Origin of the sequence: Kitasatospora sp. NPDC059646 (genome assembly GCF_042734615.1) — a bacterium.
Classification (GTDB): Bacteria; Actinomycetota; Actinomycetes; order Streptomycetales; family Streptomycetaceae; genus Kitasatospora.
Map to the genome: position 1 here is coordinate 35,854 of NZ_JBHWDS010000030.1, position 52,302 is coordinate 88,155.

The 52,302-nt window shown below is 74.9% G+C and carries 50 protein-coding genes and 1 pseudogene; 35 read left to right on the forward strand and 16 right to left on the reverse strand.

Annotated features, from left to right (window positions below):
- Window positions 1-914 (reverse strand): carbohydrate binding domain-containing protein (locus ACFV1L_RS21535; RefSeq protein WP_380368031.1); only part of this gene is annotated, 914 nt, incomplete at its 3' end.
- Window positions 915-1,307: 393 nt separating this feature from the next.
- On the opposite strand from ACFV1L_RS21535, the gene tdh reads away from it, so the two are divergent.
- From tdh to ACFV1L_RS21560, 5 genes are all read left to right on the forward strand, one after another.
- Window positions 1,308-2,339, forward strand: a complete 1,032-nt coding sequence (gene tdh, locus ACFV1L_RS21540; RefSeq protein WP_380368033.1) for an L-threonine 3-dehydrogenase — start codon at window positions 1,308-1,310, stop codon at window positions 2,337-2,339.
- Between the two features lie 49 nt (window positions 2,340-2,388).
- Window positions 2,389-3,579 (forward strand): glycine C-acetyltransferase, encoded by a 1,191-nt coding sequence (locus ACFV1L_RS21545; protein ID WP_380368034.1) that lies wholly within the window; start codon window positions 2,389-2,391, stop codon window positions 3,577-3,579.
- Window positions 3,580-3,761: 182 nt separating this feature from the next.
- A complete protein-coding gene (locus ACFV1L_RS21550; protein WP_380368036.1) occupies window positions 3,762-4,694 on the forward strand; it encodes a LysR family transcriptional regulator in 933 nt (310 codons plus the stop codon).
- 123 nt (window positions 4,695-4,817) lie between these two features.
- The gene (locus ACFV1L_RS21555; protein ID WP_380368038.1) at window positions 4,818-4,967 is read left to right on the forward strand and encodes a hypothetical protein; all 150 of its coding nucleotides are present in this window, start codon (window positions 4,818-4,820) and stop codon (window positions 4,965-4,967) included.
- Entirely contained in the window at window positions 4,964-5,350 is a 387-nt protein-coding gene (locus ACFV1L_RS21560; protein ID WP_380368040.1) for a type II toxin-antitoxin system death-on-curing family toxin, read from the forward strand. Before ACFV1L_RS21555 ends, ACFV1L_RS21560 begins: the two co-directional genes overlap by 4 nt.
- Window positions 5,351-5,464: 114 nt before the next feature.
- Here the strand turns inward: ACFV1L_RS21560 and ACFV1L_RS21565 are convergent, their stop codons facing one another.
- A complete protein-coding gene (locus ACFV1L_RS21565; protein ID WP_380368041.1) occupies window positions 5,465-6,028 on the reverse strand; it encodes a TetR/AcrR family transcriptional regulator in 564 nt (187 codons plus the stop codon).
- Window positions 6,029-6,177: 149 nt separating this feature from the next.
- Here ACFV1L_RS21565 and ACFV1L_RS21570 point away from each other — a divergent pair, with 149 nt between their 5' ends.
- From ACFV1L_RS21570 to ACFV1L_RS21600, 7 genes are all read left to right on the forward strand, one after another.
- Window positions 6,178-7,104: a TIGR03620 family F420-dependent LLM class oxidoreductase gene (locus ACFV1L_RS21570; protein WP_380368043.1), complete on the forward strand. Its 927-nt coding sequence runs from the start codon at window positions 6,178-6,180 to the stop codon at window positions 7,102-7,104.
- A 74-nt stretch (window positions 7,105-7,178) separates the two neighbouring features.
- Window positions 7,179-8,105, forward strand: a complete 927-nt coding sequence (locus tag ACFV1L_RS21575) for a Gfo/Idh/MocA family protein (protein WP_380368044.1) — start codon at window positions 7,179-7,181, stop codon at window positions 8,103-8,105.
- A gap of 312 nt (window positions 8,106-8,417) precedes the next feature.
- The gene (locus tag ACFV1L_RS21580; protein ID WP_380368046.1) at window positions 8,418-9,317 is read left to right on the forward strand and encodes a hypothetical protein; all 900 of its coding nucleotides are present in this window, start codon (window positions 8,418-8,420) and stop codon (window positions 9,315-9,317) included.
- 120 nt (window positions 9,318-9,437) lie between these two features.
- Window positions 9,438-11,012: an AMP-binding protein gene (locus ACFV1L_RS21585; RefSeq protein ID WP_380368047.1), complete on the forward strand. Its 1,575-nt coding sequence runs from the start codon at window positions 9,438-9,440 to the stop codon at window positions 11,010-11,012.
- Between the two features lie 118 nt (window positions 11,013-11,130).
- On the forward strand, window positions 11,131-11,754 hold the full coding sequence (locus ACFV1L_RS21590; protein ID WP_380368048.1) for an MBL fold metallo-hydrolase: 624 nt from the start codon (window positions 11,131-11,133) through the stop codon (window positions 11,752-11,754).
- Window positions 11,755-11,890: 136 nt separating this feature from the next.
- Window positions 11,891-12,892, forward strand: coding sequence for a phosphatase PAP2 family protein (locus ACFV1L_RS21595; protein WP_380368050.1), 1,002 nt, complete (start codon window positions 11,891-11,893; stop codon window positions 12,890-12,892).
- A gap of 396 nt (window positions 12,893-13,288) precedes the next feature.
- Complete coding sequence (locus tag ACFV1L_RS21600; protein WP_380368051.1) at window positions 13,289-13,483, forward strand: hypothetical protein; 195 nt, start codon at window positions 13,289-13,291, stop codon at window positions 13,481-13,483.
- A gap of 292 nt (window positions 13,484-13,775) precedes the next feature.
- On the opposite strand, the gene ACFV1L_RS21605 is transcribed toward ACFV1L_RS21600, so the two are convergent.
- Together ACFV1L_RS21605 and ACFV1L_RS21610 are read right to left on the reverse strand one after the other, a co-directional pair.
- A complete protein-coding gene (locus tag ACFV1L_RS21605; protein ID WP_380368052.1) occupies window positions 13,776-14,840 on the reverse strand; it encodes a hypothetical protein in 1,065 nt (354 codons plus the stop codon).
- 26 nt (window positions 14,841-14,866) lie between these two features.
- A complete protein-coding gene (locus ACFV1L_RS21610; protein ID WP_380368053.1) occupies window positions 14,867-15,316 on the reverse strand; it encodes a hypothetical protein in 450 nt (149 codons plus the stop codon).
- A 374-nt stretch (window positions 15,317-15,690) separates the two neighbouring features.
- Between ACFV1L_RS21610 and ACFV1L_RS21615 the strand changes: the two genes are divergently transcribed.
- On the forward strand, window positions 15,691-16,125 hold the full coding sequence (locus tag ACFV1L_RS21615) for a VOC family protein (RefSeq protein WP_380368054.1): 435 nt from the start codon (window positions 15,691-15,693) through the stop codon (window positions 16,123-16,125).
- A 51-nt stretch (window positions 16,126-16,176) separates the two neighbouring features.
- On the opposite strand, the pseudogene bla reads toward ACFV1L_RS21615, so the two are convergent.
- Window positions 16,177-17,114 (reverse strand): annotated as a pseudogene (gene bla, locus ACFV1L_RS21620) (class A beta-lactamase).
- Between the two features lie 151 nt (window positions 17,115-17,265).
- Here bla and ACFV1L_RS21625 point away from each other — a divergent pair.
- Window positions 17,266-17,676 carry a DUF6342 family protein gene (locus tag ACFV1L_RS21625; protein WP_380368107.1) on the forward strand — a complete coding sequence of 137 codons (411 nt, stop codon included), beginning with the start codon at window positions 17,266-17,268 and terminating at the stop codon, window positions 17,674-17,676.
- 204 nt (window positions 17,677-17,880) lie between these two features.
- Here ACFV1L_RS21625 and ACFV1L_RS21630 read toward each other — a convergent pair whose 3' ends face one another.
- The 5 genes from ACFV1L_RS21630 to ACFV1L_RS21650 form a co-directional block, all read right to left on the reverse strand.
- On the reverse strand, window positions 17,881-18,477 hold the full coding sequence (locus ACFV1L_RS21630; protein ID WP_380368055.1) for a GrpB family protein: 597 nt from the start codon (window positions 18,475-18,477) through the stop codon (window positions 17,881-17,883).
- 10 nt (window positions 18,478-18,487) lie between these two features.
- Window positions 18,488-18,958, reverse strand: a complete 471-nt coding sequence (locus ACFV1L_RS21635; RefSeq protein ID WP_380368056.1) for a GNAT family N-acetyltransferase — start codon at window positions 18,956-18,958, stop codon at window positions 18,488-18,490.
- A gap of 67 nt (window positions 18,959-19,025) precedes the next feature.
- Window positions 19,026-19,409: a glycine cleavage system protein GcvH gene (gene gcvH, locus ACFV1L_RS21640; RefSeq protein ID WP_380368109.1), complete on the reverse strand. Its 384-nt coding sequence runs from the start codon at window positions 19,407-19,409 to the stop codon at window positions 19,026-19,028.
- 93 nt (window positions 19,410-19,502) lie between these two features.
- A complete protein-coding gene (locus ACFV1L_RS21645) occupies window positions 19,503-20,861 on the reverse strand; it encodes an FAD-dependent oxidoreductase (protein WP_380368058.1) in 1,359 nt (452 codons plus the stop codon).
- 32 nt (window positions 20,862-20,893) lie between these two features.
- Entirely contained in the window at window positions 20,894-21,316 is a 423-nt protein-coding gene (locus tag ACFV1L_RS21650) for a nuclear transport factor 2 family protein (protein WP_380368060.1), read from the reverse strand.
- A 188-nt stretch (window positions 21,317-21,504) separates the two neighbouring features.
- Between ACFV1L_RS21650 and ACFV1L_RS21655 the strand changes: the two genes are divergently transcribed.
- From ACFV1L_RS21655 to ACFV1L_RS21705, 11 genes are all read left to right on the forward strand, one after another.
- Window positions 21,505-22,302 carry a DUF1963 domain-containing protein gene (locus ACFV1L_RS21655; protein WP_380368062.1) on the forward strand — a complete coding sequence of 266 codons (798 nt, stop codon included), beginning with the start codon at window positions 21,505-21,507 and terminating at the stop codon, window positions 22,300-22,302.
- Between the two features lie 181 nt (window positions 22,303-22,483).
- Window positions 22,484-24,190, forward strand: coding sequence for an acyclic terpene utilization AtuA family protein (locus ACFV1L_RS21660; RefSeq protein WP_380368064.1), 1,707 nt, complete (start codon window positions 22,484-22,486; stop codon window positions 24,188-24,190).
- Window positions 24,187-25,785: an acyl-CoA carboxylase subunit beta gene (locus tag ACFV1L_RS21665; protein WP_380368066.1), complete on the forward strand. Its 1,599-nt coding sequence runs from the start codon at window positions 24,187-24,189 to the stop codon at window positions 25,783-25,785. The genes ACFV1L_RS21660 and ACFV1L_RS21665 overlap by 4 nt, the downstream gene beginning before the upstream one ends.
- Before the next feature lie 31 nt (window positions 25,786-25,816).
- Window positions 25,817-27,766: an acetyl/propionyl/methylcrotonyl-CoA carboxylase subunit alpha gene (locus ACFV1L_RS21670; RefSeq protein WP_380368068.1), complete on the forward strand. Its 1,950-nt coding sequence runs from the start codon at window positions 25,817-25,819 to the stop codon at window positions 27,764-27,766.
- A gap of 51 nt (window positions 27,767-27,817) precedes the next feature.
- Window positions 27,818-29,008 carry an acyl-CoA dehydrogenase family protein gene (locus tag ACFV1L_RS21675; protein WP_380368069.1) on the forward strand — a complete coding sequence of 397 codons (1,191 nt, stop codon included), beginning with the start codon at window positions 27,818-27,820 and terminating at the stop codon, window positions 29,006-29,008.
- An 89-nt stretch (window positions 29,009-29,097) separates the two neighbouring features.
- Window positions 29,098-29,952: an inositol monophosphatase family protein gene (locus tag ACFV1L_RS21680; protein ID WP_380368070.1), complete on the forward strand. Its 855-nt coding sequence runs from the start codon at window positions 29,098-29,100 to the stop codon at window positions 29,950-29,952.
- 182 nt (window positions 29,953-30,134) lie between these two features.
- Entirely contained in the window at window positions 30,135-31,712 is a 1,578-nt protein-coding gene (locus tag ACFV1L_RS21685; RefSeq protein WP_380368072.1) for an AMP-binding protein, read from the forward strand.
- A gap of 51 nt (window positions 31,713-31,763) precedes the next feature.
- Complete coding sequence (locus tag ACFV1L_RS21690; protein WP_380368074.1) at window positions 31,764-32,399, forward strand: TetR/AcrR family transcriptional regulator; 636 nt, start codon at window positions 31,764-31,766, stop codon at window positions 32,397-32,399.
- 120 nt (window positions 32,400-32,519) lie between these two features.
- The gene (locus ACFV1L_RS21695; RefSeq protein ID WP_380368076.1) at window positions 32,520-35,045 is read left to right on the forward strand and encodes a SpoIIE family protein phosphatase; all 2,526 of its coding nucleotides are present in this window, start codon (window positions 32,520-32,522) and stop codon (window positions 35,043-35,045) included.
- A gap of 101 nt (window positions 35,046-35,146) precedes the next feature.
- The gene (locus ACFV1L_RS21700; RefSeq protein WP_380368078.1) at window positions 35,147-35,605 is read left to right on the forward strand and encodes a hypothetical protein; all 459 of its coding nucleotides are present in this window, start codon (window positions 35,147-35,149) and stop codon (window positions 35,603-35,605) included.
- Window positions 35,606-35,710: 105 nt separating this feature from the next.
- Window positions 35,711-37,111, forward strand: a complete 1,401-nt coding sequence (locus tag ACFV1L_RS21705) for an MFS transporter (protein ID WP_380368079.1) — start codon at window positions 35,711-35,713, stop codon at window positions 37,109-37,111.
- Between the two features lie 24 nt (window positions 37,112-37,135).
- On the opposite strand, the gene ACFV1L_RS21710 is transcribed toward ACFV1L_RS21705, so the two are convergent.
- The 6 genes from ACFV1L_RS21710 to ACFV1L_RS21735 form a co-directional block, all read right to left on the reverse strand.
- Window positions 37,136-37,702 carry a hypothetical protein gene (locus ACFV1L_RS21710; protein WP_380368080.1) on the reverse strand — a complete coding sequence of 189 codons (567 nt, stop codon included), beginning with the start codon at window positions 37,700-37,702 and terminating at the stop codon, window positions 37,136-37,138.
- Window positions 37,699-39,096 carry a hypothetical protein gene (locus ACFV1L_RS21715; RefSeq protein ID WP_380368082.1) on the reverse strand — a complete coding sequence of 466 codons (1,398 nt, stop codon included), beginning with the start codon at window positions 39,094-39,096 and terminating at the stop codon, window positions 37,699-37,701. Before ACFV1L_RS21715 ends, ACFV1L_RS21710 begins: the two co-directional genes overlap by 4 nt.
- Window positions 39,093-39,899 (reverse strand): ABC transporter ATP-binding protein, encoded by an 807-nt coding sequence (locus ACFV1L_RS21720; protein WP_380368084.1) that lies wholly within the window; start codon window positions 39,897-39,899, stop codon window positions 39,093-39,095. Before ACFV1L_RS21720 ends, ACFV1L_RS21715 begins: the two co-directional genes overlap by 4 nt.
- A 22-nt stretch (window positions 39,900-39,921) precedes the next feature.
- Entirely contained in the window at window positions 39,922-40,743 is an 822-nt protein-coding gene (locus tag ACFV1L_RS21725) for a zf-HC2 domain-containing protein (RefSeq protein ID WP_380368086.1), read from the reverse strand.
- On the reverse strand, window positions 40,740-41,300 hold the full coding sequence (locus ACFV1L_RS21730; RefSeq protein WP_380368087.1) for an RNA polymerase sigma factor: 561 nt from the start codon (window positions 41,298-41,300) through the stop codon (window positions 40,740-40,742). The genes ACFV1L_RS21725 and ACFV1L_RS21730 overlap by 4 nt, the downstream gene beginning before the upstream one ends.
- 156 nt (window positions 41,301-41,456) lie before the next feature.
- The gene (locus ACFV1L_RS21735; RefSeq protein ID WP_380368089.1) at window positions 41,457-43,127 is read right to left on the reverse strand and encodes an FAD-dependent oxidoreductase; all 1,671 of its coding nucleotides are present in this window, start codon (window positions 43,125-43,127) and stop codon (window positions 41,457-41,459) included.
- A gap of 234 nt (window positions 43,128-43,361) precedes the next feature.
- Here ACFV1L_RS21735 and ACFV1L_RS21740 point away from each other — a divergent pair, with 234 nt between their 5' ends.
- From ACFV1L_RS21740 to ACFV1L_RS21785, 10 genes are read left to right on the forward strand one after another with little or no spacing between them, the layout of a single operon-like run.
- A complete protein-coding gene (locus tag ACFV1L_RS21740; protein ID WP_380368090.1) occupies window positions 43,362-44,504 on the forward strand; it encodes a SchA/CurD-like domain-containing protein in 1,143 nt (380 codons plus the stop codon).
- A 58-nt stretch (window positions 44,505-44,562) separates the two neighbouring features.
- Window positions 44,563-44,994, forward strand: a complete 432-nt coding sequence (locus ACFV1L_RS21745) for a cupin domain-containing protein (RefSeq protein ID WP_380368092.1) — start codon at window positions 44,563-44,565, stop codon at window positions 44,992-44,994.
- Window positions 44,991-46,256, forward strand: a complete 1,266-nt coding sequence (locus ACFV1L_RS21750) for a beta-ketoacyl-[acyl-carrier-protein] synthase family protein (protein ID WP_380368094.1) — start codon at window positions 44,991-44,993, stop codon at window positions 46,254-46,256. Before ACFV1L_RS21745 ends, ACFV1L_RS21750 begins: the two co-directional genes overlap by 4 nt.
- On the forward strand, window positions 46,253-47,482 hold the full coding sequence (locus tag ACFV1L_RS21755; RefSeq protein ID WP_380368096.1) for a beta-ketoacyl synthase N-terminal-like domain-containing protein: 1,230 nt from the start codon (window positions 46,253-46,255) through the stop codon (window positions 47,480-47,482). The genes ACFV1L_RS21750 and ACFV1L_RS21755 overlap by 4 nt, the downstream gene beginning before the upstream one ends.
- 11 nt (window positions 47,483-47,493) lie before the next feature.
- Window positions 47,494-47,748 (forward strand): acyl carrier protein, encoded by a 255-nt coding sequence (locus ACFV1L_RS21760; RefSeq protein ID WP_380368097.1) that lies wholly within the window; start codon window positions 47,494-47,496, stop codon window positions 47,746-47,748.
- Window position 47,749: 1 nt separating this feature from the next.
- Entirely contained in the window at window positions 47,750-48,208 is a 459-nt protein-coding gene (locus tag ACFV1L_RS21765) for an SRPBCC family protein (protein WP_380368099.1), read from the forward strand.
- A gap of 5 nt (window positions 48,209-48,213) precedes the next feature.
- The gene (locus ACFV1L_RS21770; RefSeq protein ID WP_380368111.1) at window positions 48,214-48,534 is read left to right on the forward strand and encodes a TcmI family type II polyketide cyclase; all 321 of its coding nucleotides are present in this window, start codon (window positions 48,214-48,216) and stop codon (window positions 48,532-48,534) included.
- Between the two features lie 41 nt (window positions 48,535-48,575).
- Entirely contained in the window at window positions 48,576-50,258 is a 1,683-nt protein-coding gene (gene accD / locus ACFV1L_RS21775; protein ID WP_380368101.1) for an acetyl-CoA carboxylase, carboxyltransferase subunit beta, read from the forward strand.
- Window positions 50,255-50,881, forward strand: coding sequence for an acetyl-CoA carboxylase biotin carboxyl carrier protein (locus ACFV1L_RS21780; protein WP_380368102.1), 627 nt, complete (start codon window positions 50,255-50,257; stop codon window positions 50,879-50,881). Before accD ends, ACFV1L_RS21780 begins: the two co-directional genes overlap by 4 nt.
- A gap of 9 nt (window positions 50,882-50,890) precedes the next feature.
- The gene (locus ACFV1L_RS21785; RefSeq protein WP_380368104.1) at window positions 50,891-52,261 is read left to right on the forward strand and encodes an acetyl/propionyl/methylcrotonyl-CoA carboxylase subunit alpha; all 1,371 of its coding nucleotides are present in this window, start codon (window positions 50,891-50,893) and stop codon (window positions 52,259-52,261) included.
- Window positions 52,262-52,302: the final 41 nt, after the last annotated feature.

Consider the following 52,302-nt stretch of genomic DNA (forward strand, 5'->3'; position numbering starts at 1 on the left):
CCGTTGCGGTAGACGTCGTAGCCGGTGACGCCGACGTTGTCGGTGGAGGCGCCCCAGGACAGCGAGACCTGCGTGGCAGCGGTCGCGGTGGCGACCAGGCCGCTCGGCGCGGTCGGCGCCTGGGTGTCCGGCGTGGTGCCCGAAGTGGTGGTGACGGTCAGGGAGTTGGAGGCGGCGGAGGTGTTGCCGGCGGCGTCGTGGGCCTTGACGGTGAAGGTGTAGGCGGTGGAGGCGGTCAGGCCGGTGACGGTCGCGGTGGTGCCGGTGACGGTGGTGGCGAGGGTGCCGTTGCGGTAGACGTCGTAGCCGGTGACGCCGACGTTGTCGGTGGAGGCGCCCCAGGACAGCGAGACCTGCGTGGCAGCGGTCGCGGTGGCGACGAGGTTGCTCGGCGCGGTCGGTGCCTGGGTGTCGCCGGGGGTGCCGCCCGGGCCGTCCAGGCTGACGTCGTCCGCGTAGTAGGTGCCCTGGCCGAACCAGCCGTTCAGGTACACCTCGGCGCTGGTCTGGGCGGCGCCGGTGGTGAACGTCACCGACAGCTGCTTCCAGTCGGCGGCGGAGGGCGTCCAGGTCGAGCCGGCGCCCGTCACGCCCAGGTAGACGTAGTTGCCGCGGACCCAGCTGGACAGCGTGTACGTGGTGTTGGGCTGCACCGCGACGGTCTGCGCGCACTTGGCGTTGTCCGAGGCGGAGACCGCGCCGGCCAGCGCTTTCGAGCCGCCGTGCACGGGCGTGGAGACCACCGAGCCGGTGCCGCCCGAGCAGGACCAGCCGCTCAGGGTGCCGGACTCGAAGCCGGGGTTGGTGAGGATGTTCGCGGCGCTCGCGGAACTCGGGACGGCCGCGACCGCGGCCGACGCCAGCAGCAGCGCGGCAGCGCCGACTGCGGTGGCGCGGCGGTTGGGGGCATGCACGGGGGTACCTCCAGTGGGGGATGGGGGTGGAGGTGCGGGGAGCGCGGACAACAAAATGGACTGGACCAATCCCCACTGTCAAGACCAGGTCAAGGTGCGGACGGCGCGCTGACGCCCCGTCAAGACCCCTGCCGCTGCTCCGTCCGGGTGCCTTGCGGGCATGCCGCCGACCGCCCCGCCGCCCAGCTCGGGCACGATCGTTCAGCCCTGCTGTGGCACCCGTTAAGAATTCCTCGATGGACCGCACCCGCCGTGACCAGGCAGATTTCACTCTGCCCGGCCCGGCGACCGCCGCATGCCGGGCCGCCCACCGGCCTGCCGATCCCGCGGCAGACCCGGACCCGGACCTGCCGACCGCAGGACCGTCCGCACTTCGCGTCAGGAGCCCTCGCAGTGAAGGCACTCGTCAAGCTGGACGCCGCCCCCGGCCTGTGGATGACCGACGTCCCGGAGCCGGAGATCGGCCCGGGCGACGTCCTGATCAAGGTCCTGCGGACCGGCATCTGCGGCACCGACCTGCACATCCGCAAGTGGGACGGCTGGGCGCAGCAGACCATCAAGACCCCGATGACCATCGGCCACGAGTTCGTCGGCGAGGTCGCCGCCCTCGGCTCCGCCGTCACCGACATCAACGTCGGCGACCTGGTCAGCGGCGAGGGCCACCTGGTCTGCGGCAAGTGCCGCAACTGCCTGGCCGGCCGCCGCCACCTGTGCCGCAACACCATCGGCCTGGGCGTCAACCGGGACGGCGCGTTCGCCGAGTACGTCGCCCTGCCCGCCTCCAACGTGTGGGTGCACCGCGTCCCCGTCGACCTCGACGTGGCCGCCATCTTCGACCCGTTCGGCAACGCCGTGCACACCGCGCTGTCCTTCCCGCTGGTCGGCGAGGACGTGCTGGTCACCGGCGCCGGCCCGATCGGCATCATGGCCGCCGCCGTCGCCAAGCACGCCGGCGCCCGCAACGTGATGATCACCGACGTCTCCCCGTACCGCCTGGAGCTGGCCCGCAAGCTCGGCGTCACGCTCGCCCTGGACGTCTCCACCCACACCATCGAGGACGGCCAGCACCAGCTGGGCCTGCGCGAGGGCTTCGACGTCGGCCTGGAGATGTCCGGCCGCCCCGAGGCCATGCAGTCGATGATCGCCAACATGACGCACGGCGGAAAGATCGCCATGCTCGGCCTGCCCGCCGACCAGTTCCCGATCGACTGGTCCGCGGTGGTCACCTCGATGCTCACCATCAAGGGCATCTACGGCCGCGAGATGTTCGAGACCTGGTACGCGATGTCCGTGCTGCTCGAAGGCGGACTCGACCTCACCCCGGTGATCACCGGCCGGCACCCCGCCCAGGAGTTCGAGGCCGCCTTCGACGAGGCCGCCGGCGGCAACTGCGGCAAGGTCATCCTCGACTGGACGACGCTCTAAATCGCACGCTCGGCAAGCCAGTTGACACTTCGTTAGGAGCGACACCCCCGTGTTCGACACCGTCCGCGACGACCTCGCCGCCACCCTCGCCGAGATCCGCGAAGCCGGCCTGTTCAAGCCCGAACGCGTCATCGGCACCCCGCAGTCCGCCGAGATCACCGTCACCTCCGGCAACGGCGGCCAGGTGCTCAACTTCTGCGCCAACAACTACCTCGGCCTGGCCGACCACCCCAAGGTCGTCGACGCCGCCAAGGAGGCGCTGGACCGCTGGGGCTACGGCATGGCCTCGGTCCGCTTCATCTGCGGCACCCAGGACGTGCACAAGGAACTGGAGCAGCGACTCTCCCAGTTCCTCGGCCAGGAGGACACGATCCTCTACTCCTCCTGCTTCGACGCCAACGGCGGCGTCTTCGAGACCCTCCTCGACGAGCGCGACGCGGTCATCTCCGACGCCCTCAACCACGCCTCCATCATCGACGGCATCCGGCTGTGCAAGGCCCGCCGCCACCGCTACGCCAACCGCGACCTGGCCGACCTGGAGCAGCAGCTCAAGGACGCCCAGGACGCCCGCCGCCGCCTGATCGTCACCGACGGCGTGTTCTCCATGGACGGCTACATCGCGCCGCTCGCCGAGATCTGCGACCTCGCCGACCGCTACGACGCGATGGTCATGGTCGACGACTCGCACGCCGTCGGCTTCGTCGGCCCCACCGGCCGCGGCACCCCCGAACTGCACGGCGTGATGGACCGGGTGGACATCATCACCGGCACCCTCGGCAAGGCCCTCGGCGGCGCGTCCGGCGGCTACGTCGCCGCCCGCCGCGAGATCGTCGCCCTGCTGCGCCAGCGGTCCCGCCCGTACCTGTTCTCCAACTCGCTCGCCCCGGTGATCGCGGCCGCCTCGCTGACCGTGCTCGACCTGCTGGAGACCAGCGGCGACCTGCGGGCCAAGCTCGCCGCAAACACCGAGCTGTTCCGCACGAAGATGACCGAGGCCGGCTTCGAGATCCTGCCCGGCGAGCACCCGATCGCCCCCGTCATGGTCGGCGACGCCGCCAAGGCCGGCCGCCTCGCCGAACTGCTCCTGGAGCGCGGCGTCTACGTGATCGGCTTCTCCTACCCGGTGGTGCCGCACGGCGCCGCCCGGATCCGGGTCCAGCTGTCCGCCGCGCACAGCACCGAGGACGTCGAGCGCGCCGTCGCCGCGTTCGTCGACGCCCGCGCCGCGCTCGGCGAGTAGGCCGCACAGCCTGGCGCGGGCACCCTCAACCGCGCCGTCCCCGACGGGCCGCCCCCCTCCCATCCCCCCGGGCGGCCCGCCGAGGCGCGGGGAGCCGCTCCCGGCTCCCCGCGCCGCCCCTTCCCGCAGCCGTCCTGTTTCACCTGGACGGAGCACACCGGCGACGCTGGCAGAATTGATCCGTGATCGACGCACGACGGCTGCGGACCCTGCGGGCCGTGGCCGACCACCGGACCGTGACCGCCGCGGCGGCCGCGCTCTACCTCACCCCCTCCGCGGTCTCCCAGCAGCTCGCCGCCCTCGAACAGGAGACCGGCCACACCCTGCTGGTCCGGGACGGCCGGGGCGTCCGCCTCACCGCCGCCGGCGAGATCCTGGTCGGCCACGCCGACGCCGTCCTCGCCCAACTGGAACGCGCCGAGGCCGACCTCGCCGCCTACAGCGCGGGCGCGGCCGGCGAAGTCACCGTCGCCGCGTTCGCCACCGGCATCGCCATGGTCCTCGCCCCCGCGATCGCCGCCCTGGCCGGCACCGACCCCGGCCTGCGCGTCAAGGCGCTCGACGCCGAGGGCGACGCCAGCCTGCCGATGCTGCTCGACGGCCGCGCCGACATCGCCGTCGCCGTCGAGTACCGCGGCGCGCCGCACCCCGACGACCGGCGGCTGACCCGGCTCCCGCTGTACGCCGAACCCTTCGACGCCGTCCTGCCGCTCGGCCACCCGCTGGCCGCCGGCCGGGGCCCCGTCGCCGTCGCCGACCTCGCCGCCGAACCGTGGATCGGCCCCTACCCCGGCAACCCCTGCCACGACGTGGTCCTGCTGGCCTGCGAGAACGCCGGCTTCCAGCCCCGCCTGGTGCACTCCTCCGACGACTTCAGCGCCGTCACCGCGCTCGCCTCGGCCGGCGCGGGCGTCGCCCTGGTCCCGCGCTCCGCCCTGCGCGGCACCGACCTCGGCCGGGTCGCCGTCCGCCCCGTCGACAGCGCCCTCGCCACCCGCAAGGTGTTCGCCGCGACCCGGGCCGGCGCCGAACTCCACCCGCTGCTGCGCCCCGTTCTGCGCGCCCTCGCCGAAGCCGCCGGCCACCTCGACTGCCGCCCCGCCCAGCCCACCTGACGGCCGTTCGCCCGACGGCCCGCCCGGCCGACGCTCCGTCAGCGGTCGGAAAACCGTTCGACCGGCCGCCGGCCGCCCCCTACCGTCGGTGCCCGGAACAACGGGACCGGGAGGGGGCACGCCGTGCCTGAGCAGCAGTCCGACCAGCAGGAGCAGCCGGATCCGCGGCGCGTCGCCTGGGCGCCGGCGCAGCGCGCCGAGCGGCGGGCCGCCCTGGTGGCGCGGATCCGCGCGGCCAACGCCGAGACGCTGGAGAGGCTGGCCGACCTGTGACGACCCGTCAGCCCGCCGACCACCTGGACGAGGACGACCTCGCCTTCCTGCTGGGCGACGCCGCCGCCGTCCGCGAGCCCGCTCTGCTGCAGTCCGCGCTGGGCCGGCCGCGAGCCTCGGCGTTCGGTGCCGAGGCCTACCCGGACGTGTGGACCAAGGCCCTCGCGCTCGGCGAATCCCTGTCCCGCAACCACCCCATGACGGACCGGAACAAGCGCACCGCCTTCGAGTCGATGCTGCTGTTCCTCGACTACAACGGGCAGCCCTACACCGACCCGCACCCCGACGCGGCCGTCGACTTCGTCCTGCGCCTCGCCCAGGGCGGCTACGCCGGCCGCCTGCCGGAGGCGGCCGCCGACTTCCGCCGGATGCTGGGGCAGTAGCCGCGAAGCCCGGCCGACGGCGCGCCGCGCGGTCGGGCCGGTGCGCGGACGCCCGCCCGCTGCCCGGTCCGACGCCGGGCCGGCGCACGGACGCCCGCTCGGGCCGTGCCGCTGTCAGGCCGGCGTCCGGACGCCCGCGAGGGCGAGGGCGAGCAGGCGGTGGGCGCGGTCCGGGGCCGGGTCGGCGGCGGTGGCGAGGGCGATGCCGAGAGCGAGGTCCAGCAGGTCGTCCGCCCGGACGGCCGGCCGGACGGCGTCCGCCCGGTGGGCGCGGGCGGTCAGGGCCTCGGCGGCGGCGCGGATCCGGTCCGCGCAGTCGAGGCCCGCCTCGTGGCCGGCGGCCTCCAGGAGGGCCGCGCCGCCCAGGCCCTGGTTCGCCCGGGCGTGGTCGACGAAGGCCGCCAGCCATTCGGCGAGACCGTCCCCGGCGGACGGGGCGGCGAGCAGGTCGCGGCCCCGTTCGGTGAGGCGGTCGATCCGGTCGGCGACCAGCGCGGCCAGCAGCGGGCCGCGGCCGGGGAAGTGCCGGTACAGCGTGCCCGGGCCGACCCCCGCCCGCCGGGCCACCTCGTTGAGCGAGGCCCCCGGGCCGCCGGCCGCGAACACCTCCTCGGCCGCGGCCAGTACGGCCCGGCGGTTGCGCTGCGCGTCGGAGCGCGGCGCCCGGTCGGCGGTCATGTGCGAACACCTCGTCTCGGTGCGGGCCCCGGCGGGGCTGGCCAAACGGAGAGCCGCTCCGTATCGTAGCGAAGACGAAGCGGAGAGCCTCTCCGTATTGTGTGCCGCGGCCTGCCCGGGCACGCCGACCCGCCCCGGGGGGAACGAACATGAAAGAGGATCAGCTGCGGCGAGGACTCGGCCGGATCGGCCTGTGGACCTTCGCCTTCGAACAGCAGCCCGCCGCGGCGGTCCGCGAGGCCGCCGCCGAGATCGACGAACTCGGCTACGGCGCCCTGTGGTTCGGTGAGGGCAGGGGCCGCGACAGCTTCGGCCAGGCCTGGCTGCTGCTCGACGCCACCCGCCGGATCACCGTCGCCTCCGGCATCGCCGACATGGGCCGGCGCACCGCGCAGGCCACCGCCGCCGCCACCCGCACCCTCGACGACGCCCACCCCGGCCGCTACCTGCTCGGCCTCGGCGGCCACCGGGTCGCCGGCACCGCCGGCTCCACCCCCGCCGGGCCGCTGGCCGACACCCGCCGCTACCTCGACGAACTCGACACCGCCCCCGGCGGCCCCGCCACCGAAACCGGCACCGACCCCGTCCGCCGCCGCCTGCTGGCCGCCCTCGGGCCCGCCATGCTCCGGCTCGCCGCGACCCGCACCGCCGGCGCCCACACCTACTTCGTGCCGCCCGAGCACACCGCGCTCGCCCGCACCGCCCTCGGCCCCGACGCCGTCCTCGCCGTCGAACAGGCCGTCGTCCTCGACCCCGACCCGGCCCGCGCCCGCGAGACCGCCACCGCCCACGTCGCCGTCTACACCACCTACGCCGCCCACCAGCAGGCCAACCTGCGCCGCCTCGGATTCACCGACCAGGACCTGGCGCCCACCCCGGGCCGCCGCCTGGTGGACGCCCTGGTCGCCCACGGCGACCTCGACGCCGTCGCCCGCCGGGTCGGCGAGCACCTCGACGCCGGCGCCGACCACGTCTGCCTCCAGGTCCTCACCCCCGGCCAGGCCGAACTCCCGCTGCCCGCCTGGCGCGAGCTGGCCGCCGCGCTGCTCCCGCCCGGGGCCGGACCCGCGTCCTGACGGGCCGCCGAGAGCGCTGGCATATGCTGCCGGTGGTCCGCGCCGACCGTCACCGACCTCGCAGGAGTGCCCAGATGAGCGATCACGAGTCCGACCGCACCGCCCTTCCGATCGGCGTCGTCGGACTCGGCGACATCGCGCAGAAGGCCTACCTGCCGGTGCTGGCCGCCCAACCCGGCCTGGACCTGCGGCTGATGACCCGGGACCGGGCCAAGCTCGACCGGCTGGGCGACGCCCACCGGATCCCGTTCCGCACCACCGACCTGGACGAGCTGATCGACTCCGGCATCCGGGCCGCGTTCGTGCACGCCGCCACCGACCAGCACGTCCCGATCGTGGCGAAGCTGCTGACCCGCGGCGTCGACGTGTACGTGGACAAGCCGCTGGCCTACGACCTGGACGGCGCGCGCCGCCTGGTCGACCTGGCCGAGCGGACCGGACGCTCGCTGGCCGTCGGCTTCAACCGGCGGCACGCGCCCGGCTACCTGCTCGCCGCCGAACGCCCGCGCGACCTGATCGTCCTGCAGAAGCACCGCGAAGGGCTGCCCGAGCGGGCCCGCACCCTGGTCTACGACGACTTCATCCACGTCGTCGACACCCTGCGCTTCCTCGCCCCCGGCGAGATCGAGCACGTGGACGTCCGGGCCCGCACCCGCAACGGCCTGGTCGAGCACGTCGTGCTCACGCTGGCCGGCGACGGCTTCACCGCGCTCGGCCTGATGAACCGGGTCTCCGGCTCCGCCGAGGAGATCCTCGAAGTCTCCGGCGCCGACTCCAAGCGCGAGGTCCACAACCTCGCCGAGGTGATCGACCACAAGGGCCAGCCGACCGTCCGCCGTCGCGGCGACTGGGTGCCGGTCGCCCGCCAGCGGGGCATCGAACAGGTCGTCCTGCACTTCCTGGACGCGCTGCGGGTCGGCAGGACCCTCGACGCGACCGACGCGCTGCGCACCCACGAGCTGTGCGAGCAGATCGTCGAACGCATCGAGGCCGCGAGCTGACCCCGGCCTCCTGACGGCCCGGGCATCGAGGCCGCCGGCCGACCCGCGCTCCTGACGGCCCGTCAACGGCACCGGCCGCACCGTCGCCGGGTCACTCGCTCGGACGAGTGATTCACCCGATCGGTGCGCACCCCGAAAGGATCAGTTCCGCCGGTGCCGTGACGGGGCATGCGCCCAGCAGGGAGACCACCGCCGGCGACCGGTCCGCCCGGCGGCCCGCACGGGCCGCGGGCCGGGCAACTGTACGGTGGCGAACCGGATCCGGACCGACGGCGGATCAGCCCCGGCCCCTGCCCGACCAGGAGAGACGACGTGACCGCACCCGACTCCGGGCCCCCGCCCCACGACGGGGAGCAGCCGCCGGACCCGCACCCCGACGCGGGCCATCCGGACCGGGTGACGTTCCGGGCCACCCGCGAGGGCGTCTCCTGGGAGGCCCCGGACACCCCCGCCAACCGGCGTGCCATCCTGCTCTCGCTCTCCATCGTCGGGACGGTCGCGGCCATCACCGTCCTGGCCATGAACGCGGCCGGCATCATCACCGCACTGCCCATCGGGATCAAGTCCAACGACAGCGTCTCCACCCCGCAGGTCCCGCCGCCGATGCCGTCGCCCGCGGCCACCCCGACGCCCGGGCCGTCCCCCTCGCCGTCGCCCCCGCTCTCGCCCGCGCCGTCCGCCGAGGCGAGCCCCGGCGTCCGCGCCCCGCGCACCGTCACGTTCCAGATCGACGTGGTCAGCAGCGGCTACGAACTGATCGACCTGGACGCCCCGAACGACAAGCCGCTCTCCACCCTGGTCGACGACGAGGACTGGAACGCCACTTCCGAGAGCGACCAGAAGTCCTACGAGATCGTCGTCCACAGCCACCCCGCCCCGACCGTCGTGCTCGGCAACCTGGCCGCGGTGCTCCCCGCCGGCGCCGAGATCACCGAGGCGAGCTGCCGCGAGGCCGCCCGGGCGGGCACCCTGAAGAGCTTCCGCTACTACACCGCCGCCGAGCGTCCCGCCAACGACGCCAAGGGCATCCGGGCCGGCGCGACGCTCTGCCTGACCAGCAGCAAGGGCGCGGTGATCGCCGCCCGGATCACCGACATCCCGTACGACATCGGCCTGGTCAGACTCGAGGTCACCGTCTGGCCGCCGAGCGCCGCGCCGAGCACCGCGCCGAGCAGCGCGCCGGCCGTCGCGCCGAGCGTCGCCGCCGGCTGAGCGGATCCGGACCCGCCACCTCCTGACGGACCGTCATGAATGCGCCGCCGTAGGAGTGTTCACGCCAAATACCGGTGGTCCGTCCCGGAGGCGGCGACGCGGCGGGGTTAGCCTGTGGCCATGGTTGCCAACCACAACGAAGAAGTAGCCGTGCCCGACGCGGAGTTCGTCAGCGGACCCGCGCTGATCCTCCGGTCCATGGCCTCCGATCCCGGCCGGCGGGCCATCGTCACCGCCGACGGAAAGGCCGTCACCGCCGGCGACTTCGCCGCCGCCACCTACCGCCTCGCCCACGAGCTGATCGCCCGTGGCGCGGGCCGCGGCACCACCGTGACCCTGCTGACCGGCAACACCGCCGAGGCGCTCAGCGCCCGGTACGCGGCGGGCCTCGCGGGCGCCCGGGTGGTGAACCTGTACGACGGCATGAGCGTCCCGGTGCTCGCCGAGATCACCACCAGCGTCGACACCGCCATCCTGCTGGTGGACGCCGAACGGTACGGCGACGCACCCGAGTTGGTGCGGCTGGCCGACGTGCCGACGGTCCTCACGCTCGGCCCCGGCCCGGCCGGCGGCGAGCCCGGGGCGATCGGCGAGGACGTGATCGCCGCCGCCGCGCACCGCCCCGCCGAACCGCCGGACGTCCGGGTCGGACCCGACGACGACCTGAGCATCCGTCACACCGGCGGCACCACCGGCATCCCGAAGGGCATCCTCAGCCTGCACGGGCCCTACCGCCGGGTCTTCGACGCCCCCATCGGCAGCGGCGCCGCCGAACCCCGGCTGCTCGCCGCCACCCCGCTGGCCCACCTCGCCGGGTTCCTCTCCGACATGGTCCTGCAGCGCGGCGGCACCGTGGTCCTCCAGCGCTCCTTCGACCCGGGCGCCGTCCTCGCGGCCGTCGAACGCGAACGCATCACCGACCTCTGGGTGCTGCCGGCACTGCTGCACCAGCTCCTCGACCACCCGGCGATCGGCCGCACCGACCTGTCCAGCCTGCGGCTGATCATGTACGGCGGCAGCGCCGCCTCGCCGACCCGGATCCGCGAGGCGCTCAAGGTCTTCGGGCCGGTCCTGGTCGGCGTCTACGGGATGTCCGAGGCGCAGCTGATCTCCGCGCTCAGCCCGCTGGAGCACGAGCGGATCGGCCGCAACGGCCAACTCCCGGTCGGCCGGCCCATTCCGAACGTCGAGGTGGCGATCCGCTCGGCCGAGGGCGCCGACCTGCCGGTCGGCGAGCAGGGCGAGATCCACCTGCGCTCCGACACCATCATGGCCGGCTACTGGAAGCGGCCCGACCTCACCGCCCAGGTGCTGCGCGACGGCTGGCTGAACACCGGCGACGTCGGCTACCTCGACGAGGACGGCTACCTCTACCTCTCCGACCGGGTCAAGGACCTGATCATCGTGGTCGGCGGCCACGTCTACCCCTCCGAGGTGGAGGACCTGCTGCTCACCCACCCGGCGGTCGCCCGCTGCGCGGTCTTCGGCGTCCGCGACGACCAGGAGACCGAACACGTCCACGTCGCCGTCGTCCCCGCGCCGGGCGCGCAGCCGCAGCTGGACGAACTCCGCGCCTTCGTCACCGCCCGCAAGGGGCGGATCTTCGCGCCCGAGGCGCTGCACCTCGTCGAGGAGATCCCGCTGACGCCCGTCGGCAAGCCCGACAAGAAGCGCCTGCGCGAAGCCGCCCGCTGACGGCGCGCACCGGGCCACCGGCGGACGCCGGTGGCCCGGGCTCGGTGCCGACGGACCGTCAGCGGCCATGCGGGAAATGGGGAAGCGGCGGCTCGGCGGCGCCCGCTAGGTTGGGCGGATGCTGCTGACGAAGTATGCCCACGCGTGCGTCCGGGTCGAGGACGGCGAGAAGTCCGTGCTGATCGACCCGGGCTGTTGGACGGAGCCCGAGGCGTTCGCCGGAGTGCGGGCCGTGCTGATCACCCACGGCCACAGCGACCACGTGGACGCCGACCTGCTGGCCGGCGCCCGGGCGGCGAACCCGGCGCTGGAGGTGTACGCGCCGAAGGACGTCGCGGACGAACTCGGCGGCGCGGTGCACGCGGTCGGGGTGGGGGAGAGGTTCGAGGCCGGCGGCTTCGCCGTCCGCGCCGTCGGCGGCCGGCACGCCGTGACCATCGACGACCTCCCGGACTGCCCCAACCTCGGCTACCTGCTCGACGGCGTCTACCACCCGGGCGACTCGCTGCACGTCCCCGACGAAGAGGTGCGCGCCCTGCTGCTGCCCGCCTCCGGCCCGTGGCTGGCGCTGCGTGCCGCGATCGAGATGGTGCGCGCCGTCCGCCCCGAGCGGACCTTCCCCATCCACGACGCCAACCTCAGCGAGATCGGCGCGGCCAACTTCGACGGCTGGCTCGGCCGCGAGGAGGCCACCACCCGCTACGCGCGGATCGCCCTCGGCGAGTCCGCCCGGCTCGACTGACGGACCCGTCACCGGCGCCGCCGTCCGCCCCCGCGAACGGCGGCGTCGCCCGTCCGTGTGCCGTCTGGGAATTCACTGGGAGCCCGGGCGCGCGGCTGGAGGTTTCTCAAAGGCGGTGTTGCTAGCGTCGTTACGCATGATCGACTCGTCCCACCTGGCAGCCCGGTCACGCTCGATGGCGCTCCACCTGCTGACCAGACTCCGCCCCCGGCACCTCGCCTGGCCGCTGTTCGCACTCGCCTTCTGGCGCTACCTCGCGGTCTACGGCCTGCCCTACGCCAACGACGTGGTCTTCCTGTGGCTGATCGCTGCGCTGGTCGCCGCGTCCGTCCACAGCGGAGGCCGCAAGGGCTGGCTGTACGTGCTGCGCGACTGGGTCCCGGTGATGGCCGTGGTCTGGGCGTACTCGCTGCTCAGAGGGTACGGGGCGCACACCCCCTGGCGGCCCCACTACGCGCCGCAGATCGCCTTCGACGAGGTGCTCGGCCTCGGCGAGACCTGGACGGTGCGGCTCCAGCACCTGCTGTACCACCCCGGGCAGCCGCAGTGGTACGACTACGCCGTCGTCGGCGTCTACATGTCGCACTTCTTCGCGGTGTTCGGGATCCTCGCCGTGCTGTGGAAGCGCAACCACGCCCGGTTCCGGCACTTCCTCGCCTGCTACCTGTCGATCACCTTCGCCGGGTTCCTCACCTACGTGCTGTACCCGGCGGACCCGCCGTGGCTGGCCGCCATCGAGAACCACCTGCCGGCCGTCGACCGGATCGTCAACGCCGTGCTGGAGAACAGCGGCCTGCACCGGGCCGGCACCATCTTCGAGAACGGCAGCCGCTTCGCCAACGACGTGGCCGCGATGCCGTCCCTGCACTCCGCGTACCCGATGATGATCGCCCTGGTCTTCTGGCCCCGGGCCGGGCGCACCCTGCGGGTGATACTCGCCGCCTACCCCCTGGCGATGGGCTTCACCCTGGTCTACGGCGGCGAGCACTTCATCATCGACGTACTGGTCGGCTGGGCCTACGCCTGGGTGATGGTCACCCTGGTCAACCGGTTGGTCGCCCGCCGCGCCGCGAGCCGGGCCGCGAAGCGGGAGGCCGTCGCGGTCGCCGTCGAACCGCCCTCCGTCCCGGTCGGCTGAACCGGCCCGCTCCCCCCCCCCCACGACCCCGCTCCGGCAAGGTGGTGCCGGAGCGGGGCCGTCGCACTCCCTCCGCGCCTCCGCCGCGTTCTCCGCACCACCCGCGCAACCGTCCCGGAATCCCCCTCCGAGCGACCCGGGAGTTTCCTGGACGTTCGCTGGGAACGGAACATCGGCCGTCAAGGGCCGGTTTTGGCTGACGACCCGTCAAGAACGCCTCCCCGACCGCCCGCGGGCGGGTCGCGGTGAAGGCTTTGCCAATCCGTGGCGGAGTCTTGTTGCAGGCCCGGGTAGCGTCGTGCGGACTACCGCAGGAGGACCCCCCATCATGGCCGCACCCCACACCCCGTCCGCGCCCGGCGAGCGCCCCCGACCTGCCGCCCGGCCGACGGCCCGATGATCTCCGGCCACACGGTCGCGCCCGCGCTGTGGGTGATCCTGACCCCGCTCGGCGCCCTGCTCGCCGGCCTCGGCCTGGTCTCCACCGTCCGCATCCGCCCCGGCACCGACCGCCCCCGCGACCACCTCCTGGGCCCCCTGCTGATCGCCACCGGCATCCTCGTCACCGGCCTCGGCCTCTGGCTGCTCTGACCTCAGTCGCCGGCCGGGGGCGAGGACGCGAACCAGTGGCCGATGCAGGTCCAGTCGAAGTTCCGCCGCCAGGCCGTCAGACCAGCCCACCAGCGCGCCCACCACGGCCGCGGCGGAGTCCGTGACGGTCCGACAGTGCTCGTCCGGGCCGGAACGGATCGCCGCACCGCAGGTGCGCCACCTGCCGGCCCAGTGTCCCCGGGCCCGGGTCGCGCAGCGACAGCCCGCGTTCCGTCGTCATCCGAAGCATGGGGCGGAGCATGCCACCGGCCCCCGACAGGCCGGTGGGAGGTCAGCGCTCCTTCGCGGCCGACCAGCGTTGGAGGAGGGAGGTCCGGTGGTCGAAGGTCAGCCAGGTGCCGTCGCCGAGGGGGCGGGCGTAGCCCGGGGTGCGGCCGGCGGGGTAGCCGACGGTGGTGCGGGGGGTGAGGGTGGCGGCGTCGAGGAGCCAGTGGGCGCCGTGGTCGTCGTCGCAGTCCAGGGTGGAGGCGAGGACGGTGTGCGGGTCGACGAAGCCGCAGTACCAGTCCCAGCAGGCGGGTTCGTCCGGGTCGGCGGACGGCAGCGGGGCGCCCTCGGCCAGGAGCGTCCCGTCGAGGGCGTGGAGCTGGACGTCCCAGCCGTCGTGCTGGACCGTCAGGTACGCGGCGCGGTCCGGATGGACGTCCGTCAGGATGCGCTCGCCGTCCTCCTCCAGCCGGACGTCGTGCAGGCGCGAGCCGTCCCAGCGGGCCCAGTACAGGCCGATGCCGTCCTGGCCCATCCCGACGCACAGGCCCAGGTGGCCGCCGTCCGGGTGCGACAGTTGGTGCGAGCCGGCGGCGACGCACTCCAGGTCCACCCGGGCCAACTCCCGGCCGTCGTCGGCGTCCAGCACCACCCACGCCTCGGCGTAGTCCCCGTCCTCGGGGCCGGTCACCGGGACGTGCGCCCACACCACGCGGCCGTCGTCCGAGACCCGGCAGGAGCCGTGCTCGGAGCCCTCGCACACCTCCTGCTCGTCGCCGCTGTGCGGATGGCCCACCAGCGGGCCCCAGCAGGAGTGCCGGTACTCCCACCGGGTCGTGCCGTCACGGTTCACGGCCCGGACCGCGCGCTGTCCCGAGAACGCCGCGAACCCGCCGTCCGGGCTGGTCGAATGCGCTCCGTACGTCCAACCCGGCCACGGCACCGGGAAGTCGGCGAACGGCTCCGTCCGGCCGTCGAACACCGCGTCCAGCTCGAACACCGAGAGCCGGTCCCCGTCCCGCCGCAGCACCCGGCGGGCGCCGCCGCGCCCCTCGAACCCGAACCCGATGACCACATCGCGCCCGCCCGGGAAGGCGACCGCACCGCGCAACACCGCATCGACCGTCATGGGACGCGACCCTACCCGCCGCCGCGTCACGGGCAGACCCAGCAGTACAGCCGCGCGCCCCGGGCCGTCGCCCGCGACGCGAGTGCGGCCAACTCCCGGAGGAACTCGACGAGGTGCTCCGGATCCGCCGGATCGTGGAACAGCCCTTCGGTCGCCGCCCAGCGCGCCGCGACCCCGGACAGCGTGTCCTCCGCGCTGCGCGCGGCGGCGTCCCGGAGCGCGTCCGACAGCGAGAGCACCAGCACCTCGCCGTCCTCGGCGGTCCCGACCAGGCCCCCGCAGCGCGGATCCGCCCGGAGTTCGAGGGCCGACCGCCCCGTCAGCAACTCCTCGGCGCGGCCGAGCGCCAGCAGCGGATCCAGTCCCTTCACCACCGTCTCGTCGTACTCCGCCCCGAAGAGCTCGTCGTCCCGGACGACCGCCCGCAGGGCGTCGTCATCGTCAGCAGCGGCGAAGTAGCCGAACAGTGCTCCCATGCGGCGCAGCATCACACGCCCCGCCGACAGGCGGGCTCCGGCCAGCCGCGTCGGAGCCCGCGGCAGCGGCGCGCCCGGTCCCGGCTCGCGGCCCTCGACCAGCCGGAGCAGGTGGCCGCGCAGGTGACGCCTCCGACGCAGCTGCGCCTCCGACCCGCCGTCCGGGTCGGCGGCGTGGGCGCGCAGCCGGGCCGGGCCGGTGCGGTCGCCGACCCTCTCCGCCGTGGTCCGCGGGCCCGCGACCCGGCGGCGGTTCCGGCCGCCGGAGCTCCGGCGCGCGCGGGCCGACGTCCCACGGGTGCACGCCGCCCCGTTCCGCCGGGCCGTCGAACAAATTCCCTGGCGGCCAAGATTCACTTTGCTATCGTGGCGCGATGCCATCGGTCAAGAAGTTCCAGGTCACCTTCGACTGCGCCGAGCCGGAGCGGGTCGGTCGCTTCTGGTGCGAGGCGCTCGGGTACGTTCCCCCGCAGCCGCCCGCGGAGTTCGACACCTGGGAGGCGTACACCGAGTCGCTGGCCCCCGAGGAGCGCGGCGCCTGGTTCACGGCCGCCGACCCCGAGGGCGTCGGCCCGCGCATGTACTTCCAGCGCGTCCCCGAGGGAAAGGTCGTCAAGAACCGCGTCCACCTCGACATCCGGGTCGGCACCGGCCTGGTCGGCGCGGAGCGCCTCGCGGCCCTCGAAGCCGAGTGCACCCGCCTCGTCGCCCTCGGCGCCACCCGCGGCCCACTACTCCTCGCCGACGAACACAACGAGTCCTGCCAGGTCATGCAGGACGTCGAGGGCAACGAGTTCTGCCTCGACTGACCGGCCCGGCCGTCGCGCCGGGGACACGTCCTCCGGCGGGTTGAGGGAACGTCAGGCGGACGGCCCGTCGAGCGCTTCGAGGGCGGCCCTCGTGGCCTCGGCGAGCAGGGCGTCGTCCGAGGCGGCGTCCGATCGGCCGCGGTCGGGGAGGACGGCGACGACCAGCGGCCTGCGGCCGCCGCCCGGCCAGGCGACGGCGATGTCGTTGCGGGTGCCGCAGCCGCCGTTTCCGGTCCGGTCGGCGACCTTCCACCCGGCGGGCACGCCCGCCCGGACGTACCGGCCGCCGGTGGTGTTGGCGAGCACCAGGTCGGTGAGCAACTGCCGCCGCGCGGGCGGCAGGACGTCGCCGAGGACGTACTGCCGCAGGTCGTCCGCGAGGACGCTGGGCGTGCTGGTGTCCCGCCGGTCGCGGGGACGGCCTCGTCGAGGGCCGGCTCGGTGCGGCTGACGTCGGTGGTGGCATCGCCGAGCTCGCGCAGGGCCTGTTGCACGGCCGCCGGGCCGCCGACCTCGGCCGTGACGAGGTCGGCCGCGGTGTTGTCGCTGTGGTCCAGGGAGGCGGCCAGCAGGTCGCGCAGCGTCATCACGGTGGCCACGTGCTGAGAGGTGACCGGCGCCCACGCCAGCACGTCCTGCTGACGGTACGTCACCACCCGCTCCAGGTCGGCATCGAAGACGCGGCGCAGCAGCGCACCGCCGGCCAGGGCCTTGGACGCGGAGGCGAACGCGAACCGCTCGTCCGCCCGGTGGGCGACCTCCCGGCCGGAGCCGGTGTCCCGCACGTACACGCCCAGACGGGTGCCGAACCGCTGCTCCAGCCGCCGGAAGGCCGCGGTCGCGGCCGGGCCCCCGGTGGCCGCCGCGGAGACGGTCGCGCCGGCGGGACCCGCCCCGGACGCCGGCACCGTCGCCGCGCAGGCGGTGAGCAGCACGGCCGCGAGCAGCGGGGCGGTGAGCGGCGCGGTGCGGGGCGTGCTGAGGGTCATGGCCGCCAGCCTGGCCCCGTCCCGCCCGTCCGCACCGAGACGACACGGCGGCCGGGCAGTTCCGTTCGGATCGGCGGGCGGACCGGAGGAGGATTCCGGCGAGGCGGAGTCCGGCCCGGTGGTGGCGGCGGTCTTCGCGCAGCGGACGGCGATGCCGCGCCGTCGGACGAGCAACAGCCGGTCGGGTCGGCGTTCTCCGTGCTCCCACCGGAGTCAGAACCTCCCTCTTGCGGTAGCCGCCCATCCGCAGTGCCGGACGGTGCAACCGGGCAGCACGCCTGACGTGGGACCGGGAGGCCCGGGGCCCGCAGCCTCGTCCGCCGGCGGGGCACGAAGAGCCGCCGGCACGGATCAGGCCACCCAGGACCAAAAGCAGCCACCCTCCAGGGAATCGTCGTCCTCGCACACTCTGCCCCGGAGCATCGAGCTGTCCATCAACACCAACCTGGAGGTGGACTGCCACGGCACCACGAAGACGGTCATCGCGATCCTGGACTCGGACGGGAACCTGTACCTCGCCAGCGGCGTGAGCCAGAACCGGGGCGGCGGCCCGAGGTACTGAGGGCCACTGCAGACGGTAGCGGCAGGCCAGGCAGGATCACGCTCTGCACCACGTGGCGCAGGCCGTCGTTCTTCCGCCGGCGGTCCCGGAGACCTGCGGCGCCCCGCGCGGGCGAAGGCGGGCTCGAAGCGGGTGCGGACGCGTCGGCGTTCCGGTCAGGCAGCAACTGCCCGGACGGGCACGGTGGACGGGGCTGCGGGCAGGTCAGTCGGCCCCGGCGTGCGGCGTCCACCCGGTTGACGCGGCCCACGCCTCGGCGACCGTGACGACGAGATCGACCACCGGATCCTTGACGTCCGCGTAGGTGTCGACGTCCTGGACGGCGCCGGCGAGCACCGACTTGAACCGGCCGTAGCCGGGCACCGCCTCGGGGTGCGCCCGGAACCAGTCGCGGAACAGCAGCGCCAGCCGCTCGTTCGGCGAACCGAGCAGCCGTACGTGCAGGTTGCAGTCCGCGCCCGCCGGTCCGCGCCGCGTCCACAGCCGCTTCACCCACCGCTCGCGGTCGTCCGCGACGCCCGCCGGGACGTGGTCGTGCCGGTACACCGACCGCCGGAACCCCTTCTCCGCCAGCGGCCGGTCGAACGCGCACTCCGCCTCGTGCAGGTCCGTCACGGTGATCTGCAGGTCGAACACCGGCTTCGCCGCCATCCCCGGGATCGCGGTGCTGCCGATGTGCTCGACGTACAGCGGCAGCGGCGAGAGATCCGAACGGAGCTCGTCGACGAGGGCGGCGGCGCGCGCCGGCCACGACGGGTCGTGGTCGATCACGACGGGGGCGGAGGGCAGGTCACTGGTCACCGGGCCAACGCTACGGGCTCACCGGACGCTCCAACAGCTCCTCCGGGGCCCGGAACCCGGCGCGGCGGTAGAGCGGGGCGCTGCGTTCCGACGGCCAGACGATCAGCGTGTTCAGCCCCGCGCCCTTCGCGTACCCGTCGACGGCCGCGAGCAGCGCCGCGCCGGCGCCCCGGTTCCGGAACGGCGGCGCGACGTAGAAGTTGGTCACGTACCCCAGCGGATCGTTGTCCGCGAACGGCTCCGGCACCCGCTCCACCAGGTGGAGGAACACGTGCCCGCAGACCGCGCCGTCACGCTCCGCCACCCACGCGCGCCAGGGGCCGCCCCGGAGCCGCTTCCGCAACCACTCCTCCGCCTCCGCCACCGGCCGCTCCGCCGGCACCGGCCCCTCGTGGTCCTCCCGCTTGAACGCCCACCGCAACTCGGCCAGCACCCGCGCATCCTCGACGCCCGCCCGACGCACCGTCAGATCCGTTCCCATGCGGGAGAGTCTGCCCGACTGCCCCCGGGGACGGTCGACCGGACCGGACGAAGCCGCGGTCCGGGTGCTACTCGCCGATGACGGCCCGGTAGCCGGCGGCGTCGAGGAGCTTGTCGAGTTCGGACGTGTCGGACGGCCGCAGCCTGAGGATCCAGGCGTCGTAGGGGTCCTCGTTGAGGAGTTCCGGGCTGTCGTTCAGCTCCTCGTTGACGGCGACCACCTCGCCGCCGACCGGCGCGTAGTAGTCCGACGCGGCCTTGACCGACTCGACGACGCCCGCCGGATCGCCCGCCGCGAGGACCTTGCCGACCTCGGCCAGCTCGACGAACACCACGTCGCCCAGCGCGCGTTGGGCGTGGTCGCTGATTCCGACCGTCACCGTGCCGTCGGCCTCCGGCCGGGCCCATTCGTGGGACTCGGCGAACCGCAGACCAGCAGGAATGTTCGACATGCGCTCTCCACCCGGGTCGTCGTCGCTCAGCAGGCCCAGCATGCCCGAGACCGCGGCGAAACCGGCGGACATCCACGCAGGACCGACGGAACATCACCTCTCCGAGCCGCGCGGCCAGTTGCGCAGCGTCGCGGCGACGACGCGCGGCCGGGCCAGCGCCGCGGGGGAGGCGGTGAGGCTCACGGCGTTCCAGACCGCGGCGGCGACCTCGGGGTCGGTCGCGGCGGCCCGCATCGTCGCCCGGAAGGACTTCCCCAGCAGGGCCGCGAACGCCGGCCGGGTGCCGGGGACCTGGGGCATGGACCGGTCGGCCAGGGTGGAGAACAGCCAGGGCAGTCGCAGTGCCTTCGCCGCGGACCGGTAGAAGCGCCGGGGCAGGTCCCGGGTGCCGTCGGCGAGGCACTCGCGCAGGGCGGCGGCCTGCAGCGCGGCGACCGTCATGCCCGCCCCGTAGATCGGGTTGAGGCTGCAGATCGCGTCGCCGGTGGAGATCAGCCCGTCCGGCAGGCGCCGCAGCCGGTGGTAGTGCCGGCGCAGCGAGTGGGGGTACCCGAACGCGGCGACGTCGGTGACCGGTTCGGCCCGCCGGAGCGCCTCCCAGATCGGGCCGGACGCCAACTCCGCTGCGAAGCGCAGGAATTCGCCCGGCTCGGTGGGCGGGTGGTCGGGGCGGCCGAAGCCGTACAGCGAGAGCACCCAGAGGTCGTTCTCCTGCCGGGTGAGGACCAGGCCGCGGGGGCGCGCGGGGGTGGCGCCGACGAGCAGGGCGTGGTCGGGGCCGGCGGCGCCCGGCGGGACCAGGTAGCGGCGGCTCGCGTAGGCGACGTCCACGCGCAGGCGCTGCTCGGCGGGCTTCCGGTAGCCCAGGGCTTCGAGCCAGGCCGCGCCGCGGCCGGCCCGTCCCATGGCGTCCACGACGAGGTCGGCGTCCACGTCCTCGGTGGACCCGGGCAGGCCCGGGCGGGCCAGCCGGACGCCCACCACCCGGTCGTTGCCGGTCGTGGCGAGCGGGGCGATCGCCTCCCGGCCGTCCAGCACGGTGATGCGGGGGACCGCGCGGACCGCTTCCCGCAGCCGGTCCTCCAGGAACGGGCGGCCGGCCTGGAGCACCGTGCCCACGGGCACCTTGTGCAGCAGGGAGCCGAAGAACACGATCTCGACCTCGCTCAGCGCGGTGACGACCGCGGCGCCGTCGGCGGCGAGCCGGTCGACGAAGCCGGGGAAGAACTCCTCCAGGACGGCCGCCCCACGGACCGTCAGCGAGTGCACGTGCGCGCCCTGCGGGACGCCGCGCCGGGGAGCGCCGTCGCCGGCGAGGGTGTCCCGTTCGACCAGGGTGACCCGGTCGAACACCTCGGACAGGGCCCGGGCGGCGCACAGGCCGGCGATGCCCGCGCCCAGCACCACGGCGTGGCCGGCGGCCGTTCCGGTACGGTGGCGTGCCAGGTTCACCAGGTGCTCCGATCTGTGGCGGGCGGGGGCCTTCAGGCGGCGACGGACAGGACGCCCAGCTGCGCGAGGATCCCGGCCAGGTCGTAGTGGAAGACGACGTGGCCGATCCGCCCGTCCTCGTCGATCCGCGCGACGGCGACCCCGCGGACGACGAACGTCCGCCCGACCGTCCCGGCGGGCCAGCCGCCGTGCAACGACTCCAGGACGGTCGCCGTCGCCCGGTAGGCGAGGACCTCGCGGTCGCCGGCGACGATGACCTCCTCGACCGCCATGACGCTGTCGACCGAGGCGAGGCCGGTCTCCATGGTGGCCAGGACCTCGTCCCGCCCGTGCAGGTCCCAGCCCAGCGCGGGCTCCTCGTGGTGGACCTCCTCGGCCAGGCAATCGGCCATGCCCGCACGGTCCTTGGCGTTCACCGCGCCCACGAACCGCTCAAGTACCGTTCCGCCGACCATCGTTCCTCCACCGCGACGACGCACCCGACCGATCGGCGGGCGACCGTGACCCCGGGATGCTCACGTTCGGCAACCAGCTTGGCACACCTGGTGACCGTCCCGGGGGCGAACCGGAGGACGGCTCCCGCCGGAGGCCGACGGCGGCGCCGACTTCTCCGGCCGTCGGCGGCGGCTGGGACGATGCCCGCATGGAATTCGCCGACCCCGCCGAACTGTCCCGCGTCTGCCTCGAACGCCTCGGGGATCGGGCCGGCCCGCAGTTCGCGGCCATGGCCCGCCGCGGCTTCCGGCTGGAGCCCGCCGCGCACGGCGCCCCGGCCACCGGCCGCTGCCGGCTCGGCGGCCCCGCCCTGCTCGAACCCGGCACCCCCTGGCCGGAGCTCGACGGCGTCCCGCTGTCCCCGCTCGCCGTCCTCGACACCGACGCCCTCGCCCCCTGGCTCGGCAGCGAACTGCCCACCCGCCCGGGCCTGCTGAACTTCTTCCACCTCGACCCGGACCTGCCGTACGAGGACTACCGGAGGCTCGACACGTCCAGCCCGCTGATGTACCGGGTGGTCTCCGCCGACCCGGCCCGCGCCGTCGAGGCGGCGGCTCCCGCACCGGCCAGGAGCTACCCGGCCCGCCCGGTCCACGCCGCCGAGTCGACCATGCTGCCGGACTGCTGGGACGTCGAGGACGGCGACGTCGCCTTCGACCCGGACGTCCACTGGGGCGCGACCTCGCTCATCCTGGCCGAACTGGACGACCTCGACGGCAACACCGCGGGCCGGCACTGCGCCTTCGGCTGGCCGGACACCTCGTACGCCTCCGCGGTCACCAGCCGTGACGCCGACGGCCCCGCGGTCCACCTGCTCCAACTCGCCGAGGACGTCGAGCTCGGCTGGGGCTGGGGCGACGCGGGCTCGCTGTACTTCACGATCCCGGTGAAGGCGCTGGCGGCCGGGGACTTCGCCGCGGCCACCGCGGAGGGCCGCTGCTGCTGAGGGCGCCGGCCGGCAAGAGCCGCCGGCCGAAGGTCCGCCGGCCGGTCGGGTGTCGGCGAAAAACCAGCACGCGTGCTTGATTTGTCGGCGGGCGGATGCCAGGCTCGGTCGCGGCCCGATCCGCGGCACGCCCCGGCCCGGGGCGAACGGCGCGTTGTCGGCTGGGAGTTGGGGAGGTGCCGTGCTGCGGATCGGCAATGCTTCGGGGTTCTACGGGGACAGGTTCGCGGCGTTCCGCGAGATGCTGACCGGCGGCCCGCTGGACGTCCTCACCGGCGACTACCTGGCCGAGTTGACGATGCTGATCCTGGCCCGGGACCGCCTGCGCGACCCGCGCCTCGGCTACGCGCGGACCTTCCTGCGGCAGGCCGAGGAGTGCCTCGCGGAAGCCGTCGACCGCGGCGTGCGGATCGTCGTCAACGCGGGCGGCCTCAACCCGGCCCGCCTCGCCGAGGCGCTCGGCGAGCTCGCCGACCGGCAGGGCGTCCGGGCCCGGATCGGACACGTCACCGGTGACGAACTGCTGCCCCGCGCCGCCGAGTTCGGCTGGACCGGCGAGGACCCGCGCCGCCCGCTGCTGGCCGCCAACGCGTACCTGGGGGCGTTCGGCATCGCCGAGTGCCTGCGCGCGGGGGCGGACGTCGTGGTGACGGGCCGGGTCACCGACGCCGCACTGGTCGCCGGGCCCGGCATCGCGCACCACGGGTGGACGCCCGCCGACCTGGACGCCCTCGCCGGGGCCGTGGTCGCCGGGCACGTACTGGAGTGCGGGGCACAGGCCACCGGCGGGAACTACGCCTTCTTCGCCGAGCACGGCCAGGCCCTCGACCACCCGGGCTTCCCGCTCGCCGAACTGCACGCCGACGGCAGCAGCGTGATCACCAAGCACCCGGGCACCGGCGGCGTGGTGAACGTCGAGACCGTCACCGCCCAACTCCTCTACGAGACCGGCGGACCGCGCTACCTGGGACCCGACGTCACCGCCCGGCTGGACACCGTGACGCTCACTCAGGACGGCCCCGACCGGGTGCGGATCGACGGAGTGCGCGGCGAGGCCCCGCCGGACACCCTCAAGGTCGGCCTGAACCGGCTCGGCGGCTACCGCAACGAGCTGGTGTTCGTCCTCACCGGACTCGACATCGAGGCCAAAGCGGCCTTCGTGCAACGGCAGTTGACCGGAGCCCTGACCGACCCGCCGGCCGAGCTGCGGTGGACCCTGGCCCGCACCGACCACCCCGACGCCGACACCGAGGAACGCGCAGCTGCGCTGCTCCGCGTCACCGCCCGCGACCCGCAGGAGGCCAAGGTCGGCCGGGCCCTCACCGCCGCCGCCGTCGAACTCGGCCTGGCCGGCTACCCCGGCTTCCACCTGACCGCGCCGCCCGGCCCGGCCGCACCCTACGGCGTCTTCGAAGCACGGGAGTTGGACGCCAAGCAGATCGAGCAGCTGGCCCACCTGCCGGGCGGCGGGCGCGTCACCGTCCGGCCCGAGCCGCGGCCGGCGGACCCCGTCGCGCCGGGCGAGGCGCAACTGCCTCCCGCGCCGGACCGGGGCCCGACCCGCCGGGCCCCGCTCGGCCTGGTCGCCGGCGCCCGCAGCGGCGACAAGGGCGGTGACGCCAACCTCGGCGTGTGGGCCCGCAGCGAGGCCGGATGGCGCTGGCTCGCGCACACCCTCACCACCGACCGGCTGCGCGAACTCCTGCCGGAGACAGCGCCGTTGACCATCGAACGACACCTGCTGCCGAACCTGCGCGCGGTGAACTTCACCATCCGCGGCCTGCTCGGCGAAGGAGTGGCCGCCCAGGCCCGGTTCGACCCGCAGGCCAAAGCGCTGGGGGAGTGGCTGCGCTCCCGGCACGTCGACATCCCGGAGGCACTGCTGTGACCGTACTGCCCAGCCGGCTGGACACCGGCGCGGCCGAGTACACCGCCAACCGCGCCGCCATGCTGGAGCGACTCGCCGCACTGGACGCCGAGCACGCCAGGGCGCTGGCCGGCGGCGGGCCCAAGTACGTGGAACGGCACCGCAGTCGGGGCAAGCTGCTGGCCCGCGAACGGATCGAGCTGCTGCTCGACCCGGACTCGGCCTTCCTGGAACTCTCGCCGCTGGCCGCCTGGGGGAGCGACTACCCGGTCGGCGCCTCGCTGGTCACCGGGATCGGCACCGTCGCCGGCACCGAGTGCGTGATCACCGCCAACGACCCCACGGTGCGCGGCGGTTCGTCGAACCCGTGGACGCTGCGCAAGGCGCTGCGGGCCAACGAGATCGCGCTGCGCAACCGGCTGCCGCTGATCAACCTGGTGGAGTCGGGCGGCGCGGACCTGCCCAGCCAGAAGGAGATCTTCATCCCGGGCGGCGCGCTGTTCCGCGACCTCACCAGGCTCTCGGCCGCCGGAATCCCCACCGTCGCCGTGGTGTTCGGCAACTCCACGGCGGGCGGGGCGTACGTGCCCGGCATGTCCGACCACGTGATCATGGTCAAGGAGCGGGCCAAGGTGTTCCTCGGCGGGCCGCCGCTGGTGAAGATGGCCACCGGCGAGGAGTCCGACGACGAGTCCCTCGGCGGCGCCGCGATGCACGCCCGCACCTCCGGCCTCGCCGACCAGCTCGCCCTCGACGAGCCCGACGCGCTGCGGCTGGCCCGCCGCGCCGTGCACCGCCTGCACTGGCGCAAGTCCGGCCCGCAGCCCTTCCCCTGGTGCGAGCCGCCGAAGTACGACGAGGACGAGCTGCTGGGCATCGTCCCCGGCGACCTGAAGGCGCCGTTCGACCCGCGCGAGGTGATCGCCCGGATCGCCGACGGCTCCGAATTCGACGAGTTCAAACCGCTGTACGGCAGCAGCCTGGCCACCGGCTGGGCCACCGTCCACGGCTACCCGGTCGGCGTCCTGGCGAACGCGCAGGGCGTGCTGTTCAGCCAGGAGTCGCAGAAAGCCGCCCAGTTCATCCAGCTCGCCAACCAGCGCGACCGGCCGCTGCTGTTCCTGCACAACACCACCGGCTACATGGTCGGCCGGGACTACGAGCAGGGCGGCATCATCAAGCACGGCGCGATGATGATCAACGCGGTGTCGAACAGCACCGTCCCGCACATCTCGGTCCTGATGGGCGCCTCCTACGGCGCCGGGCACTACGGCATGTGCGGGCGCGCCTACGACCCGCGCTTCCTGTTCGCCTGGCCCAGCGCCAAGTCCGCCGTCATGGGCCCGCAGCAACTGGCCGGCGTGCTCTCGATCGTGGCCCGCCAGTCCGCCGCCGCCAAGGGCCAGCCGTACGACGAGGACGCCGACGCCGCGATCCGCGCCGTGGTCGAGCAGCAGATCGAGGCCGAGTCGCTGCCCGCCTTCCTCTCCGGCCGGCTCTACGACGACGGGGTGATCGACCCGCGCGACACCCGGACCGTGCTCGGGATCTGCCTCTCCGCGATCCACAGCGGACCGGTCGAGGGCGCCCGCGGCTACGGCGTCTTCCGGATGTAGCACCAGCCCACCGAAGAAAGCGAACTGACGGATGATCACCTCCCTGCTGGTGGCCAACCGCGGCGAGATCGCCCGCCGGATCTTCCGCACCTGCCGCACCCTCGGCATCGCCACCGTCGCCGTGTACGCCGACCCGGACGCCGACGCCCGGCACACCCGGGAGGCCGACACCGCCGTCCGACTGCCCGGCACCGCACCCGCCGACACCTACCTGCGCGCCGACCTGCTGATCCGCGCCGCCCTCGACGCGGGCGCCGACGCCGTCCACCCCGGCTACGGATTCCTGTCCGAGAACGCCGAGTTCGCGCGCGCCGTGCAGGACGCGGGGCTGCTCTGGGTCGGCCCGCCGCCCGCCGCGATCGCCGCCATGGGCTCCAAGACCGCCGCCAAACGCCTGATGGCCGCCGCCGGCGTCCCCGTCCTCACCGTCGGCGCCGAGCCGACCGAGGCCGACCTGCCGCTGCTGGTCAAGGCCGCGGCCGGCGGCGGCGGACGCGGCATGCGCGTGGTGCGCACCCTCGCCGAACTGCCCGGCGCGCTGGCCGCCGCCCGGGCCGAGGCGGCCGCCGCGTTCGGCGACGACGAGGTGTTCTGCGAGCCCTACCTGCCCACCGGCCGCCACCTGGAGGTCCAGCTGCTGGCCGACGCGCACGGCACCGTGTGGGCCGTCGGCGACCGCGACTGCTCGCTGCAGCGCCGCCACCAGAAGGTGATCGAGGAGGCCCCGGCACCCGGCCTCGACCCCGACCTGCGCACCCGCCTGCACACCGCCGCCACCGCCGCCGCCCGCGCCATCGGCTACCGCGGCGCCGGCACCGCCGAGTTCCTGCTCGCCCCCGACGGGCGGCTCGCCTTCCTGGAGATGAACACCCGCCTCCAGGTCGAACACCCGGTCACCGAAGCCGTCACCGGACTCGACCTGGTCGCCCTCCAACTCGCCGTCGCCGAGGGCGAGAAACTCCCCGCCGCCGCGCCGCCCACCGACGGCTGCGCGATCGAGGCCCGGCTGTACGCGGAGGACCCCGCCCGCGACTGGCAGCCCGCCACCGGCACCGTCCACCTGCTCGAAGTCCCCGGCGTGGACGTCGAGTTCGGCACCCACCCGGCACCCGCCGGCCTGCGCCTGGACGCCGGCATCGGCGACAGCACCGGCACCGGCGGCGAGGACCGGATCACCGTCCACTACGACCCGATGATCGCCAAGCTCGTCGCCTGGGCCCCCACCCGCCGCGCCGCCGCCCGCCGGCTCGCCGACGCCCTCGCCCGCACCCGCCTGCACGGCCCCGCCACCAACCGCGAACTGCTGGTCCGCGCCCTGCGTCACCCCGCCTTCCTGGACGGCGCCGTGCACACCGCCTTCCTCACCGAACACGCCGACCAACTCCTCGGCCAGGACGCCAAGTCCGCACCCTTGGCCGCCCTCGCCGCGGCCCTCGCCGACGCCGCCGCCCGCCGCACCGGCGCCGTCCCGTCCGGCTGGCGCAACCTGCCGTCCCAGCCGCAGCACAAGCGCTACCGCACCGCCGACGGCGCCGAACTCGACGTCCGCTACCGCCTCACCCGCGACGGTCTGCTGGCCGAGGACCACCCGGACGTCCAACTCCTCGGCAGCACACCGGAGTCCGTCGACCTCGCGGTCGGACCGCTGCGCCGCCGCTACCGGATCGCCCGGTACGGCGACCGGGTCCACGTGGACGGCCCGACCGAGCACCACGCCCTGACCGTGCTCGACCGGTTCCCCGACCCCGCCGCCCAGGTGGCCCCCGGCACGCTGCTCGCCCCGATGCCCGGCACCGTCGTCCGGATCGCCGCCGAACCCGGACAGCAGGTCACCGCCGGCCAGCCGCTGCTGTGGCTGGAGGCGATGAAGATGGAGCACCAGGTCACCGCGCCCGCCGACGGCACCCTCGCCGAACTCCCGGTCACCGTCGGCCGACAGGTCGAGACCGGCGCCGTCCTCGCCGTGGTCACCGCCTCCTGACGCCACGGACCGCCCGCGCACCCCACCACCCCCGGCCCGGAAGGACCCCCGATGTCCGCACCGCGCACCACCGCCCTGCCCGCCTCCCCGCTGATCGAGTCCGAGGACCGCCGCGCCCTGCGCGACGCCGTCGCCGCGCTCGGCCGCCGCTACGGCCGCGAGTACTTCCAGCGCAAGGCCCGCGCCCACCAGCCCGTCGAAGAACTCTGGTCCGAGGCCGCCAAGTTGGGCTACCTCGGCGTCAACCTGCCCGCCGAGTACGGCGGCGGGGGCGCGGGGATCAGCGAACTCGCCGTCGTGCTGGAGGAGTTGGGCGCGGCCGGCTGCCCGCTGCTGATGCTGATCGTGTCGCCCGCGATCTGCGGCACCGTCATCGCCCGGTTCGGCACCGAGGAGCAGAAGCGGCGCTGGCTGCCCGGCCTCGCCGACGGCAGCACCGTGATGGCGTTCGGCATCACCGAACCCGACGCGGGCTCCAACTCGCACCGGATCGGCACCGTCGCCCGCCGCGACGGCCGGGACTGGCTGCTCAGCGGCCGCAAGGTGTTCGTCTCCGGCATCGACCACGCCGACGCCGTCCTGTTCGTCGGCCGCACCGAGGACGCCCGCACCGGAAAGCTCAAGCCCGCCCTGTTCGTCGTCCCGCGCGACACCCCCGGCTTCGAGTACCGCCCCATCCCGATGGAACTCACCGCCCCCGAACAGCAGTTCCAGGTGTTCCTGGACGACGTCCGGCTGCCCGCCGACGCCCTGGTCGGCGACGAGGACGCCGGCCTGCTGCAACTGTTCGCCGGCCTCAACCCCGAGCGGATCATGACCGCCGCGTTCACCCTCGGCATCGCCCGCTACGCGCTCGACACCGCCGTCGGCTACGCCCGCACCCGCACCGTCTGGGACCGCCCGATCGGCGCCCACCAGGGCATCGCCCACCCGCTCGCCCAGTGCGCCATCGAGGTCGAACTCGCCCGCCTGATGACCCAGAAGGCCGCCCACCTCTACGACGCGGGCGACGACCTGGCCGCCGGCGAGGCCGCCAACATGGCCAAGTACGCGGCGGGCGAGGCCTCCTGCCGCGCCGTCGACCAGGCCGTGCAGACCCTCGGCGGCAACGGCCTCACCCAGGAGTACGGCCTCGCCGCGCTGATCACCGCCACCCGGGTCGGCCGGGTCGCCCCGGTCAGCCGCGAGATGATCCTCAACTACGTCGCCCAGCACACCCTGGGCCTGCCGCGCTCCTACTGACACCCCGACAGGAGGTCTCCGTGCGCCGGTGCGCGACCCGATTCGCCGGATCATCGGACCGCACCGGTGCCGGAGGCTACGCTCCCGCCATGACGATCATGCACGCGTCGAACGGCCACCCCGACGACGCCCCGCACCTGGACACCGACGCCGCGCTCGCCCTCCGCGCCGCCGAGGCCGGCGCCGAAGCCGTCCGCGCCCACGCCTGGACCACCGCCGAGAAGCACCACAAGGGCGGCGGCGACTTCGCCACCGCCGCCGACCTCGCCGCCGAGGCCGCCATCCTCGACCTGCTGCGCGCCGCCCGCCCCGGCGACGCCTTCACCGCCGAAGAGAGCGGCCGCACCGGCGCCGCCGACGCCCACCGGCGATGGCTGGTCGACCCGCTGTGCGGCACCCTCAACTACGCCGTCGGCACCCACCTGGTGGCCGTCAACGTCGCCCTGCGCGAACACGGCCGGACGGTCGCCGCCGCCACCTCCGACCCGTACACCGCGGAGACCTTCTGGACCGACGGCGCGCACGCGTACGTCCGCCGCCACGGCCAGGACACCCCGCTCGCCCCGTCCGCCGAATCCGCCCTGGTCGACCTCAACCTCGACCCGCCGTACCCGAACGCCGCCGCGTTCCGCGCCGCCCACCTGCTCACCGACCCCGACTTCGAGGCCGCGTTCCGGCCCCGGGTGGTCTCCAGCACACTGGCCGTCGCCTGGGTCGCCGCCGGCCGGCGGGCCGCGTACGTCACCGACGGGCAGCTGGCCGACAGCGTGCACTTCGCCGCCGGCCTGGCGCTCTGCGAGGCGGCCGGCTGCACCGTCACCGACCTGCGCGGCCGCCCCGTGCACAGCGGCGAGGGCGGCCTGCTGGCCGCCGCCGACCCGGACTCCCACGCCCGGCTGCTCGACCTGATCGACCGCCAGTACCGCGGCCGCGCGACCCCGTAAGCCCGCCACGCGCCCTGCCCGCGCCCCTCCCGGGCCGGGCAGCCTGGGCCAGCGGCACGCACCACCGAGCCACAGCAGCGCACAACCGCACCACCGACCGGCAACAGCACAGCGCAGCCGCACCGCGAAGGAACAAGTCCAGCGCCACCACCCCGACCGCCGAGCCCGCCCCGGAGGCCCGCATGGTGTTCCACAGCGACTACCCGACCGTCGCCCCGCTCGACCGGCCCATCCACGACGCCGTCCTCGGCGACTGCGCCACCGGCGAGCACGCCGACCGCCCCGCCCTGGTCGACGCCCTCACCGGACGGACCGTCAGCTACCGCGAACTGGACGCGGGCAGCCGCCGGATCGCCGCCGGCCTGGCCGCGGCAGGCGTCGGCAAGGGCGAGGTGGTGGCCCTGTTCAGCCCCAACTCGGTCGCCTACCCGCTGGCGTTCTACGGCACCACCCGCACCGGCGCCACCGTCACCCCGGTCAGCTCGCTCGCCACCGCCGGCGAACTCGCCGGCCAGCTCCGCGACTCCGGCGCCCGCTGGATCATCACCGTCGCCGCGTTCCTGCCGGTCGCGCTGGAGGCCGCCGCCGGACACCCGGTCGTCGAGGTCTTCGTCTGCGACCGGGCCGACGGCCACCGCTCGCTGACCGACCTCGCCGCCACCGACGCCCCCGAACCCGAACCCGACCTCGACCCGGCCACCGACCTCGCCGTGCTGCCGTACTCCAGCGGCACCACCGGCCTGCCCAAGGGCGTGATGCTCACCCACCGGTCGGTCTCCACCAACCTCGCCCAGGTCGACGCCCTGCTGAAGACCACCCCCGGCGAACGCGTCCTGGCGGTCCTCCCGTTCTTCCACATCTACGGCCTCACCGCCCTGCTCAACCGCCCGCTGCGGGCCCGCTCCACCGTCGTCGTGCTGCCCCGCTTCGACCTGGAGCAGTTCCTGACGGCCATTCAGGACCACCGCATCGAGGCCGTGTACGTGGCCCCGCCGATCGCCCTCGCCCTCGCCAAGCACCCCCTGGTGGACCGCTTCGACCTGTCCTCGGTCCGCTACGTGATCAGTGCCGCCGCCCCGCTGGACGCCGGACTCGCCGCCGCCTGCGCCCGCCGCCTCGGCCTGCCGCACCTGCTCCAGGGCTACGGCATGACCGAACTCTCCCCGGTCACCCACGTCGTCCCGCCGCACGAGCCCCACCCGCCCGTCGGCACCGTCGGCCGCCTCGTCCCCGGCACCGAACTGCGGGTGCTCTCCTTCGACGAGCCGCGCCGCGACCTCGGCCCCGGCGAGGACGGCGAACTGCTGTTCCGCGGCCCCCAGGTGATGAAGGGCTACTTCGGCCGCGACTCCGAGACCGCCGCCACCATCGACCCCGACGGCTGGCTGCACACCGGCGACGTCGGCCACGTCGACCAGGACGGCTACCTGTACGTCGTCGACCGGGTCAAGGAGCTCATCAAGTACAAGGGCTACCAGGTCGCCCCCGCCGAACTCGAGGCCCTACTGCTCACCCACCCGTCCATCGCCGACGCCGCCGTGATCGGCGTCACCGACGCCGACGGCACCGAACGCCCCAAGGCGTACGTGGTGCCCGCCTTCGGCTGCGAACTCGCCGAGCAGGAGGTCATCGAGTACGTGGCCCGCCGGGTCGCCCCCTACAAGAAGGTGCGCGAGGTGGAGTTCCTGGACGCCGTCCCGAAGTCCGCCAGCGGCAAGATCCTGCGCCGCGAACTGCGGGCCCGCGCCGCGAGCCGCTGAGCGTCTGCGAGGATCGGACCGCGCAGACCGCCCAGCGAGCAGGAGCCGCCGATGACGACCAGCACCCCCGCCGCCCGCGCCCCCCAGCAGGACCGCAGCCGCGCCACCCGCCGCCGGCTGCTGGAGGCGGCGGTGGAGTGCCTGGCCGACGTCGGCTGGAACGGCTCCACCGTCGCCGTGGTCGCGGAACGGGCCGGCGTCACCCGCGGCGCCGCCCAGCACCACTTCCGCACCCGCGAGGACCTGTTCACCGCCGCCGTCGAACACGTCGCCGCCGAACGCCTCGCCGCCGTCCTGGCCCACGTCCGGGAACTGCCGCCGCCCGGGCCGGAACGCACCGAGGCGGTCGTCGAGATGATCGTCCGGCTCTACACCGGCCCGCTGTTCCGGGCCGCCCTGCACCTGTGGGTCGCCGCCGCCACCGAGGAGCCGCTGCGCGAGCGCATCGTCAGCCTGGAGAACCACGTCGGCCGGGAGGCCCACCGCGCCGCGGTCGGCTGCCTCGGCGCCGACGAGAGCGCCGCCGGCGTCCGCGAGACCGTCCAGGCGACGCTGGACCTCGCCCGCGGCCTCGGGCTGGCGAACCTGCTCACCGACGACGGGCCGCGCCGGGCCGGCATCGTCCGCCAGTGGTCCCGGCTGCTGGACGCCGCCCTCGCCGGGGGAGGCGCCCCCGCAGCGCCCTGACCGGCGACGACCACCGGCAGATCACCGTCTTCCCCTTGCCCCGAAAGGCCCGCATCGAGGACACTCTCACCTTCGGTCACATCGCCCGCACGACCACCAGTCGCAGGCGCGCGACGGGCCATGCAGTCTGGTGGAAGCCGGAACGACCGGCAGAACCGGGGAAGGTACCGGGCAGGTGGCCAACTGAGCACGCACGGATTCGAACACACGCCCGGCCGGGACGCGGCGGGCGCCGCTTCCGCGCGCCTGGCCGGGCACCGCCTGGTCCCGCTGGCCACCGCGCTGGTCCAGGACGACGGCCGCATCCTGCACTGGAGCGAGGAGGCCGAGGCCCTCACCGGCTGGACCGCCCGGGAGGCCCTCGGCGAGCACCCCGCCCGGCTGCTGCTGGCCGACGACGGCGTGGACGCCGGAGAGCGACTGCTCGACAAGCTCCTCGCCGGCCGCGGCTGGTCCGGCACCCATCCGGTCCGCCGACGCGACGGCTCCACCGCCGAACTGGAGTTCCACACCTACCCCGTCGCCGGGCCCGACGGCCGCACCCTGCTGCTGGTCACCGCCTCCGACGTGCACGCCCTGCGCCAGGTCGAATCCGACCTGGCCGTCTTCGACGGCTTCTTCAACCAGTCGCCGATCGGCCTCGCCGTCTACGACACCGACCTGCGCTTCGTCCGCCTCAACGAGGCCCTCGCCCGGATCAACGGCCTCACCGTCGAACAGCACCTCGGCCGGCGGATCACCACCGTGCTGCCCGGCATCAACGCCGCCGAGATCGAAGCCGTCATGCGGCAGGTGCTCACCACCGGCAAACCCGTCGTGGACGCCCGCTCGCACGGCCGCGTCCCCGGCGACCCGCGCCGCGACCGGGCCTGGTCCGCGTCCTACTTCCGGCTGGAGGACTCCACCGGCCAGGTGCTCGGCGTCTCCTCCTCCATCATCGACGTCACCGAACGCTTCCAGGCCGAGGCCCGCGCCGCCCGCGCCCAGGAGCGCCTCGCCCTGCTCGCCTCCGCCAGCGCCCGCATCGGCACCACCCTCGACCTGCAGCGCACCGCCGAGGAACTGGTCGAGGCCGTCATCCCCCGGTTCGCCGACTTCGCCACCGTCGACCTGCTCGAACCCGTCGTCCGCGGCGAGGAGCCCGCCCCCATCCAGCCCGGCAAGCCCGTCCAGGTCCGCGCCCTCGCCGTCGGAGAGGCCTACGGCTCCAGCCTGACCGGCGCCGCCGACCAGGTCGGCGGCACCACCGAGTACGGCGCCGAACGCACCTACACCCAGTGCCTGCGCAGCGGCCGCCCGCTGCTCAAACCGCACGTCGACGAGGAGGTGCTGCGCGGCATCGTCCCCAGCGAGGACCGGGTCGCCCCCGGCATCGCCGCCGGCATCCACTCCTACCTGCTGCTGCCGCTGATCGCCCGCGGCATGGTGCTCGGCGGCGCCGAGTTCATCCGCACCCGCAACCCCGACCCGTTCAGCGCCGCCGACGTCTCGCTCGCCGAGGAGCTCGTCGCCCGCACCGCCCTCGCCATCGACAACGCCCGGCTCTACCGGCGCGAACGCGAGACCGCCCTCACCCTCCAGCGCAGCCTGCTCCCGCAGGAGATCCACCGCACCCTGGGCCTGGAGATCGCCCACCGCTACCTGCCGTCCAGCGTGGTCAGCGAAGTCGGCGGCGACTGGTTCGACGTGGTCCCGCTGTCCTGCGGACGGGTCGCCCTGGTGGTCGGCGACGTGATGGGCCACGGCATCCGGGCCGCCGCCACCATGGGCCAGCTGCGCACCGTCGCCCGCACCCTGGCCACCCTCGACCTGCCGCCCGAACAGGTCCTCGGCCGCCTCGACGAGACCGCGTCCGCGATCGGCGACGGCCAGTTCGCCACCTGCGTGTGCGCCGTCTACGACCCCGTCGACCGCAGCGTGGTGATCGCCTCCGCCGGCCACCTCCCACCCGTCCGGGTCGACCCCGACGGCACCGCCCACGTCATGCACCTGCCGCCCGGCGTCCCGCTCGGCATCGGCGGCGGCGCCTTCGAGTCCACCGAGTTCACCCTGCCCGCCGGCTCCACCTTCGCCCTCTACACCGACGGCCTCGTCGAACGCCGCGGCCGCGACATCGACGAAGGCATCGACCTGCTCGCCCGCACCCTCGCCGCCCCCGGCCGCACCCTGGAGGAGAGCTGCGACGCCGCCCTCTCCGCCCTCGTCACCGACGGCACCGAGGACGACATCGCGATGATCATGGCCCGGGTGCTCCCGGTGCCGGCCGACCGCATCGCCACCCTGCTGCTCCCCAACGAGGGCCCGCTGCCCGCCCGCGCCCGCCGCTTCACCCGCGCCACCCTCGACAGCTGGGGCCTGTCCACCCTCACCGACTACGCCGAACTCGTGGTCAGCGAACTCGTCACCAACGCCCTGCTGCACGCCGACGCCCCCCGCCGGCTGCGACTGTTCCGCGACCGCACCCTCACCCTGGAGGTCTCCGACGCCGGCGGCCAGCCGCCCCGGCTGCGCAGCTCCGCCGAGGAGGACGAGGGCGGCCGCGGCATCCACCTGGTCAGCGAACTCGCCCACCGCTGGGGCACCCGCCCCACCAAGCACGGCAAGGTCGTCTGGGCCGAGATCGAACTGCCCTACCGGCCCGGGTGACACCCCCGCGGCAGCGACACCCGCACGGCGGCGACCGCTCGCCCGGGCAGCGGGGCTGACGGACAGTCGGAGAAACCTCCCCCGTCCGAAAGGGCCCCGCCGTGCAGCTCCACCTCCCCGCCGCCCTGACCGCGCTCGCCCTGGGCCTGGCCCTCGCGCCCGCCGCCGCGGCCGACAGCGACCCCGACCCGGCCGACGCCCCCACCGTCATCGCGATCAGCGGCATGGCCATCGACCCGAAGATCCCCAGCCGGGTCGAGGTCGACCTGACCTACACCTGCGCCCCCGGCGACGGCCCCCTCGCCCTCACCACCTCCGTCGAGCAGACCGACCCCGACGACCCCGCCACCATCGCCTTCGGCTCCACCCGCACCGACCCCGGCCAGGTGGTCTGCGACGGCACCGAACAGACCCGGACCGTGACCGTCCAGTCCAAGACCAGCAACTGGCTCACCGACGTCGACGCCGTCGCGATCACCACCCTCGCCGACCTCACCGGCACCCCGCCCGCCTTCGCCGACGCCCGGCAGCTCGTCCTCGACCTGCCCTCCGACGACTGACCGGAGACCCGGCGTCAGCCGACCGGCCGTCAACCCCGGCGCGCCGCCCGCCCGGCGCCCTCCCCGCCGCCCAGACTGGGACGCCGGACGGAAGGACGGCAACGAATGCCCGAGGTCACGACAGCCGGCGGCGCGGCCACCGAGGTGCGCCGCTGGCGGGCGCTCGCGGTCTGCCTGGTCGCCGGGTTCATGACGCTGCTCGACGTGTCGATCGTCAACGTCGCGCTGCCGTCCGTCCGCACCGGCCTGCACATGTCGGAAGCCGGCCTCCAGTGGGTGCTGTCCGGCTACTCGCTGGCGTTCGGACTCGTGCTGGTCCCCGCCGGACGGCTCGGCGACGCGGTCGGCCGCCGCCCCGTCTTCCTCACCGGACTCGCCCTGTTCACCGCCACCAGCGCACTCGCCGGCGCCGCCCAGGACGAGGCCTGGCTGGTGATCGCCCGGCTGCTCCAGGGCATGTCCGGCGGACTCCTCGTCCCGCAGGTCTCCGGCTTCATCCAGCAGCTGTTCCGCGGCGGCGAACGCGCCCGCGCGTTCGGCCTGCTCGGCACCACCATCGGCTTCTCCACCGCCGTCGGCCCGCTGCTCGGCGGCCTGCTGATCGCCGCGTTCGGCGCCGAGGAGGGCTGGCGATGGGTGTTCTACGTCAACCTGCCGATCGGCCTGGCCGCCCTCCCGTTCGCCCACCGCCTGCTGCCCGCCCCCACCCCCGACACCTGCGACCGCCGCGACTTCGACCCGGTCGGCGTCCTGCTGCTCGGCGCCGGCACCGTCCTGCTCCTCCTCCCGCTGGTCCAGGCCCAGTGGCACGACGCCCGCAAATGGCTGCTGCTGGCCGGCTCCGCGCTGGTGCTCACCGCGTTCGCCGCCTGGGAGCACCGCTACGCGCGCGACCGCGAACCCCTGGTCCACCCCGAGCTGTTCCGCACCCGCTCGTTCACCGCCGGCTCGCTGGTCTCCCTGCTGTACTTCGCCGGCTTCACCGCGGTCTTCTTCGTCTTCACGCTCTACCTGCAGTCCGGCCGCGGCTACAGCGCCCTGTACGCGGGCCTCGCCATCACGCCGTTCGCGCTCGCCTCGGCGGTCGCCTCCACCATCGGCGGACGCATCGTGGTCCGCTACGGCCGGCGGCTGATCGCCTTCGGCCTCGCCACCGTCGCCGTCGGCCTGGCCCTCGCCGCGCTCGCCGTCCACCTCTTCAACGGCCCGTTCGTCGGCTGGGCCACCGTCCTGCCGCTCCTGCTGGCCGGCCTCGGCAGCGGCCTGGTGGTCTCCCCGAACCAGGCCCTCACCCTCGCCGAAGTCCCCGTCGCCCGCGCCGGCAGCGCCGGCGGCGTCCTCCAGACCGCCCAGCGGATCGGCTCCGCCGCCGGCATCGCCACCGTCGGCGCGACCTTCTTCGGCCACCTCCGCACCCCCGCCGACTACCCGGGCGCGTTCCAGCTCAGCCTGGCCGTGGTGATCGGCTTCGTCCTCCTCGCCCTGCTGGCGGCGGTCCGGCCCTGAGCCGGCGGGCCGGGCTCCCGGCGTTCACGGCCGCGGGCCCGCCGCCGCGTACAGCGTCGTGCCGGCCAGCAGCAGCACCCCCGCCGTCAGCGCGGCCGCCCCGGTCCCGGCGGGCTGCACCAGCCAGCCGACCACCTCGCCCGGGCGGCCGGGCAGCGGCGGCGCGAACAACGTGACGGCGAGCCAGGTCGTCGGCAGCGTCCAGGCGTACGTCGCGCCCCAGCAGGCGGCGCCGAGGGCGGCGAGGCCCGCGAGGCCCGCGCTGTCGCGGGCGACCACCGGCCAGGGGGCCGGCTGCGGGCCGGCGGCCCGGGCGGCGAGCAGGGCCGCCGCCGCGGCGGCGGCGAGCAGCAGCACGTGGGCGGCGCGGCGCGGCGCCCAGCGGATCGCCGCCGCGCGGTCGAGCACGACGTCCGGGCCGCCGAGGCCGACCGTCGCGGCCGCCACGTTGCCGGTGAGGACCAGCGCGGCGAGCGGCAGGTCCGTCCGGCCGCGGCCGGCCAGCGCCCACACCGCCAGCGCGGTCAGCGCCAGCACGGCCGCCGACAGCGGCACCCGCCGCGAGCGGGCGTACAGCAGGAGCCCGGTCACCGCGTCACCGTTCCCGCCAGGACCGGAAGCAGACGGCCGGTCGAGCAGCTCAGCGCGGCGTCGTGGACGGCCGCGATCCGGGCCCGCTGCTCCGCCGCGGGAGCCGCCGCGAACGCCGTCCAGGCGGCCTCCGCGTCCGCCCAGGTCTGCCGCTCGTAGGCGGCGGCGCCCGGCGCTTCGAGAGGGGTCAGGGCGCGGTCGCCGAGCGCCCAGGAGGCGGCGATGCTCTGCTCGGCGACGTCCTCGATCGAGCCGCCCTCGCGGTCGCTGCGGGCCCGGCAGGTCGGGACGAGGCCCTGGGCGACCAGGGCACGGGTCAGGCCGTCGCCGTGGGCGTCCGCGAACTGGCGCTCGTCGAAGTCGACCAGCACCGCCTCGGCGGTGACCGGCCGGGGATCGCCCAGCGCGCGCGGCGCGGTGTCCTCGCGGACGGAGCGCGGGGCCCGCTCGCCGAGCGCCTCGCGCAGGACGCGCAGCGCGTCGCCGCCGCGGGCGGCGAGTTCGGGCAGGCGGGCGCCGTGCGCGGCGGTCACGCACACCGCGCCGTCGCAGCGCGGCCCGGCGGCCGCCCGGTCCAGGACGTACGTGTCGCGCGGCGAGGCGGGCAGGACCGCCAGGGCGAGGGCCGCGCCGGCCAGCACCGGAACCAGCGCCAGCAGCCGGGCCCGGCGGCCCGTGGCGGTCAGCAGGGCGAAGCCGGTGCCGGCCAGGCCGAGCAGCCACAGCGACTGGCCGAGGTGGACGGAGCCGGCCAGGGTGAGCAGCACCTCGCGGGGATCGGCGGTCACCGGGGACAGCAGCGCCACCCGGTTCGGCGCGACGCTGCCCGGCAGCGCACCGTCGGTGACGGACCGCAGCAGACCCGTCGTCAGCAGCGCGAGCACGACCAACGCGGGCGGGGTCAGCACCGACGGCACGGCCCGGGCCACGCCCATGCCGAACAGCCCGCCCGCCGCCAGGGCGAGCGCCGCGACCAGCGAGATCGGCAGCCAGCCGAGGCCCGGCAGCGCCGTGCCGCGGGCAGCCACCTGCACCCCGCCGACGGCCACCACCAGGCCGAAGCCGACGACCAGCGTCCCGGCCGTCGCGGCGGCGGGCAGCGCGGCCCGCCGCCAGGCGGGGCGGGGCACGCTGCCGAGCAGTTCGGCCGTCCCGGAGCGGGCGTCGCGCAGGCCGTACAGGGCGCCGGCGCCGACCACCAGCGGCCACCAGAAGCCCAGCAGCCACCGGGTCCACAGCGCCATGGACGTCCACTGCGCCGTCCAGCCGGCCGTGCCGCGCCACCAGATGCCGTCGATCGCGAACAGGACGGCCAGCGAGCCGCCGAGCACCAGCAGCCCGGGCCACGGGGCGGCCGAGCGCCGAAGTTCGGTGCGCAGGACACGCGCGTTCACCAGGTGCCTCCTTGCTGCTCACGGTGGCGGAGCAGCGCCGAGTAGCCGCGCTCCAGCGGGCTGTCGCCCGGGTGTTCGGGGCCGCCGGCGGCGGCCAGGTCGTCGGGGGAGCCCTGGAAGACGAGCCGGCCGTCGGCGAACAGCACCACGTCGGTGCAGGCGGCGGCGACGTCCTCCACCAGGTGGGTGGAGACCACGACGCAGGCGTCCCGGCCGAGGTCCTGCAGCAGTTCGCGGAAGCGCAGCCGCTGGGCCGGGTCGAGCCCGGCGGTGGGCTCGTCGAGCAGCAGCAGGTCGGGGTCGTTGACGATGGCCTGCGCGATGCCGGCCCGCCGCACCATGCCGCCGGAGAGCGTCTTCATCCGGTGGTCGGCGCGGTCCGCCAGGCCGACCCGTTCGATCGCGCGTTGGACGGCGTCGGCGGCCCCTGCCTTCGGGACCTCCTTCAACCAGGCCATGTACTCGACGAATTCACGGACCGTGAAGCGCCGGTAGTAGCCGAAGTCCTGCGGCAGGTAGCCGATCCGGCGGCGCAGCGCCCGCAGGTCGCCGCCGCCGGCGGCGGTGCCCAGCAGTTCGAGTTCGCCGCCGGCCGGGCGCAGCACGGTGGCCAGCGAGCGGATCAGGGTGGTCTTGCCCGCCCCGTTGGGGCCGAGCAGGCCGTGGGCGCCGGTGCCCAGGGTCAGGTCGAGGCCGTCGACGGCCAGTTTCCGGCGTCCGGCGCGGACGCTCAGGCCCGCGGCCCGGATCTGCCAGGCGTAGGACGTGGGCGCGACGGCGGCCGCGCTGATGGCGCGTGGCATGCGGAGCTTTCCTTTCGGACGGTCAGACGCGGGGCGCCGGGTAGGCGCGGCGCCGGACGAGGACGGTGGCGGCGGTGAGCGCGAGCAGCAGCGCCCAGCCGGGCAGTTGCGCGGGCCGCAGGACGAACGGCAGCCGGCCGGTGGCCCAGACGGGTGCGGCGACGGCGGCCGCCCAGACGGCGACCAGCACGGCGGAGGCCCGGCCGACGCCGATCACGCTGCCCAGGGCGAGCGCGCCGGAGGTGAACGCCAGCGAGGGCAGCAGCCACTGCGCGGCGGTCATCGCCCCGGTCAGCGGGCCGGCGGCCAGCAGCACCGGCAGCACCGCGGCCAGCGCGCCGGCGGCGCGCCGCAGCAGCAGCGGCAGCCCGGCCCGGGGGGTGGCGGCGGCCGCCTCGTGCAGCGGGTCGAGGCCCGGCGACCAGGCGGCGGCGGCCGCGCACAGCGGCAGCACGGGGGCCACCAGCAGCAGCGGCGACACCTCCCCGAACAGGTCCGGCGGCCCGGCGGAGTCCAGCAGCAGCGCCAGCAGCGCCACGGTGACGGCGGTCAGCAGCCACGGCGTCAGGGCCGGCGCCGCCCAGGCCGGCGTCCACCGCGGCCGGCGCCGCCGTGCGGGGGCCGGCGCCGCCGCGTCGAGCCGGGGCCGCAGCGCGGCGTGGACGGAGTCGACCAGCGCCGCGGTGCCGGGAGCGGCGGCGGGCAGGGCCGCGGCGAGCAGGTCCCGGCAGCGGGCGCAGTTCTCCAGGTGGGCCTCCAGCGCCCAGACGGTGTCCGCGGGCAGGCCGTCGCCGCCGCGCAGGTAGTCGCCGATCAGCCCGGCCGATGCGTGTTCCGCGCTCATGCCAGTTCCTCCCGCATCGCGATCCGGGCCCGCCGGGCACGGGTCTTGACCGTGCCTTCGGGCAGTCTGAGCAGCACGGCGGTCTCCCGGACGGACAGCCCGTCGAGGACGGTGGCCTGCAGCACCTCGCGCAGTTCGGGGGCCAGGCGGCGCAGTGCGTTCCCGACGTCGCCGCCGACGGTGCCGGCCAGCGCCTCGTCCTCGGCGGCCGGAACCGTCGTCGACTGCGCGGCGGCGGCAGGCGGTTCGGCGTGGTGGGCGCGGCGGCGGAAGGCGTCGACCAGGCGGCGGGCGGCGATCGTCCAGAGCCAGCCGACGGCGCTGCCGCCCACCGCGCTGCCCGCGAACGCGCCGGCGGCGCGCCACACCGCGAGGAAGGTCTCCTGCATGACCTCGGCGACGATCTGCTCGTCGGCGCAGCGGCGGCGCAGCCGCACCGCCAGCCACGGGGCGGTGCGGCGGTACAGCTCGTCGAACGCCCCGCGGTCGCCCTTGGCGACCAGGCGGAGCAGACGTTCCTCGTCCAGCTCGTCCAGTGCTCTCCTGCGTGCTCTCACACCTGCCAGACGCGAGCGCCTGCGCGCAGGTTCTCCACGGGGAGTGATCCACGTCACATCGTCCGTGGGTGCGACCGGGGGCGCGGGGAACTGCGCGCCGCGATCCTTCCGACGGGTGCCTTCCGCTTCGCGCAGTCCCCGCGCCCCTGACTGCGTTCAGGCCAGGCCGGCCACCCCGCGCACGCCCACCAGCAGCGCCGCGGCCGGATCGCCGACGGCCCCGGTGGCGCGCCAGCCGACGAAGCCGTCCGGGCGGACCAGGGCCGCGCCGCCGGGGTGCAGGCCGTACGCCTCCGGCCAGGTGGTGGGGGAGACCGGGCCGGCGGGGCGGGCGCCCCAGGGGATGTCGGCGGGCGGCTCCGGCAGCAGGTCGCCGCCGTCGCCGACCAGCAGGCAGCGCAGCGGCACGCCGGTCCGCTCGGCGACCAGCCGGACGGCGGCCGGCCAGTGGCCGCCGCCCTCGGCGGGGGCGAGCAGCAGTGGCCCGCCGTCGAACAGGTCGAGGGTGGACAGCCGCGTCCCGGCGGCGTCGCGCAGCCACAGGTGCGGGGCGCGGGTGCCGGGCTCGCCGGTGGCCGCGAACCGCTCGGGGACGACGCCCGCGGTGGCGTCCGCGCCGACCAGCGCCCCCTCCGGGTAGCGGTAGCCGAGCGCCACCGCCAGCACGTTGGTGCGCGGTCCGACGGTCGGCGCCGCGTCGAAGCCGGGGTGCTGGTGCTCGACGGAGCGGGCCGCGGCCCGGGCCGCGGTCTGCACGGCGACCGGCCGGCGCTCGCTCTCGTAGCTCTCCAGCAGCCGGGGCCCGCCCCAGCCGGCCAGCACCGCGGCGAGCTTCCAGGCCAGGTTGTGGGCGTCCTGGATGCCGGTGTTCGAGCCGAACGCGCCGGTCGGCGGCATCTCGTGCGCGGCGTCCCCGACCAGGAACACCCGGCCCGCGCCGTACCGGTCCGCGACCCGCTCGGCGGCGTGCCAGGGCGCCCGGCCGGTGATCTCCACCTCCAGGTCGGGCACCCCGGCGGCGGCCCGGATGTGCGCGGTGCAGCGCAGGTCGGTGAAGTCCTCGACGCTCTCGCCGCGCTCCGGGTGCCAGGGCAGGTGGAACACCCACTGCTCGCGGTTGTCGACCGGCAGCAGCGCCCCCGCCCCGGCCGGGTCGGTCAGGTAGCAGGCGATGAACCGCCGGTCGCCCACCACGTCCGCGAGGCGCTTGGCCCGGAAGGTGACGCTGACGTTGTGGAACAGGTCGCCGCGCCCGGACTGCCCGATGCCGAGCCGCTCCCGGACGGGGCTGCGCGGACCGTCCGCGGCGACCAGGTAGTCGGCGCGCACCTCGCGCTCCTCGCCGGTGGCCCGGTCCAGCAGACGCGCCGTCACCCCGTCGGCGTCCTGCTCGAAGAAGGTCAGCTCGGTGTTGAAGCGGAGGTCGCCGCGCCGGGCGGCGTGCCGCAGCAGCACCGGCTCCAGGTCGTTCTGGCTGCACAGGCACCACGAGGACGGGCTGAATCTGGCCAGCCCCCCGCCGGGGTCGATCTCCCGGAACAGCCACTCCTGCTCGCCGCCGGACAGCGTCTCGGCCTGCAGGATGCCGTGGTTCTCGGCGAGCACCGACGCCGCCGCCCGGATGTCCTCCTCCACGCCCGCGGTGCGGAACAGCTCCATGGTGCGGAGGTTGTTGCCGCGCCCGCGCGGATGCCGGGAGGTCTCGGCGTGCCGCTCCACCAGCAGGTGCGGCACGCCGAGCCGCCCGAGGAAGAGGGACGCCGACAGCCCCACCAGGGAACCGCCCACCACCAGGACCGGAACCCGGTCCGCCATCTGTGTGTTCATCAGCTCTGCTCCATCCGTGCGGGGCGCTGGATACGCCGGACCCTCCATCCATCCCCCGCCGCCGCCGGACACGCAGGGTGCGTCGCCCGGATGGCCGTGAACTCTCGCGCCCGCCCCGCGCCCCCGTGACGATCGAGTGCGAACCACGCCCCGCCCCGCCGACCCGAACGGCCCCTGAGGCCGCCCGACTTGTCGGCCGCGGGCCCCAGCGAACCAACGACAGGATCCGCCGCCATGACCCTGCTCTCCCCGACCGAGGAGACCACCACCGGCCGGCCCGCCGCGGGCCGGCTTCGCGTCATCCTGATGCTCGACGTCCACGACGGCGCCCAGGACCGCTTCCTGGACGCCTACGAACTGCTGCGCTACCAGGTGTCCGCCGTCCCCGGCCACGTCAGCGACCAGCTCTGCCAGTCGATCGACGACCCGTCCCGGTGGCTGATCACCAGCGAGTGGGAGAGCGCCGAACCGTTCCTCGCCTGGGTCGACAGCGACGCCCACCGCCAAATGGTCAAGCCCATGCACGGCTGCGTCCGCGACACCCACTCGCTGCGCTACACCGTGCTGCGCGAGACCCGCGGCGACCGCGCCACCGACAGCCCCGCCTCCCCGCTGGCCCCCGGCCAGCACCACCCGGGCGTGCCGATGGCCCCCCGCCCCGGCCCGGACGGCGTGGTGCGGCACGCGCTCAGCTTCACCGTCAAGCCCGGCGCCGAGGCCAAGGCCGCCGAACTGCTCGCCGGCTACCGCTCCCCGCAGGCCCGCGTCGACGACACCACCCGCCTGCTGCGCACCTCGCTGTTCATGCGCGGCAACCGGATCGTGCGCTGCGTCGAAGTGGCCGGCGACCTGGTCGCCGCCCTGCGGCACGTCGCCCGGCAGCCCGAGGTGCGGGCCGTCGAGGAGGCCATCAACCCGTACCTGGAGGAGGACCGCGACCTGGACGACCCGCTGTCCGCCCGCGACTTCTTCCAGCGCGCCGCCCTGCCCGCCGTCCACCACCACGCCGCCCTGAAGGCCGGCCAGGTGCAGCGGCACGCCTACCTGTACCCCGTCCGCCCCGGCTGCGGCGCGGCACTCGCCGAACTGCTGTCCGGCGAGGACGAGCACGCCGCCGCCGACCCCGGCTCGCCGCTGGTGCGCGCCACCGTCTACCGGCACGAGGACCTGGTGGTCCGGCTGGTCGACCTGCTCACCGACCCGGCGAGCGACCCCGCCACCGCGCTCGGCGTGGCCGGCCCGCGCGCCGCCGCCGTCCTCGGCAAGCTCGCCGCCATCCCCGCCGAGCACCCCGTGCCCAGCACCGACGGCCTGCACCACCTGCTCGCCGAGTGCGCGATGACCCCGGTCACCGACCGCAGCTCGGCCGACGCCTGAGCCACCCGAACGCATCCGACCCAACGAACCCGACCCCACGCCGGAGAGGAAGTCCACCGTGACCACCGAGATGCCACGAGTCGTCCACGTCGACGACGCGCCCCCGAACCGCAAGCGCGGCGGCGACCTGCGGGCCATGCTCACCCCGACGGCGGTGGGCGCCACCAGCGGATTCATGGGGGTGGCCATCGTCGAACCCGGAGAGCGGATCGGCGAGCACTACCACCCGTACTCCGAGGAGTTCGTGTTCGTGATCTCCGGCGAACTCGAGGTCGACCTGGACGGCAAGACCCAGCCGCTGGGCCCCGACCAGGGCCTGATGATCCCGATCGGGATGCGGCACCGGTTCCGCAACACCGGCCCCGGCCAGGCCCGGATGGTCTTCCACCTCGGCCCGCTCGCGCCCCGCCCCGAACTCGGCCACGTCGACACCGAGGAGCAGAGCACCGCCGAGCCGGGGCCGCCGGAACCGGCCGGGGCGGCATCGTGAACCGCCGGGTCGCGGTGACCGGCATCGGCGTGGTCGCCCCCGGCGGCATCGGCGTCCCGCAGTTCTGGCGACTGCTCACCGACGGCCGCACCGCCACCCGCGGCATCACCCTGTTCGACCCCGAGGGCTTCCGCTCCCGGATCGCCGCCGAATGCGACTTCGACCCCGCCGCGCACGGCCTCACCGCCGACGAGACCGCCCGCAACGACCGCTACGTGCAGTTCGCGCTGGTCGCCGCCGACGAAGCGGTCGCCGACGCCGGCCTCGACCCCGCGAGCGAGGACCCCTGGCGGGTCGGCGTCTCGCTCGGCACCGCGGTCGGCGGCACCACCCGCCTCGAACACGACTACGTGCTGGTCAGCAGCCGCGGCGACCACTGGGCCGTCGACCACCGGCCCGCCGAACCGCACCTGGAGCGGGCGTTCTCCCCGTCCACGCTGGCCTCCGCGGTCGCCGAACGGATCGGCGCCCACGGGCCGGTGCAGACCGTCTCCACCGGCTGCACCTCCGGCCTGGACGCCGTCGGCTACGCCGCCCTCGCCATCGAGGAGGGCCGCGCCGACGTGATCGTCGCCGGAGCCTGCGACTCGCCGATCTCCCCGATCACCGTCGCCTGCTTCGACGCCATCAAGGCCACCTCCGCCCGCAACGACGACCCCGCACACGCCTCCCGCCCCTTCGACGCGAGCCGCGACGGCTTCGTGCTCGGCGAGGGCGGCGCCGTCGTCGTCCTGGAGGAGTGGGAGCACGCCCGGCGCCGCGGCGCCCGCGTCTACGCCGAACTCGGCGGCTTCGCCACCTTCGGCAACGCCTACCACATGACCGGACTCACCCAGGAGGGCGTGGAGATGTCCGAAGCCATCGACCGCGCCCTCGCCCACGCGAAACTCCCCGGCGACGCCGTCGACTACGTCAACGCGCACGGCTCCGGCACCAAGCAGAACGACCGCCACGAGACCGCCGCCGTCAAACGCTCCCTCGGCGCGCACGCCCGGCGCACCCCGATGAGCTCCATCAAATCCATGGTCGGGCACTCCCTCGGCGCGATCGGCGCCATCGAACTGGTCGCCTGCACCCTCGCCCTGCACCACGGCGTGGTCCCGCCGACCGCCAACTACACCGAACGCGACCCCGAGTGCGACCTCGACTACGTCCCCCGCACCGCCCGCGACATGCCGCTGCGCCACGTGCTGTCGGTCGGCAGCGGCTTCGGCGGCTTCCAGTCCGCAGTGGTGCTGAGCAGAGCGGAGACGGCCGCATGAACACCACCCGCAGCGCGGTGATCACCGGCGTCGGCGTGGTCTCCCCGCACGGCATCGGCGCCGACGACTACTGGAAGGCGCTCTGCCAGGGCCGCTCCGCGCTCGCCCCGATCGACCGCGAGGGCTGCGAACACCTCCCGCTGCGCATCGCCGGCCTGGTGCGCGGCTTCGACGCCGAGGCGTACGTCGAGGCGCGCTACCTGGTGCAGACCGACCGGTTCACCCACTTCGCGATGGCCGCCGCCGAACTCGCCATGGCCGACGCCGACCTGACGCCCCACCCCGACGACCCGTTCCAGGTCGCCGTGGTCACCGCGGCGGGCTCCGGCGGCGGCGAGTTCGGCCAGCGCGAACTCCAGCACCTGTGGGCGGAAGGACCCCACCACGTCGGCCCCTACCAGTCCATCGCCTGGTTCTACGCGGCCTCCACCGGCCAGATCTCCATCCGCGGCGGCTTCAAGGGCCCCTGCGGCGTCGTCGCCTCCGACGAGGCCGGCGGCCTGGACGCCCTCGCGCACGCCGCCCGCGCCGTCGGCCGCGGCACCGACGCCGTGCTGGCCGGCGCCGCCGAAGCCCCCATCGCCCCGTACTCGATGGTCTGCCAGCTGGGCTACCCCGGACTGTCCACCACCGACGACCCCGACCGCGCCTACCGGCCGTTCGGCACCGACGCGGCCGGCTTCGTGCCCGCCGAGGGCGGGGCCATGTTCGTCGTCGAGGACGCCGAGACCGCCCGCCGGCGCGGTGCCCGCGCCCGGGCCCTGATCGCCGGACACACCGCCACCTTCACCGGCGCCGCCCGCTGGGCCGACAGCCGCGAAGGACTCGCCCACGCCGTCCGCGGCGCCCTCGCCGAGGCGCACTGCGCCCCCGACGAGGTCGACGTGGTCTTCGCCGACGGCCTCGGCGTCCCCGAGGCCGACCGGGCCGAAGCCCTCGCCCTGGCCGACGCGCTCGGCGACCACGCCGAACGCGTCCCCGTCACCGCCCCCAAGGCCGGCCTCGGCCGCGCCCACTGCGGCGCCCCCGCGCTCGACGTGGCCGCCGCCGTGCTCGCCCTCGAACAGGGCCTGGTCCCGCCCACCCCGCACACCGAGGACTGCCCGTACGGGCTCGACCTGGTCATCGGCCACCCCCGGCCCGTCGAACTGCGCACCGCCCTGGTGCTCAGCCGCGGCCTGATGGGCTCCAACACCGCCCTGCTGCTTCGCCGGGCCCGAACCTGAAGGAGTAGACCGTGAACCCCGAGATCAGCTACGAGGAACTCGCCACCCTGATCAAGACCCGGGCCGGCGTCCAGGTCAGCGTCGACCAGCTGGCCGACCCCGGCTGCATGTTCCTCGACCTCGGCGTCGACTCGCTCGGCGTCCTCGGCGTCCTCGCCGACCTGGAGAACCGCTACGGCGTCTCCATCGACTCCTCCGACCTGCTCGGCCGGCCCGTCGCCGAGTTCCTGCAGACCGTCAACTCCACCGTGAAGGCTGGTGCCTGAGATGCCCGGACACACCGACAACACGATCGTCATCAACGCCCCCCTCGATCTGGTCTGGGACATCACCAACGACCTGGAGCAGTGGCCGCAGCTGTTCAGCGAGTACGCCTCCGTCGAGATCCTCGACCGGCAGGGCCAACTCGTCCGGTTCCGGCTCACCATGCACCCCGACGAGAACGGCCAGGTGTGGAGCTGGGTCTCCGAGCGCGAGGCCGACCGCGACAAGCTGGCCGTCCGGGCCCGCCGGGTCGAACCCGGCCCGTTCGAGTTCATGGAGATCCGCTGGGAGTACGAGGAGGTGCCGCAGGGCACCAGCATGCGCTGGATCCAGGACTTCGCGATGAAGCCCACCGCGCCCGTCGACGACCTCCAGATGACCGACCGGATCAACCAGAACTCCAAGGTCCAGATGGAACTGATCCGCGCCAAGGTCGAACACCGCGCCGGAGGGGCCCGGTGAACGACCTGCACCGCACCCTGATCGTCGCCCGCATGAAGCCCGGCACCGCCGACCACATCGCCGGCGTCTTCGCCGACTCCGACCGCGGCGCCCTGCCCGGCCTGATCGGCGTCCGCGGCCGCAGCCTGTTCCAGTTCGGCGACGTCTACCTGCACCTGATCGAATCCGAGCGCCCCGCCGGCCCCGAAGTCGCCAAGTACGCCGAGCACCCCGAGTTCCGCGACGTCAGCGAACGGCTCGCCGTCTACGTCGACGCCTACGACCCGGCGACCTGGCGCAGCCCCAAGGACGCCATGGCGCACGAGTTCTACCGCTGGGACCGCTGAACCCGCCACCACCTGTCCAGCACAGGGAAGGGAGAGCCGCCGTGGCCGAACAGAGCGAGACGGCCGACTGGGTGCGCTGCGCGGGATGCGCCGCCCTGGTCTACGGCAAACGCTTCGCACGCGCCCTGCAGGTGTGCCCCGAATGCGGGCACCACGGGCGGCTCACCGCCCAGCAGCGGCTCGCCCAACTCCTCGACCCGGGCACCGCCGAACCCATCGGAGCGGTGCCCGCCGTGCACGACCCGCTGCGCTTCGTCGACAGCCGCACCTACCAGGACCGCCTCGACGAGGCGCGCGCCGACACCGGCCTCACCGAAGCCGTGTTGTGCGCCGCGGGACAGATCGAGGGCCAGCCCTGCGTCGCCGCCGTCATGGACTTCCGCTTCCTCGGCGGCAGCCTCGGCGTCGCCGTCGGCGCGCTCATCACGAACGCCGCCCGCGTCGCCCTGGAACGCCGCGCCCCGCTCGTCCTGGTCACCGCCAGCGGCGGCGCCCGGATGCAGGAAGGCGTGCTGTCGCTCATGCAGATGGCCAAGACCGCGCAGGCCATGGCCGAACTCGACGAAGCCGGCATCCTCACCGTCTCGGTGATCACCGACCCCACCTACGGCGGCGTCGCCGCCTCCTTCGCCACCCTCGCCGACGTCATCCTCGCCGAACCCGGCGCCCGGATGGGCTTCGCCGGACCCCGCGTCATCGAACAGACCACCGGGGAGAAACTCCCCGAAGGCTTCCAGACCGCCGAGTTCCTGCTCGCCCACGGCCTGGTCGACGACGTGGTGCCCCGGGTCGGCCTGCGCCCCGTCCTCGGCCGGCTGCTCGGGCTGCGGCCCCCCAGCCGGCCCCGCCCCCCGGGCGACCCCGCCGCCATCCTGCGCGCCGCCGACGAACTCGTCGACCGCGACCCCTGGCAGAACGTCCGCCTCGCCCGCCACCCCGAACGGCCCACCACCCTCGACTACATCCGCCGCCTGGTCGACGACTTCCAGGAACTCCACGGCGACCGGCTCACCGAGGACTGCCCCGCCATCATCGCCGGCACCGGCCACCTGGCCGGCACCCCCGTCGTCCTGATCGGCCACCACAAGGGCGGACCCGACCTCGGCGAACGCCGGCGCCGCCGGTTCGGCATGGCCCGGCCCTCCGGCTACCGCAAAGCCGCCCGGCTGATGCGCCTCGCCGCGAAACTCCGGCTGCCCGTGGTCACCCTGATCGACACCCCCGGGGCCAACCCGGGACCGGAGGCCGAGATCGGCGGACAGGCCGCCGCCATCGCCGAGAACCTGCGGCTGATGGCCCGCCTGCCCGTCCCCGTCGTCGCCGTGCTGATCGGCGAGGGCGGCAGCGGCGGCGCCCTCGCGCTCGCCGTCGCCGACCGCGTCCTGGTCAGCGCCAACGGCATCTACTCGGTGATCAGCCCCGAAGGCTGCGCCGCCATCCTGTGGAAGGACCCCCAGGCCGCACCCGCCGCCGCCGCCTCGCTGCGCCTGCACCCCGGCGACCTGCTCAGCCTCGGCGTGGTGGACGGCATCGTCCCCGAACCGCCCGAAGGAGCCCACCAGGACCACGCCGCCGCGGCCGACCTGCTGGAGGCCGCCGTCACCGAGGCCCTGCACGAACTGATCCCCTGGGACCCGGACCGGCTGCGCGCCGCACGCCGGGCCCGCTTCCACCGCTACGGAACCGACCTCGGGCCCGCCGCGGCAGATTGGAGCCAGCCATGACCGTCGAGGTGAAACACCAGCCGCAACGCGGACGGATCGCCCGCACCGGCGACGGACCCACCGGCCCCGACCACGCCGCCGGCGCCGACCACGCGACGGGGCCGGAGCACGCCGCGGCGCCCGAGCAGGCCGCAGCACCGGAGCACGGCGGCGGGCCCGAGCAGGGCGGCGGTCCGGGGCAGGGCGCCGACCTCGGCGAGCTGTGCCGCAGCGTCGCCGAACTCGTCCGGGCCGGCACCCGGCCGCCCCGCCGGATCCGGCTCGAACACCTCGGCACCGCCGTCGAGGTCGAATGGGACACCGCCCCCGCGACGCCCGCCGGACCCGCCACGCCCGGCCGGACCGCGGCCGCCGAGCCGTCGCCGGAGGAACCCGAAGACCCCCACCGCTACGTCTGCGCCCCGATGGTCGGCACCTTCTACCACGCGCCCGAACCGGGCGCGCCGCCGTTCATCTCGGTCGGCGACACCGTCACCCCGGGCCAGCCGATCGGCATCCTCGAAGTGATGAAGATGATGAGCCCCGTCGAGGCCGACGTCGCCGGCCGGGTGGTGGAGATCCTGGCCCCCGACGGCACCGCCGTGGAGTTCCAGCAGCGGCTGATCGCCATCGAACCCGCGTAAGGGGACCGCATGTTCACCACCGTGCTGATCGCCAACCGCGGCGAGATCGCGCTGCGGATCGCCCGCACCTGCCGGGAGATGGGCCTGCGCACCGTCGCCGTGTACTCCACCGCCGACCGCGACTCGGCGGTGGTCCGCTTCGCGGACCGGGCCGTCCACCTCGGGCCGGCCGGCGCGCGGGCCAGCTACCTGCACATCCCGTCCATCGTCGAAGCCGCCCGGCTCACCGGTGCCGAAGCCGTCCACCCCGGCTACGGATTCCTCTCCGAGGACCCCGACTTCGCCGAGATCTGCCAGGCCAACGGCCTCACCTTCATCGGCCCGCCCCCGCACGTCATGGAACAGCTGGGCGACAAGTCCGTGGCCCGGCGGATGATGGCCGAGGCCGGACTGCCCGTCCTGCCCGGCTCCGTCGGCGCGGTCCGCAGCCCCGGCGAGGCCCGCGAGACCGCCGCCCGCACCGGGTACCCCGTCATCCTCAAGGCCGTCGCCGGCGGCGGCGGACGCGGCATGGCCGTCGTCCGGGAGCCCGCCGACATGGCCACCGCCTTCCAGGAGACCCGCGCCCACGCCCGCGCCGTCTTCGGCGACGAACGGCTCTACCTGGAACGCTACGTCGACGGCGCCCGGCACATCGAGGTCCAGGTGCTCTGCGACACCCACGGCAACGCCGTCCACCTCGCCGAGCGCGACTGCTCCGTGCAGCGCCGCCACCAGAAGCTCATCGAGGAATCCCCGGCCCCCAACCTGCCCGACCCGCTGCGCCGCGACATCTGCGCCGCCGCCGTCCGCGGCGCCCTCGCCGTCGGCTACGTCGGCGCCGCCACGTTCGAATTCGTGCTGGCCCCCGACGGCTCGTTCTACCTGATGGAGGTCAACTGCCGCCTCCAGGTCGAACACCCAGTCACCGAGATGGTCACCGGCATCGACCTGGTCCGCGAACAGCTCACCATCGCCGCCGGCGAACCGCTGACGCTCCGCCAGGACGCCGTCAAACCGCGCGGTGTGGCCGTCGAGGCCCGGATCAACGCCGAGGACCCCGACCGCGGCTTCCTGCCCACCCCCGGACGGCTCACCGAATTCTTCCCGCCCGGCGGCCCGTTCGTCCGGGTCGACACGCACGCCTACCCCGGCTGGCCGATCGGCCCCGACTACGACTCGCTGCTCGCCAAGACCATCGCCTGGGCCCCCGACCGCGACCAGGCCGTCGCCCGGCTCGACCGGGCCCTCGCCGAATTCTGCATCGAGGGCCCCGGCGTGTGCACCACCACCGGCTACCTGCGCCGCACCCTCGCCGACCCGCGCTTCCGGGCCGGCCGGCACACCACCGGCCTGGTCGCCGAGATGGCCGCGGAGGCCGCCGCCCTCGCCGCACGGTAGCGGCCGCCGCAAGAAGCCGCCCGCACCCCTCGGGGTGCGGG

Excerpts from the sequence above, each read along its gene's own strand:
- ACFV1L_RS21565 (WP_380368041.1), bottom strand. The coding sequence starts at position 6,028 with ATGACCGCCGACCGGGCGCCGCGCTCCGACGCGCAGCGCAACCGCCGG.
- ACFV1L_RS21570 (WP_380368043.1), top strand. The coding sequence starts at position 6,178 with ATGAAAGAGGATCAGCTGCGGCGAGGACTCGGCCGGATCGGCCTGTGG.
- ACFV1L_RS21575 (WP_380368044.1), top strand. The coding sequence starts at position 7,179 with ATGAGCGATCACGAGTCCGACCGCACCGCCCTTCCGATCGGCGTCGTC.
- ACFV1L_RS21585 (WP_380368047.1), top strand. The coding sequence starts at position 9,438 with ATGGTTGCCAACCACAACGAAGAAGTAGCCGTGCCCGACGCGGAGTTC.
- ACFV1L_RS21590 (WP_380368048.1), top strand. The coding sequence starts at position 11,131 with ATGCTGCTGACGAAGTATGCCCACGCGTGCGTCCGGGTCGAGGACGGC.
- ACFV1L_RS21595 (WP_380368050.1), top strand. The coding sequence starts at position 11,891 with ATGATCGACTCGTCCCACCTGGCAGCCCGGTCACGCTCGATGGCGCTC.
- ACFV1L_RS21600 (WP_380368051.1), top strand. The coding sequence starts at position 13,289 with ATGATCTCCGGCCACACGGTCGCGCCCGCGCTGTGGGTGATCCTGACC.
- ACFV1L_RS21605 (WP_380368052.1), bottom strand. The coding sequence starts at position 14,840 with ATGACGGTCGATGCGGTGTTGCGCGGTGCGGTCGCCTTCCCGGGCGGG.
- ACFV1L_RS21610 (WP_380368053.1), bottom strand. The coding sequence starts at position 15,316 with ATGGGAGCACTGTTCGGCTACTTCGCCGCTGCTGACGATGACGACGCC.
- ACFV1L_RS21615 (WP_380368054.1), top strand. The coding sequence starts at position 15,691 with ATGCCATCGGTCAAGAAGTTCCAGGTCACCTTCGACTGCGCCGAGCCG.
- ACFV1L_RS21625 (WP_380368107.1), top strand. The coding sequence starts at position 17,266 with ATGCCGCGCCGTCGGACGAGCAACAGCCGGTCGGGTCGGCGTTCTCCG.
- ACFV1L_RS21635 (WP_380368056.1), bottom strand. The coding sequence starts at position 18,958 with ATGGGAACGGATCTGACGGTGCGTCGGGCGGGCGTCGAGGATGCGCGG.
- gcvH (WP_380368109.1), bottom strand. The coding sequence starts at position 19,409 with ATGTCGAACATTCCTGCTGGTCTGCGGTTCGCCGAGTCCCACGAATGG.
- ACFV1L_RS21650 (WP_380368060.1), bottom strand. The coding sequence starts at position 21,316 with ATGGTCGGCGGAACGGTACTTGAGCGGTTCGTGGGCGCGGTGAACGCC.
- ACFV1L_RS21655 (WP_380368062.1), top strand. The coding sequence starts at position 21,505 with ATGGAATTCGCCGACCCCGCCGAACTGTCCCGCGTCTGCCTCGAACGC.
- ACFV1L_RS21670 (WP_380368068.1), top strand. The coding sequence starts at position 25,817 with ATGATCACCTCCCTGCTGGTGGCCAACCGCGGCGAGATCGCCCGCCGG.
- ACFV1L_RS21675 (WP_380368069.1), top strand. The coding sequence starts at position 27,818 with ATGTCCGCACCGCGCACCACCGCCCTGCCCGCCTCCCCGCTGATCGAG.
- ACFV1L_RS21680 (WP_380368070.1), top strand. The coding sequence starts at position 29,098 with ATGACGATCATGCACGCGTCGAACGGCCACCCCGACGACGCCCCGCAC.
- ACFV1L_RS21685 (WP_380368072.1), top strand. The coding sequence starts at position 30,135 with ATGGTGTTCCACAGCGACTACCCGACCGTCGCCCCGCTCGACCGGCCC.
- ACFV1L_RS21690 (WP_380368074.1), top strand. The coding sequence starts at position 31,764 with ATGACGACCAGCACCCCCGCCGCCCGCGCCCCCCAGCAGGACCGCAGC.
- ACFV1L_RS21695 (WP_380368076.1), top strand. The coding sequence starts at position 32,520 with ATGCAGTCTGGTGGAAGCCGGAACGACCGGCAGAACCGGGGAAGGTAC.
- ACFV1L_RS21705 (WP_380368079.1), top strand. The coding sequence starts at position 35,711 with ATGCCCGAGGTCACGACAGCCGGCGGCGCGGCCACCGAGGTGCGCCGC.
- ACFV1L_RS21720 (WP_380368084.1), bottom strand. The coding sequence starts at position 39,899 with ATGCCACGCGCCATCAGCGCGGCCGCCGTCGCGCCCACGTCCTACGCC.
- ACFV1L_RS21725 (WP_380368086.1), bottom strand. The coding sequence starts at position 40,743 with ATGAGCGCGGAACACGCATCGGCCGGGCTGATCGGCGACTACCTGCGC.
- ACFV1L_RS21735 (WP_380368089.1), bottom strand. The coding sequence starts at position 43,127 with ATGAACACACAGATGGCGGACCGGGTTCCGGTCCTGGTGGTGGGCGGT.
- ACFV1L_RS21740 (WP_380368090.1), top strand. The coding sequence starts at position 43,362 with ATGACCCTGCTCTCCCCGACCGAGGAGACCACCACCGGCCGGCCCGCC.
- ACFV1L_RS21755 (WP_380368096.1), top strand. The coding sequence starts at position 46,253 with ATGAACACCACCCGCAGCGCGGTGATCACCGGCGTCGGCGTGGTCTCC.
- ACFV1L_RS21765 (WP_380368099.1), top strand. The coding sequence starts at position 47,750 with ATGCCCGGACACACCGACAACACGATCGTCATCAACGCCCCCCTCGAT.
- ACFV1L_RS21780 (WP_380368102.1), top strand. The coding sequence starts at position 50,255 with ATGACCGTCGAGGTGAAACACCAGCCGCAACGCGGACGGATCGCCCGC.
- ACFV1L_RS21785 (WP_380368104.1), top strand. The coding sequence starts at position 50,891 with ATGTTCACCACCGTGCTGATCGCCAACCGCGGCGAGATCGCGCTGCGG.